General features: G+C 41.7%; 47 protein-coding genes, 3 tRNA genes and 1 riboswitch. Of the genes, 33 read left to right on the forward strand and 17 right to left on the reverse strand.

What is annotated here, in order from left to right:
* The first annotated feature begins 45 nt into the window (after positions 1-45).
* From HPC67_RS14730 to HPC67_RS14750, 5 genes are all read left to right on the forward strand, one after another.
* Positions 46-119: transfer RNA gene (locus HPC67_RS14730), tRNA-Cys, on the forward strand.
* Positions 120-162: 43 nt separating this feature from the next.
* Positions 163-244 (forward strand) — tRNA-Leu (locus HPC67_RS14735).
* A gap of 308 nt (positions 245-552) precedes the next feature.
* Positions 553-807, forward strand: coding sequence for a hypothetical protein (locus HPC67_RS14740; RefSeq protein WP_217589601.1), 255 nt, complete (start codon positions 553-555; stop codon positions 805-807).
* 325 nt (positions 808-1,132) lie between these two features.
* On the forward strand, positions 1,133-2,212 hold the full coding sequence (rlmN, locus tag HPC67_RS14745) for a dual-specificity RNA methyltransferase RlmN (RefSeq protein WP_217589458.1): 1,080 nt from the start codon (positions 1,133-1,135) through the stop codon (positions 2,210-2,212).
* Between the two features lie 155 nt (positions 2,213-2,367).
* A complete protein-coding gene (locus tag HPC67_RS14750; protein WP_343327856.1) occupies positions 2,368-3,000 on the forward strand; it encodes a YczE/YyaS/YitT family protein in 633 nt (210 codons plus the stop codon).
* A 38-nt stretch (positions 3,001-3,038) separates the two neighbouring features.
* Here the strand turns inward: HPC67_RS14750 and HPC67_RS14755 are convergent, their stop codons facing one another.
* From HPC67_RS14755 to HPC67_RS14780, 6 genes are all read right to left on the reverse strand, one after another.
* On the reverse strand, positions 3,039-4,031 hold the full coding sequence (locus tag HPC67_RS14755) for an NAD(P)-dependent oxidoreductase (RefSeq protein WP_217589460.1): 993 nt from the start codon (positions 4,029-4,031) through the stop codon (positions 3,039-3,041).
* Between the two features lie 29 nt (positions 4,032-4,060).
* Positions 4,061-5,122, reverse strand: coding sequence for a PTS sugar transporter subunit IIC (locus tag HPC67_RS14760; RefSeq protein WP_217589462.1), 1,062 nt, complete (start codon positions 5,120-5,122; stop codon positions 4,061-4,063).
* A gap of 224 nt (positions 5,123-5,346) precedes the next feature.
* Positions 5,347-6,600, reverse strand: coding sequence for an ABC transporter permease (locus HPC67_RS14765; RefSeq protein WP_217589464.1), 1,254 nt, complete (start codon positions 6,598-6,600; stop codon positions 5,347-5,349).
* A complete protein-coding gene (locus HPC67_RS14770) occupies positions 6,593-7,492 on the reverse strand; it encodes an ABC transporter ATP-binding protein (protein ID WP_217589466.1) in 900 nt (299 codons plus the stop codon). Before HPC67_RS14770 ends, HPC67_RS14765 begins: the two co-directional genes overlap by 8 nt.
* Before the next feature lie 80 nt (positions 7,493-7,572).
* Positions 7,573-8,049 (reverse strand): hypothetical protein, encoded by a 477-nt coding sequence (locus HPC67_RS14775; protein ID WP_217589468.1) that lies wholly within the window; start codon positions 8,047-8,049, stop codon positions 7,573-7,575.
* 36 nt (positions 8,050-8,085) lie between these two features.
* Positions 8,086-8,286 (reverse strand): helix-turn-helix transcriptional regulator, encoded by a 201-nt coding sequence (locus HPC67_RS14780; RefSeq protein WP_217589475.1) that lies wholly within the window; start codon positions 8,284-8,286, stop codon positions 8,086-8,088.
* 241 nt (positions 8,287-8,527) lie between these two features.
* On the opposite strand from HPC67_RS14780, the gene HPC67_RS14785 reads away from it, so the two are divergent.
* Positions 8,528-9,982, forward strand: a complete 1,455-nt coding sequence (locus HPC67_RS14785; RefSeq protein ID WP_217589477.1) for a sodium/proline symporter — start codon at positions 8,528-8,530, stop codon at positions 9,980-9,982.
* 152 nt (positions 9,983-10,134) lie between these two features.
* Entirely contained in the window at positions 10,135-11,376 is a 1,242-nt protein-coding gene (locus tag HPC67_RS14790; protein ID WP_217589479.1) for a DUF418 domain-containing protein, read from the forward strand.
* 78 nt (positions 11,377-11,454) lie between these two features.
* Here HPC67_RS14790 and HPC67_RS14795 read toward each other — a convergent pair whose 3' ends face one another.
* The 5 genes from HPC67_RS14795 to HPC67_RS14815 form a co-directional block, all read right to left on the reverse strand.
* Positions 11,455-12,180, reverse strand: coding sequence for a hypothetical protein (locus HPC67_RS14795; RefSeq protein ID WP_217589481.1), 726 nt, complete (start codon positions 12,178-12,180; stop codon positions 11,455-11,457).
* Positions 12,177-12,887: a hypothetical protein gene (locus HPC67_RS14800; RefSeq protein WP_217589483.1), complete on the reverse strand. Its 711-nt coding sequence runs from the start codon at positions 12,885-12,887 to the stop codon at positions 12,177-12,179. Before HPC67_RS14800 ends, HPC67_RS14795 begins: the two co-directional genes overlap by 4 nt.
* 374 nt (positions 12,888-13,261) lie before the next feature.
* A complete protein-coding gene (locus tag HPC67_RS14805; RefSeq protein ID WP_217589595.1) occupies positions 13,262-14,203 on the reverse strand; it encodes a threonine ammonia-lyase in 942 nt (313 codons plus the stop codon).
* Between the two features lie 152 nt (positions 14,204-14,355).
* Positions 14,356-14,502 (reverse strand): hypothetical protein, encoded by a 147-nt coding sequence (locus HPC67_RS14810; RefSeq protein ID WP_217589485.1) that lies wholly within the window; start codon positions 14,500-14,502, stop codon positions 14,356-14,358.
* Between the two features lie 115 nt (positions 14,503-14,617).
* Complete coding sequence (locus HPC67_RS14815; protein ID WP_217589487.1) at positions 14,618-15,730, reverse strand: NAD(P)/FAD-dependent oxidoreductase; 1,113 nt, start codon at positions 15,728-15,730, stop codon at positions 14,618-14,620.
* A 241-nt stretch (positions 15,731-15,971) separates the two neighbouring features.
* On the opposite strand from HPC67_RS14815, the gene HPC67_RS16030 reads away from it, so the two are divergent.
* Positions 15,972-16,052, forward strand: coding sequence for a putative holin-like toxin (locus HPC67_RS16030; RefSeq protein ID WP_425514326.1), 81 nt, complete (start codon positions 15,972-15,974; stop codon positions 16,050-16,052).
* A gap of 282 nt (positions 16,053-16,334) precedes the next feature.
* Positions 16,335-17,261 (forward strand): manganese-dependent inorganic pyrophosphatase, encoded by a 927-nt coding sequence (locus HPC67_RS14820; protein ID WP_217589498.1) that lies wholly within the window; start codon positions 16,335-16,337, stop codon positions 17,259-17,261.
* A gap of 678 nt (positions 17,262-17,939) precedes the next feature.
* Here the strand turns inward: HPC67_RS14820 and HPC67_RS14825 are convergent.
* From HPC67_RS14825 to HPC67_RS14840, 4 genes are all read right to left on the reverse strand, one after another.
* Positions 17,940-19,667, reverse strand: coding sequence for a SulP family inorganic anion transporter (locus HPC67_RS14825; RefSeq protein ID WP_217589505.1), 1,728 nt, complete (start codon positions 19,665-19,667; stop codon positions 17,940-17,942).
* A 187-nt stretch (positions 19,668-19,854) separates the two neighbouring features.
* Positions 19,855-20,982: an o-succinylbenzoate synthase gene (menC, locus tag HPC67_RS14830; RefSeq protein ID WP_217589507.1), complete on the reverse strand. Its 1,128-nt coding sequence runs from the start codon at positions 20,980-20,982 to the stop codon at positions 19,855-19,857.
* A gap of 160 nt (positions 20,983-21,142) precedes the next feature.
* A complete protein-coding gene (locus HPC67_RS14835) occupies positions 21,143-21,391 on the reverse strand; it encodes a hypothetical protein (RefSeq protein WP_217589509.1) in 249 nt (82 codons plus the stop codon).
* Between the two features lie 140 nt (positions 21,392-21,531).
* Positions 21,532-21,945: a YhfM domain-containing protein gene (locus HPC67_RS14840; protein ID WP_217589511.1), complete on the reverse strand. Its 414-nt coding sequence runs from the start codon at positions 21,943-21,945 to the stop codon at positions 21,532-21,534.
* 219 nt (positions 21,946-22,164) lie between these two features.
* A riboswitch (TPP riboswitch) is annotated at positions 22,165-22,275 on the forward strand.
* A gap of 174 nt (positions 22,276-22,449) precedes the next feature.
* On the opposite strand from HPC67_RS14840, the gene HPC67_RS14845 reads away from it, so the two are divergent.
* The 16 genes from HPC67_RS14845 to HPC67_RS14920 all read left to right on the forward strand — a co-directional run bounded on the left by HPC67_RS14845 (position 22,450) and on the right by HPC67_RS14920 (position 36,987).
* Positions 22,450-23,472 (forward strand): ABC transporter substrate-binding protein, encoded by a 1,023-nt coding sequence (locus HPC67_RS14845; protein WP_217589512.1) that lies wholly within the window; start codon positions 22,450-22,452, stop codon positions 23,470-23,472.
* 15 nt (positions 23,473-23,487) lie between these two features.
* Positions 23,488-23,775, forward strand: coding sequence for a thiamine-binding protein (locus HPC67_RS14850; RefSeq protein WP_217589513.1), 288 nt, complete (start codon positions 23,488-23,490; stop codon positions 23,773-23,775).
* Positions 23,775-24,536, forward strand: coding sequence for an ABC transporter permease (locus tag HPC67_RS14855; protein ID WP_217589514.1), 762 nt, complete (start codon positions 23,775-23,777; stop codon positions 24,534-24,536). The genes HPC67_RS14850 and HPC67_RS14855 overlap by 1 nt, the downstream gene beginning before the upstream one ends.
* Position 24,537: 1 nt before the next feature.
* Positions 24,538-25,290 (forward strand): ABC transporter ATP-binding protein, encoded by a 753-nt coding sequence (locus HPC67_RS14860; RefSeq protein WP_217589515.1) that lies wholly within the window; start codon positions 24,538-24,540, stop codon positions 25,288-25,290.
* Entirely contained in the window at positions 25,271-26,047 is a 777-nt protein-coding gene (locus tag HPC67_RS14865) for a TatD family hydrolase (protein WP_217589516.1), read from the forward strand. The genes HPC67_RS14860 and HPC67_RS14865 overlap by 20 nt, the downstream gene beginning before the upstream one ends.
* Positions 26,048-26,196: 149 nt before the next feature.
* The gene (locus HPC67_RS14870; protein WP_246570175.1) at positions 26,197-26,793 is read left to right on the forward strand and encodes a Dph6-related ATP pyrophosphatase; all 597 of its coding nucleotides are present in this window, start codon (positions 26,197-26,199) and stop codon (positions 26,791-26,793) included.
* Between the two features lie 144 nt (positions 26,794-26,937).
* Positions 26,938-27,010 (forward strand) — tRNA-Ala (locus HPC67_RS14875).
* Positions 27,011-27,292: 282 nt separating this feature from the next.
* Positions 27,293-27,730, forward strand: coding sequence for a hypothetical protein (locus HPC67_RS14880; RefSeq protein ID WP_217589517.1), 438 nt, complete (start codon positions 27,293-27,295; stop codon positions 27,728-27,730).
* Between the two features lie 246 nt (positions 27,731-27,976).
* Positions 27,977-28,981: an ABC transporter ATP-binding protein gene (locus tag HPC67_RS14885; RefSeq protein ID WP_343327857.1), complete on the forward strand. Its 1,005-nt coding sequence runs from the start codon at positions 27,977-27,979 to the stop codon at positions 28,979-28,981.
* A complete protein-coding gene (locus tag HPC67_RS14890) occupies positions 28,968-29,741 on the forward strand; it encodes an ABC transporter permease (RefSeq protein WP_217589524.1) in 774 nt (257 codons plus the stop codon). The genes HPC67_RS14885 and HPC67_RS14890 overlap by 14 nt, the downstream gene beginning before the upstream one ends.
* Before the next feature lie 120 nt (positions 29,742-29,861).
* Positions 29,862-30,227 carry a spore coat protein gene (locus HPC67_RS14895; protein WP_217589532.1) on the forward strand — a complete coding sequence of 122 codons (366 nt, stop codon included), beginning with the start codon at positions 29,862-29,864 and terminating at the stop codon, positions 30,225-30,227.
* Positions 30,228-30,528: 301 nt separating this feature from the next.
* Positions 30,529-31,593, forward strand: coding sequence for a mandelate racemase/muconate lactonizing enzyme family protein (locus tag HPC67_RS14900; protein WP_217589534.1), 1,065 nt, complete (start codon positions 30,529-30,531; stop codon positions 31,591-31,593).
* A gap of 297 nt (positions 31,594-31,890) precedes the next feature.
* Positions 31,891-33,060, forward strand: coding sequence for a DUF819 family protein (locus HPC67_RS14905; RefSeq protein ID WP_217589536.1), 1,170 nt, complete (start codon positions 31,891-31,893; stop codon positions 33,058-33,060).
* A 30-nt stretch (positions 33,061-33,090) separates the two neighbouring features.
* Entirely contained in the window at positions 33,091-35,181 is a 2,091-nt protein-coding gene (locus HPC67_RS14910) for a CocE/NonD family hydrolase (RefSeq protein ID WP_217589545.1), read from the forward strand.
* A gap of 181 nt (positions 35,182-35,362) precedes the next feature.
* Complete coding sequence (locus tag HPC67_RS14915) at positions 35,363-36,052, forward strand: aspartate/glutamate racemase family protein (RefSeq protein WP_217589547.1); 690 nt, start codon at positions 35,363-35,365, stop codon at positions 36,050-36,052.
* Positions 36,053-36,597: 545 nt separating this feature from the next.
* Positions 36,598-36,987 carry a DUF4181 domain-containing protein gene (locus tag HPC67_RS14920; RefSeq protein ID WP_217589549.1) on the forward strand — a complete coding sequence of 130 codons (390 nt, stop codon included), beginning with the start codon at positions 36,598-36,600 and terminating at the stop codon, positions 36,985-36,987.
* A 185-nt stretch (positions 36,988-37,172) separates the two neighbouring features.
* On the opposite strand, the gene HPC67_RS14925 is transcribed toward HPC67_RS14920, so the two are convergent.
* Positions 37,173-37,409, reverse strand: coding sequence for a hypothetical protein (locus HPC67_RS14925; RefSeq protein WP_217589551.1), 237 nt, complete (start codon positions 37,407-37,409; stop codon positions 37,173-37,175).
* A gap of 134 nt (positions 37,410-37,543) precedes the next feature.
* Between HPC67_RS14925 and HPC67_RS14930 the strand changes: the two genes are divergently transcribed.
* From HPC67_RS14930 to HPC67_RS14945, 4 genes are all read left to right on the forward strand, one after another.
* The gene (locus HPC67_RS14930; RefSeq protein ID WP_217589568.1) at positions 37,544-38,203 is read left to right on the forward strand and encodes an SIMPL domain-containing protein; all 660 of its coding nucleotides are present in this window, start codon (positions 37,544-37,546) and stop codon (positions 38,201-38,203) included.
* Positions 38,204-38,377: 174 nt separating this feature from the next.
* Positions 38,378-38,716, forward strand: coding sequence for an ASCH domain-containing protein (locus tag HPC67_RS14935; protein ID WP_246570182.1), 339 nt, complete (start codon positions 38,378-38,380; stop codon positions 38,714-38,716).
* A 53-nt stretch (positions 38,717-38,769) separates the two neighbouring features.
* Positions 38,770-39,252 (forward strand): hypothetical protein, encoded by a 483-nt coding sequence (locus HPC67_RS14940; protein ID WP_217589573.1) that lies wholly within the window; start codon positions 38,770-38,772, stop codon positions 39,250-39,252.
* Positions 39,253-39,314: 62 nt separating this feature from the next.
* On the forward strand, positions 39,315-39,854 hold the full coding sequence (locus HPC67_RS14945) for a hydrolase (RefSeq protein WP_217589575.1): 540 nt from the start codon (positions 39,315-39,317) through the stop codon (positions 39,852-39,854).
* Positions 39,855-40,194: 340 nt separating this feature from the next.
* Here HPC67_RS14945 and HPC67_RS14950 read toward each other — a convergent pair whose 3' ends face one another.
* The gene (locus HPC67_RS14950) at positions 40,195-40,764 is read right to left on the reverse strand and encodes a sigma-70 family RNA polymerase sigma factor (RefSeq protein ID WP_343327858.1); all 570 of its coding nucleotides are present in this window, start codon (positions 40,762-40,764) and stop codon (positions 40,195-40,197) included.
* Positions 40,765-41,520: 756 nt separating this feature from the next.
* On the opposite strand from HPC67_RS14950, the gene HPC67_RS14955 reads away from it, so the two are divergent.
* The 4 genes from HPC67_RS14955 to HPC67_RS14970 all read left to right on the forward strand — a co-directional run bounded on the left by HPC67_RS14955 (position 41,521) and on the right by HPC67_RS14970 (position 46,351).
* Complete coding sequence (locus HPC67_RS14955; RefSeq protein ID WP_217589585.1) at positions 41,521-41,940, forward strand: DUF1801 domain-containing protein; 420 nt, start codon at positions 41,521-41,523, stop codon at positions 41,938-41,940.
* 410 nt (positions 41,941-42,350) lie between these two features.
* Positions 42,351-44,885, forward strand: coding sequence for an ABC transporter permease (locus HPC67_RS14960; protein ID WP_217589587.1), 2,535 nt, complete (start codon positions 42,351-42,353; stop codon positions 44,883-44,885).
* 41 nt (positions 44,886-44,926) lie between these two features.
* A complete protein-coding gene (locus HPC67_RS14965) occupies positions 44,927-45,628 on the forward strand; it encodes an ABC transporter ATP-binding protein (protein WP_217589589.1) in 702 nt (233 codons plus the stop codon).
* A gap of 150 nt (positions 45,629-45,778) precedes the next feature.
* The gene (locus tag HPC67_RS14970; RefSeq protein WP_217589591.1) at positions 45,779-46,351 is read left to right on the forward strand and encodes a histidine phosphatase family protein; all 573 of its coding nucleotides are present in this window, start codon (positions 45,779-45,781) and stop codon (positions 46,349-46,351) included.
* Positions 46,352-46,732 lie beyond the last annotated feature (381 nt).

Here is a 46,732-nt window from a genome sequence, read left to right on the forward strand (position 1 = left end):
GTCGCGGGTTCGAATCCCGTCTTCCGCTCCATTAATTTTATGGCTGGCGGCATAGCCAAGTGGTAAGGCAGAGGACTGCAAATCCTTTACCACCGGTTCGAATCCGGTTGCCGCCTCCATTTACTTGACTGAATGCCTTTTAAAATTTTACATTTTTTATATGCCTGAGTGGTGGAACTGGCATACACGCAGCACTCAAAATGCTGTGCCGCGAGGCTTGTGGGTTCGAATCCCACCTCAGGTATCACTATAAGTTAAAAAAAGACTTCACAACCCATGAACGTTGTTCTAACAGCGTTTGTGGGTTTTTTATATTTATTGGAGCATTGTTTTACACACAAAATAAAAATGATAATGAGTGTCGATCTTAAATATTAGGACGTATATAATGAATAGCTATTTCAATGATTAGTTATAATAATACAAGACATCATCAAACATTTTAATGTTTTTGTTATGGCAATTCGACATTTTTTGATGTATATTATGGGTGAAATGGATTTTGCAGTAACTTATTTATATTACGGTAACAATTAATTAGGGGGTTATACAATGTGTGTGAGAAAGTATCAACCTAAGAAGCGCGAAATTGAAGCAATGGAATGGACAGGAAAAAATTTCGACGAGCTAAAAGAGTTTCTCCCTAGTAAAGATCTTGATTATAATTTTTTAGGAAGGCCAGTGATTAAAACACTTGAGGGAAACATGCCTGTTAATGAAGGTGACTTTATCATAAAAGGTATAAGGGGCGATTATTTCCCATGTAAACCTGAGGTGTTTCATCAAAATTATGAACAAGCACATTAATTAAAGTGTATCTATTGCCGATACGTTTAGTGATATAAATTAATATAATCCAAAAAAGTAGGACGCTCATTAAAGAGTGTTCTACTTTTTCATGTCCGGATTTGAGAATGATGTTTGAAAGTCTTTCTCATATGTTGGAAGAGAATAAATATATAACGTTCCTCACATCATATCTGTAAAGATTATTGCACTCATGGATCTATTTGAACGATAATTGGTGAAATGTGTTATGTTTAGCTTTAATTGAAAGAGAATCCCCATTGTAGTATGCTCTGTTCTGTAGTAAAATAAAGGGATTGCAGTAATCATTATTGAGGGTGATGACGTGGAAAAACCATCTATTTATGGATTAACATATGATGCTTTAACGAATTGGCTCGTTGAAAAAGGCCAAAAACGTTTTAGGGCCAGTCAGGTTTGGAATTGGTTGTACCAAAAGCGTGTTGCGCATTTTTCTGACATGAAAAATGTTAATAAGGATACGATTGCTTTACTTGAGGATCATTTTGTTCTTCATACATTAAAAGAGGAAATAAAGCAGGAATCATCGGATGGTACGGTAAAATACTTATTCCGCCTGTCAGATGGGAATGTAATCGAAACGGTGCTTATGCGTTTTAACTATGGTTTAAGTGTTTGTGTGACAACACAAGTGGGCTGTAATATTGGCTGCTCATTCTGTGCAAGTGGATTGTTAAAGAAGAGCCGAGATCTATCTGCAGGCGAAATTGTTGAGCAAATTATGAACGTCCAAAAGAGTCTCGATGAAAAAGGTAAAGGCGAGCGTGTGAGTCATCTCGTTGTTATGGGGATAGGTGAACCATTTGACAACTATGATAACCTACTGGATTTCATTCATGTTGTGAATGATCATAACGGTTTGGATATAGGTGCACGTCATATGACGGTATCGACAAGTGGCCTAGCTCATAAAATCTACAAGTGGGCTGATGAGGACCTCCAAGTTAATTTGGCGATCTCACTTCATGCACCAAACGATGAGCTTCGAACACAGATTATGAAAATTAATAAGGCGTTTCCAATTGAAAAACTCATGAAAGCTGTAGACTATTATTTGAAAAAGACAAACAGACGTATTACGTATGAGTATATTATGCTAAAGGACGTCAACGATCATGTTGAAGAGGCGGAACAGCTTGCTCGGTTGCTTGCTGATAAACGTCATTTAAGCTATGTCAATTTGATTCCGTACAATTCAGTTGATGAGCATAACCAATACCAGAGAAGTGAAACAGAGACGATTCAAAGGTTCTCTGAAGTCTTGAAAAAGCGCGGCATTAATTGTGGCGTCCGTTGGGAAAATGGTGCTGATATTGATGCAGCATGTGGTCAATTGAGAAGTAAGCATATTAAGAAAAGCAAGTGGGATACGGTTAAGTCATAAAAAGAGTTCAAAGATATTAAAAGCGTCGTATTGCCGACGCTTTTTTTATGTTCTATTTTAAATGGTTGATGTGAACCGTGATATAATAGATTCAGAAATATCATCTAGAGTTTTGCATCTGAAAGTAGGGAGTTAAACTGGTACTTGGTATACGTGTGTTGTTTTATATTTGCGGTTTACTTATTTTTAGCATGGGAGAAGCGACGACAATTAATGTGCAGCACCTTGGTGTTCATCCGTGGGATGTATTACATGTTGGAATGTATGAAAAGTTTGGCCTAACGCTTGGAACGTGGACAGTGATTGTTGGACTTGTTCTGATCGGTGTCTCTCTTATTCTTGATCGGCGCTATGTGCAGCTAGGGACGTTTTTAAATTTATTCCTTGTCGGTATGTTCGTTGATTTCTTTTTATGGTTAGACCTTTTACCAACCGCCCAGCATAATGGGTTGGATATCTTAACGATTGTATTCGGTATCGTGCTCATGGGTTTCGGTGGCGGCATGTACAATGCAGCAGGTGTAGGGTCAGGGCCACGTGATGGGTTTATGCTGTCGATTTCTGATAAAACGGGCATGTCAATTGGAAAAGTACGTATTATTATTGAAACGCTTATTTTGCTTATTGGACTCTTGCTAGGAGGTCCTATATTTATTTTTACATTTATCTTTACATTTATTCAAAGTCCGCTCTTTCAGGTTTCCTACCTCAATCTTTTAAAGGTTGTGGAACGTGTTCGAGACTATCAAATGAACCACCGAATTGATCATACAAAACAATCGTTATGAAAGAATGAGCGGAGGTGCCCGTCAATGGACACGTCCGCTTATTTTATCGCAAGTTCATTTTTACAGTAATGTTTTGCTTCATAATCATAAAGGTTTTCTAAGGCATATTCGACCATGTTAGCAACAGCTTCATCGGTATAGAAACCGTAGTGCGGTGTGACGAATACATTTTGCATGGAAATTAATTCAGCGAGCTTGCCATCTGGCAAAATATCGTTTTCCAGGTTATTATGGAATACGCCAACTTCATGCTCATACGTATCTAAACCAAGTCCGCCTATTCTTCCAGATTTAATCCCATCAATAGCATGATCGGTGTTTATTAAGCCTCCACGTGCAGTGTTAATAATCACAACGCCGTCTTTCATCGTGCTAATCGTTTCTTCATTTATAAGATGATAATTATCCTCCGTTAATGGACAGTGTAAGGAAATAATATTGGAATCACGTAAAACACTTTTAAGTGATCTATATTCGATATATGCTTTTGCTTCATTGTTTACGACGACATCATAGCCGATCAGCCTAGCCCCGAACCCAGAGAAGGCTTTAATGGTTGATAATCCGATCCGGCCTGTTCCGACAAAGCCAATTGTTTGGTTACGAAGCTCAGTGCCTAATAACCCGCCTAATCCGAAATGGTGCCGATCAACGCGATGAAGAGCCTTTTTGATGTTGCGGATAATACATAGCGTCACCCCAACCGTGAATTCCGCGACGGAGTTTGGTGAGTATGCCGGAACGTTAGACACTCGAATTCTCCATTTTTTAGCTGCTTCAAGATCAATATTGTTAAAGCCAGCAGAACGGGTAGCCAAATACTTCACACCTAGATTGGCGATTTTTTCAAGAGCTTCGGCATTTGCTTTACAATTACCTAAGATGCAAACGGCTTCATATCCTTCGGCAAGGTGAGCGTTATGTGGTCCAAATAAATTGCTTTGGATGTCTACATCATGGTTAAATTGTTTCGAATACGTTTCAAAGCTTTCTATTTCATCAGGACGAACGTTAAAAGCTATAATTTTCATTTCAACAGCACCTCCCTCGGCACATTCATTTATTCAAAGGTTAATTTGTAATCATCGGGCGATACGATTTGGAACAGTTTGGTGAATACGTAATTAAAAATGATACCCAAGATGATAGGTAAAATCAGAAACATGACAGTCACCAATAAGAGATTTCCAGCTGACCAGCCTCCGTCCATTAAATTAATGGCATTAATCGGACCGATCAATCCAGAAAAGCCAAAGCCAGCACTCATTGGTGTTCCTTGTATGTTAAATACGCCAGCGAGTCCACCTAAAACAGCGGCATTACAAACGATCGGAAGCATCATGATTGGCTTTTGAACAAAATTAGCGACCTGCATTTTTGGAGATCCTAAAAAGTGTGCAATCGATGTTCCGAACGAGTTTGCCGCCCAACCTGAGACCGCAAGTCCAAAGCCGGCTGCAACAATGCCGAGGTTGGCAGCACCAGAACCGATTCCAGCTAATGCGATGGCTGTGGCAACCCCTACTGTTGAAATCGGCGAAACAATTAGCAGGGCAAATGAGATGGCAACGAGGCTTCCCATTATAACTGGTTGTAAATTGGTAAATGTGTTAATCACTTGTCCAATGCCACTCGTAATTAATTGAACATATGGGAGGATGAATAGTCCTATTAAGCCTGCGACAGTAATAACAATTGTAGGAACGAGTAGGATTGTATATGCTTTTAAGCGAGATCCTAAAAATAGAACAATGCCAACTGCAATTGTCGCTGTTAAGGCGGCATTGATAACATCACCTGTCCCCATAAGTACAAATGCGCCTTTTTCGGCAGCGTTAGCCACACCTGATCCAACGACTGTTGCAATACCAATACTTGATGCTTGTATCGGTGTCATTTTAAATTGCATGGCGACGGTGAAGCCAATGACAATTGGTAGCATGCGCATGGCGAGGTTGGTTGCATCGATAATATACTGGGCGGCTGGTACAACATTTAAAAGTGCTTTTGAAAGCTCACCTAATAACGCACCAGGAACGAGCGCAACGACAATGCCAATGCTTAACCCGGCAAGAACTTTGTTTATGAAATCTTTCGTTGTCCGTGTTTTTTCTTCAGCCATGTGAACCCTCCTAAATCAGTTGTTATCATTTCTGACGCGCATATAACATGCATCATTAGTTAAATTGACCGAAGACTAATTGTTCTATTCCGTCCATGTTTTGGTAATTAGTAGGGGAGGGTAACACATAAAAAAAGCGCCCAATTAAATGGACGCTTTCTCTTTAACATAAACATACTCATCCAGAGTCTTTTATTTTCGTGATCTTAACGCATCTTAAAATGTTAATCCTTCTTAGACAGTGCCAAAGCTTTTTTAATGTCCTTTAATGAGCCTGACTTGCCATACATGAGAACACCGCCTCTGTAAATTCGGGCCCCAATTGTAGCTAGAATGAGGATCGTTACAATTAAGATTCCTAGTGATAAGGCAATTTCCCAAGTAGGGATATCAAGCATCCCAATGCGCATGAACATGATCATCGGTGTAAAAAATGGGATGAATGAGCTTATCGTAACAAATGTTGATTGCGGTGAGTCTAATCCAAACATTGCTATGAAAAAGGCAATCATTACGAGAAATACCATTGGTGTCATAAACTGTTGGACTTCTTCCACACGGCTAACGAGCGAGCCAAGCATGGCTGCCATTGTAGCATAGAGCAAATAGCCGAGTATGAAAAAGACGACAGCATATATATAGACAGATGGTGACGTGTCCTGCAGTCCGAAAAACTCGAATATGCCACCTGTGAGCTCATCCTTCTTCGATGATATGAGTGCATAGCCTACGCCAACAAAGATACTCACTTGGGCGAGACCGAGGAGCGCGATGCCGATAATTTTAGCGAACATATGTGTAACAGGTGATGCACTTGAAATGAGGAGCTCCATGACACGGGATGACTTTTCATTGGCCACATCCTGTGCAATCATCATACCGTATGTGATGACAGAGATGTACAAGAGAAAGAGCATGATGTAAACAATTCCTCGAGCCTGGTTGAGCTCTTCATCTGTTTTTGCGGTCTCATCAAGTGCGACCTTTTCAAATGAAACAGGTGATTGAATATCAACAAGGGCTGCTTGGTCGATACCAGCCTCTTGTGTTGCGATGGTAACTTTTATTTGCTGTAGCTGCTGTTGAATGACGCTTTGGTGACCGGATTGAGTAATCGTATTGGCATAATAAACAGCTTGTGGGATGCCGTCGTTATTATACGATAGCGTGACAAGCCCAGCGTATTCGCCATCCTTTACTTTGTCTTTAGCGGCTTCTTCAGTACCCGTTACTTGAACAAGTTCCATCATGTCGTTCATTTGCTCGGTACCTTGCTTTAAAGGTGTAAATAGCGTATTGGTTTCATCAATGACTGCAATCTTATCCGCTTCATCTTCACCAGAAAATGTGTCATTGATCGTTTGAATGTTGGCAAGTCCAACGATCAACGCTAATGTGAGAAGTGTGCTGATTAAGAATGATTTCGTTTTAAAGCGTGACATGAATGTATGAGATAAAATGATCCAGAACTTATTCATAGGACGCACCTACCTTCTCGATGAAAATATCATTCAAGGACGGTTCCTCAAGGTCAAATTTCCGTATGAAGCCTTTGTTATGTAAGTCGGCAAAAATAGATTGAGATACCGATTCATTCTCTATTTGTAGCTCACAGCCTTCAGCAACGGACTTGTAATGAACGACTCCAGGATAGTTTTGAAGAAATTCTAATGAGTCTTCGGCATGAATGACGAGATTCTTTTTACCAAAAGCACGCTTAATGTCTCGCAAGTCTCCTTGAACGACTTGGCGCCCTTTGTGAAGAATGCATAGGTGGCGGCATAGCTCTTCAACGTGCTCCATCCGATGTGAAGAGAAGACGATTGAAGTGCCGTTTTCTTTGAGATCAATGACGGCGTCCTTAAGCATTTCGACGTTGATTGGATCAAGTCCGGAAAATGGCTCATCAAGGATAAGAAGCTTTGGTTTATGGATAACAGCTGAAATGAATTGAATCTTTTGCTGATTACCTTTAGATAGCTCCTCGACTTTTTGATCAAGATATTCAGGGACTTTGAAGCGGTCGAGCCAGTGTTTAAGCTCAGTTAATGCGTCCTGCTTTGTCATACCACGTAGCTTTCCGAGATAGATGAGCTGATCGCGTACTTTTAATTTAGGATAAAGTCCGCGTTCTTCAGGTAAATAGCCAATCAGATGACTTTTATTGTAGCCGATTGTGTCACCATTCCAAGTGATGCTGCCTTCTGTTTGATCAAGCAAACCGAGAATCATTCGGAAGGTTGTCGTTTTTCCGGCACCATTGCCTCCAAGAAAGCCGTACATTTCTTTTTCAGGAATTTCCAATGACAGATTATCAACGGCTGTATGAGTGCCAAACTTTTTTGTAACGTTGTTTAGGACTAATGTCAAAGTAGATCCACTCCTTTTCTAAATAGTTTTACGTGCGAAGATGCACAAAGGTTCCAGGGTGAGCTTTTTATTTGGTGGTTTTATGCAGATTTAGGTTGAAAAAGGGCGATAAATAGGCCAGCAACTGCAAAAGGGATTCCTAGCAGCACATACCACCATACTTGTGTCGCGACTGTGATGAGCGTAAAGGCTGTAAGAGGTAGACAGATTAATAGAATCCCACCTGCAATATACTGAGACTTTACGGGCGCTTCCCTTGTGAAATTGATAGATAATATGACAGCCGTTATGCCCCAGCTCCCCAAATGACCGAGTAACAGGAGTGATAAGACCACGCTCATGCTCATGTCAATCCCAATCATAGTGAGCGTTAGAAAAAAGTAAATTAACGCTGTCGTCACAAACCAAGCTAAGGATCGTGATTTTTCCCGGATGTGTGTTTGCATCTCATCAAGTCCGCGTTCTTTTTTTAGTTTCTTACGACCAAACGCCCAGGCTAAGGCGCCTATGGCCAATCCACCGTAAACCCCAATTAGGCCTCCAATTGATACATCCATGTGTTTCATCTCCCACCATAATGAGTAATTCCAATGCTAACGTTCCTCAGAAAAAATAAAGACGTCTTCGATGGTGCATCCAAACTGCTGTGAAATTTTAAATGCAAGCTCAAGCGATGGGTTGTATTTTCCCGACTCAATCGCAACAATCGATTGTCTTGATACACCTACTTGTTTAGAAAGCGCTTCTTGAGTCATGTTGTGTTCTTTACGTAATGTCTTAATTCGATTTTGCATCTTCATCGCCGCCAATCATTTTTTGACAAGTTAACTTGACATTTTCATCGTACAGAACGGATTATAAAATGTCAAGCTACATTGACATTTTATAAAAATAAAAGACGGACATGTTTTTAAAAATGCCACCATAGAATGCTAAAAAAGGGGGATAGAAGGATTTTATTGTAAACGCTATCATTTGTTTAAACTGACCCAAGCGGAGGGACGATTGAATTTAATTAAAGGAGGCTTACAACATATGAACCGTGTCATTTTAATAGAATTCATTATTTATTTTGCTGTCATTATTGGGATTGGTTATGCGACGAGCCGAACGAAGATGAGTCATTCGGTTTTTCTACTCGGTGGGAAAAAACTTCCTGGCTGGGCGCTTGCTTTTTCCGAAAGAGCAACAGGAGAATCAGCATGGTTGTTGCTCGGGTTTACAGGATTCGTTTTTACGACAGGGCTTGCTGGAATATGGGTAGCAATTGGGATTGGACTAGGGATCATTTTTGCCTGGCTTTTTTTAGCCCGGCGGTTTATGAAGGAAACGGATAAGCATGATGTTTTAACATTGCCAGACTTTCTTGCTGTTAGTTTCGGTGAGAAGGAGAATTTAATTAGGTGGGTTGCAAGTATATTGATTGCCAGCTTCTTTATGTTTTATGTCGGTGCGCAGTTAGCTGGTGCAGGAAAATTATTTTTTACGACCTTTGATATGGATCCGAAAGTGGGAATTATATTAGCGACGGTAGTTGTTCTCGGTATTGCATTTTTTGGAGGATTTGTCTCGGTCGTTTGGACAGATATGATTCAGAGCGTGATGATGCTTGCAACATTGGTCATTCTACCGATTGTAGCGCTCATTTACATTAATACGCACGATTTATCGATTGCTACATCACTTGTTGAAGCGGGGGAATCATTTGATTCTTGGTTTGGAGGTGCGACGGGTTTTGCACTTGGTGTTTTGTTCTTTAATAACTTTTCTTGGTTCTTCGGCTATTTAGGTGGTCAGCCACAGCTCAGTGCTCGCTTTATGGCGTTGAAAAATGATAAAGAGGCGAAGCAAGGGATTATTGTTTCGATTACGTGGACGATACTGGCTTATACAGGCGCGTTTTTAATAGGTCTTGCTGCCATCGCGATGTATAAGCAGGGGACCTTTGCTGATACGGAAACCATTTTGCCGAATATGATCTTAGATTTAATGCCGACGTGGATTGGCGGATTGCTTTTGGCTGGCATTTTGGCAGCTATTATTACGACAGCGAATTCACAGCTTCTTGTGATCACAAGTTCAGTGAGTGAAGACATTATCCACAAAGCACTCGGTATGCGCTTAAATGATCGACAGCTCGTATGGTTGTCACGAATTGTCATCCTTGTGTCTGGTGTGATTGGCATGGTTATTGCCTTATCCTCGCAATCACTCGTTTACCTTGTCGTTAGCTGGGCATGGGCAGGTGTAGGTTGTACGCTAGGACCGGCGATATTATTGACCTTTTTCTGGAAACGCTACTCTAGCACAGGTGTCGTCGCCACGATTTTGTCAGGCTTTATATTTACGGTCGTCTGGATTAGTACAGACATGGATGAGCAGCTCACAGCTCGATTCGCAACGTTTTTTGTAGCAGCGATTGTTGGCATTGTGTTTAGTATCGTGTTCCCTGATAAAGGAGAGGAAACGAAAGAAACAGTAAATATTTAACTGTAGATAGGTGTAGTTCATATTAAACGACGTTCGTGCGCATGTCATGGACGTCGTTTAGTTTGAGAATGATACACATATTTATAAAACATTTAAAAAATTACTCTAATGACATATACTGGTATAAGGAAATAATAGGGGGGAAGTAACAGATGAGATCGTCACCCATTTCACAAAGAGACCGGATTTATGAGCTTGATATGATTCGAGGGTTTGCGCTGTTTGGGATATTTCTTGTTAATATGCCGTCGTTTCATTCACCAGATTTCATGAAAACGATTTATGGCTTTGAAACTTCTTATACAGGACTGGATGATTGGTTGGATGTATTTTTTGCGTTGTTTATTGAGATGAAGTTTTTCACAATCTTTTCGTTTCTGTTCGGACTTGGGTTTTACATTTTCATGAGTCGAGCAGATATGAAAGGGTTGCGAACGACACGTTTATTCATGAGGCGAATGCTCGCGCTTTTCCTGTTTGGTATCATTCATCTCGTTGCCTTATGGTATGGAGATATTTTGCATACATATGCTATTGCCGGTGTGTTTTTAGTGTTCTTTTACAAGCGGAAAATTAAAACGATGCTCATTTGGGCAGCTAGTTTATTAGTTGTATTTAATGCGTTTATGAGTCTCGTATTATTGGTGCCAAGCAGCTTCTTGGAACAAATGGAGCCGTCATCAGGAGAGATGGCAGGCTTGCTCAAGGAATATATAAATGTCTATGAACATGCTGGTTACCTAGAATGGGTCACCTTCCGTCTTGGTGCAGAGCTGCCTATTATACTTCTAAACCTCATCCCAGCAGTGGTATCTGTATTTGCGATGTTCTTAATCGGATTATCTGTAGGAAAAGCAGGGATTTTCAAGGATGTATCCAAGCATTTACCGTTCATAAAGAAGGTGTGTCTTGTAACAGGCTTGATCAGTTTACCGCTCATTGTGGTATCTGCATTGTTCCATTTTGGCGTTTTTGACTGGGGCGTTAAACAAGTTTACGTGATTCAGCTGTTAACGAGCGTTGGTAGTACGTTCTTAAGTTTGTTTTATGTGAGTGTCTTGACGTTGCTTCTGAGAAAAGAGACATGGCAAAAGCGCTTGCGACCGCTCGGTTTTACAGGACAAATGGCTTTAACCAATTATTTAATGCAAACGATTATTTCCATTGCTGTTTTTGTTGGACTCGGCTGGTATGGGGATGTCAGCTTAGTAACCGGAACGCTCATCTGCTTAGTCATCTTCACCGTTCAGATGGTTTGGAGCACACTTTGGTTAAAAGCATTTAGATTCGGTCCGTTTGAATGGTTGTGGCGGTCGTTTACGTATCTGGAATTGCAGCCGATGAGAAGGGAAAGAGAGAGTGTGGAGAAAAGAGACAGTGGGAATGGTTCGTGAATATGTGCAAATTAGGTTGATATGAACGGGATGGTACAAATAACCCTTGAGCCAATTTGAGGCCCAAGGGTTATTTGACTATTCCAGCTCGACCTCATTTATGATTCTTATGAAGTCAAGATCGATGTGAGCATGAGTATATGAATTACCTCCGTTTACAGAATGCTCAGGAAAGGTCAATTGATTATGACGGTTCAACGGCATCCATGAGATAAATATGTGTGGATTTGGAAAAAAATGATTAAACACTGGATCTTGGCTCTCGGAGGCTTTTTGTGTTAAAAGATCATTCCAGCTCTCAGAAAGTGTCTTGACACCATATGTTTCATCTTCAAGATTTACAGTTTCCTTCATTTGAATATGAGGAATATAGGTGTGTTCTTCACCAGAAACATTGTATCCGCGTTCCTGTATTAAATAAAAATCTGCTTTTTTTAACGCGTCATCAGGATGTAGATTCCATACAATATGAAAATTTTTGGGGGCGGTTTTCCAAATCATCGGTTCTCCCTTTGTATCAATATGTGCCGGCTTCCATTGAAGGTGTTCCCATATCCAATAACCTGCACCGTACTGCCCGTTGCTAGATTTAAAAGGGACAAATACATGTTCTTCGTCTAAATGAATCGCATCCTGAATAGTAGCTACAACATTTCCACCAGGGAATATGTCGTTCATTTTCTCTTTAAGTGCTTCATCTTCTGGAAACGCGCTTGGTTTAGAGAAAAACAACCAATAGGCTAGAAATACGACTAGTAAAAGAACTATGACACCTGCTGGAAGGACCATTCTCTTTTTCATCATGTATGCGCATCCTCCTTAAACAGGGGTTCATCTGAGCGGAAGTAGTATTGGTGCTTAGGTGTTGTAATCAGTAATCCCTTACCATCAGCTTCTACAAAAATAATCGCGTGCTTCCCACTCCCCCACTTGGGTTGAACACCTGTAAGCTGATAAGGGAATCGTTCGGTAGTTCTTCCTCTTTGGCTTTCCATTACGGCATCATCATACCATTTGACACTATGAATAGGGTGTTGTTCCATTTGCCTCATATAGATTGTTAATTTCGTATGATCCAGTACACGCTCTTCTGCAGAAGGATGTGTTTGCAAGATAGAAACATGATCGGTGTCTGCTATATATGTCGAGATTTCATCTGCTGGATAAATGACGTGTTGTACGGGAATGGTGAGCAGCGTTGTAAAAGCGAAGATAAACGCAGAAAAGAAACCTACCCATGCAAATCGATGGTAATTTTGCCATAAAGATCTTCTAGTTCTATACCAAAGCATGAGAAACCAAACACCCAATGGTAAAACAGGAATTGAAATAACTGTACTTTTGAAATTAAAATTGTAAGAGAAAGAAAATATGCCAATCATGAAAATTATAAAGACTTTCCAAAATGCCAGCTTTTCTTGGTGTGTTTTATAAGTGAAGTAAAAAACAACGAAGATACTTACCCAAGCTAAAATACTCGCTGAAATTGTAACTACGTCGGTCGTCCCCATAAACCAGCCTCCTTGTCTATAATACAGCCTCGAAGCATTGCAGCATACTCAATTGTACCTGTTCATGTTCATTCTAACATAATGCTCTGATTATTTTGTAGAAGGTGTTCCCGTGATTTTAGAGGAAGATGTACAAGGAAGCTATGATGTTTGAAAATACATTGTGGCTTAAATGTGTATAACTTTAAGTAGAAAATGTATAGAGTAGTTATTGCTATGCGCTCGTCCAATGTCTACAGCTAAATGTGACTAGCCTAATAAGGTGCATTCCTTACTGTTGACCGATCGTTTTTTTAATTCTATAAATCTCTGTCTCGTGATCAAAGTTCTTTTGAGCAAGAAGGTCTATACTTGTTTGAACTTTATCTATCCGGTTATATTAAGCTCAACTCCCCGACATCTACATTCCCTCCGGATAGAACGCAGATGACATTTTTATTGTTGATACCTAATTTATTTTCCATGGCGGCTGCGACTGTTACAGCACTGGAAGGTTCGATGAGTTGTTTCATGCGTTCTAATACAAACTTCTGTGCCATGCGGATTTCTTCGTCAGACACGAGAACAAGATCATCTAGGTATTTCTGAACAACGGGAAATGTCATATTTCCGGGCTGGGTCGTTCTGAGACCATCGGCAATGGTCGTTGATGCAGGTATTGACATAATCTTGTTATGCTGTAACGAAAGTAATGTATCGTTGGCAGTATCCGGCTCAACTCCGATTACTTTAACGGTGGGCTTAGTTTCCTTGATGGCTGTTAAAATGCCTGAAATTAATCCGCCGCCACCAATTGGAACAATGACTGCGTCGACGTCTTCCAATTGATCGAGGATCTCTAAACCAATTGTACCTTGTCCTGCCATAATTAATGGATCATCGTACGGTGGGATAAATTCACCATGATGTTCTTTCGCCAATTCCATTGCTCTTGGTAGCCTTTCAGCTGATGTTGTTCCACACTTCTCAATTTGGCCTCCGTAGGCTTCTATTGCTTCTTGTTTGCTTATTTTTGCATCAATCGGAACGACGATTGTAGCTGGTACACCCAATCGATTCGCAATGTAGGCAACAGCTTGGCCGTGATTACCACTGGAAGCAGCCGTTATGAATGTGGCACCTTCTTTGACGGCCTGCTTGACCTTGTTAGTCGCCCCGCGGATTTTAAAGGCGCCTGTCTTTTGCAAATGCTCTGCTTTAAAATACATGTTATTTCCACAAATGTCACTGAGTTGAGAGGAATGTAAAATAGGTGTTTTGTGGATTACATCGGTAATCGTTTCCTGTGCATTTAAAATATCGTTAACCGTAATCAGTGGTAGTCACCTTCTTATTTAGGATCGATTAATTTGCCTGTGAACAACGAGGGGAAAGATGAGCCCACATTATTCACAGTGCGTATTAAGTGTCTCAACTTAAGAAAACAGCCCTTGCTATTCAAACAAAGGGCTGATCCTGATATATAAAGTTATGCAATGCTCTTATAATCCATTACGTTACCAATCGCCCGTTCTAAATCGTACTTATCAATAATGCCTTCCATAATGAAATAGACAAGGACCAAGGCCAAAACTGTGACAAGCAATATAATAAGAATAATTGATTTCCCCTTCACGTGATTTCCCCCCTGAGATCTATATGTCAAACATAGCAAATTGTCTTCACACTGTAAATGAATGTGCCACTTTCATATTTTCATACTGGACGTATACGACAGATGGTGGCTTCCATCATCTGAGAACGGTGCTTACAACATATTTTTCAGGTTCAATGTCTAGTGCATGTCCGAGGGCCCACTTGGCTAGCTGCTGACCGACAAAAGGGCCGATTGTAATGCCGGATGAACCAAGTCCATTGGCAAGAAGGAGTCCTTTATAGCCGGGAAGTGTTCCGATTACTGGCATGGAGTCGACGGTTATTGGACGAAAGCCGACGCGTGTTTCTAGAATACGTGCATCTTTAAAAGCTGGGATAACATTTAATGCCTGTGTTAGGATTTCATGTGCGCCCTCAACCGTTACATCACTGTTGAATCCTTTCCAGTCATCCCGTGTTGCCCCAATGACGAGGTGATCATCAAATCCGAGTACATAATGCCGACCGGGTGGATTAATGACAGGCCAATCGCTAGGGGCCGTACCATCTAATTGAATGTGCATGATTTCACCTTTCTGAGGCCAGCCTCTGAATGTTACGCCAAGAGGTGCGAGCAAATCACGCATCCAAGCCCCGTTCGCTGCAATGACATGGTCAGCAGCCATATACTCTGATCCTACCTTGACACCCTTTACTTGACCCGCTTCTACGTCGAGATCTGCGTTGGCGTTAATGATTTTTGCCCCGTATGCTTGAGCGGCGTTTAAGAGAGCTGTCTTGAGTGCATGGCCGTCAACACGAGCGGCACCACTTAAATATAAAGCTTCATAGCCGTCAGCGAGGAGGGGGAAGAACGCTTTTGTCTCTTCAGCATTTAACCGTTTAATATCACCAATTTCCGGCCCTTCAGCTTGCTTGAGGCGAGCCCGTTCAAACATGTCATCTAACACATCTGGATCTGTATGTATGTTTAAGCCGCCAACTTTTTTATAGCCTGTTTCGGATTGACCCATTGCTTCGAGCTCACTTACAAGCTCTGGATACAGCCGTGCCCCTCTTATAGCCAGATGATACCATGCTTTGTTACGTCTTTTAGAGAGCCATGGACTAACAATGCCGGCTGCCGCATCAGTTGCCGCACCAGGTTCATTACGATCGATGACGGTTACATCGGCACCACTTTTTGCAAGATAATAGGTACAGGAAGCACCAAGTATGCCCGCGCCGATAACGATATATTTTTTCATAAAATAATTCCTTTCAATTCATGCAGTGTATTAACCTTCTTTAACTATAAAAATAAATGAACGCATTGTAAAATAAAAGCTTTGGGGAAAGAGGGAGGTTAAGGCTTTAAAGAGTGCTTATATTAGGAGAAAAACTAGACAGATGCGCACAAACGTTCCCTTTTGTGTTATGATGAAAGTAGTGCAGTAGGGCGTTCATAGGTGGTGACTCACCCCTTTTATAGAAAGGGGGTGATGCGTAATGACGGTATTCGAGACGTTGTTTCTAATGATCTCGTTTGCAACATTAATTGTTGTACTTCTGTCAGAGCAAAAAAAATAACCCCCTATGAGCCTGACCGCCATTAGGGAGGTTATTTATAACCCTGATGTGTGAGTCGCCCCTTTGAAGGGCTGATGCACACGACCGGATGGTGTTCGCTGCACCATTCGGTTCGTTTATTTTATGAAGCTTCTAATTTGAGTATACCTTATTTTAGAAAAATGTAAACTCATCTATTTATGTGCATAAAAGCGTAATCTCTTTTGCCACGAGATTAGCTTTTATGATAATCTAGTGAGTGGATATAGATGATATATATTGCTTGAGACAAGGAGAATGACAATGGAAAAAACTTTAATTTTTGGACACAAAAACCCAGATACAGATACGATTTGCTCAGCGCTCGCATATGCACATTTGAAAAATGCAACTGGTACAGAAGCAGAAGCGGTTCGTTTGGGTGAACCAAATAAAGAAACCGAGTATGCCTTGAATTATTTTGGCGTTAAAGCACCGCGCATGATCGATAAGGTCGATGAAGGTGTAGCGGACGTAATCCTCGTTGACCATAATGAGTTTCAGCAGAGCGTTGATAACATCCAAGACGTGCGCATCGTTGAAGTGATTGACCATCACCGCGTAGCGAACTTTGAGACGAAAGAACCGCTATACTTCCGTGTTGAACCGGTTGGCTGTACGGCAACAATTTTGAAAAAAATTTATGAGGAGAAAGGTGTGGCAATTGACAAGCCAATTGCTGGTTTGCTCTTGTCTGCGATCATTTCTGACTCCTTGTTGTTCAAATCACCAACATGCACCCAGGAAGATGTTGATGCAGCACACGAGCTTGCAAAGATTGCTGACGTTGATCTCGATGCATACGGCCTTGACATGCTCAAAGCAGGAACAGACCTTGGCGATAAGTCGATCCGTGACTTGTTAACAATGGATTCGAAGCCTTTTAACATGGGTGGACAAAATGTCGTCATTGCCCAGGTCAATACAATTGATTTGGATCAGGTTTACGAACGTCAAGCCGAGCTTGAACAAGAAATGGATGCAATGATTGCTGAGCAGGATCTCAGTTTATACTTATTCGTCGCGACAGATATCTTAAACAGCAACTCTGAAGTGCTCGCACGTGGCACAGCGAAAAATAACGTTGAAAAAGCATTCAATGTTTCTCTCGCCAACGATCGTGCATTGCTTGAAGGCGTCGTATCTCGTAAAAAGCAAATTGTAACGAATTTGACAGACGCATTTAAATAGGGATTAAGGTAGAGAAAGCGGGGGCGTGCTCGATTTATGCGAGCGCGGCCCTGTTGTTTGTATTGGGCGGAACGATTAAGAGATTGACTGTCGAATGGCCTGCTGGACGCATAAATGGGCATTCAGCCGCATAAAAATGGAAAGTGCCGCATATATTGTAAAAGCGACGTATATATAGAAATCGGCGCGCATAAATCCAAAATGAGCCGCATAACCGCAGCACGAGCCGCATATATCGCAAAACAGCCGCATAACCCGCCCGCCCGCGCCACAGTCAAGCTCTCATAACTCCAAACGGAAGGTCCACATTTCGTTCATTTCCTTCTTGCTTTTTCATAGCTCAAATACGAAGTCCGAGATACGCATAAAACGAGCAAGCACCGCATATCCATCGATTCAGCCGCATAACATGAGAAAGCGACGTATATATAGAAATCGGCGCGCATAAATCCAAAATGAGCCGCATAACCGCAGCACGAGCCGCATAACCCGCCCGCGCGCTACAGTCAAGAAAGCACTATTAATGTCGGAAATATTGTAACATTAATTTCACACATGATAAGGGACTTGACTAGCAGCACAGCCCCGCCCACGTTCCCACCGCCATCCCCCCACCAGCACAACTCGACAACACACAAAAAAAGGCGTACCGCCAAAAAGACGATACGCCTGCTAATGTTATTCTGGCTCAGTTAATGCGCCACTTGGTTGGAAAACTTGGCATGTGTCGAAGCCTTTTCTGCCGCATTGTGTGCATGTACCTGTCTCAATCAGCTCAAGTGCATAGTCGACAGCTTCAGATGAATGGTCGAAAAAGTGTTCAGGACCAATGTCATCATATAAGTGACTGGCCTTTAACATGCTACGGACTTGGCCATTTACTTCTGCAATCAAAATTTGTCCGCCCATATTTTTAAAGTCATTCACGAGAGCGGCAAGGTTGTTGATGCCTGTCGCGTCAATGATTGATGCGTGCTTCATTTTTAAGATCAGCACTTGTGGGCGTTTGTTAATTGAGCGTGTGATCATTGATTCGAATTTATCAGCGGCTCCGAAAAACAGCGGTCCAGCAATTGTATAAAAAGCGAGCTTTGGACAATTTGCGCCATATTCCTCGGATTCATTAGCGTTCTGTTTGCGTTTGACTAATGATGGCATGACTTTCTCCACTTCAAAGACTTCGCTCATGCGCTTAATAAATGATACGGCTGCAAGTAACAAGCCGACCTGGACGGCAACTGTTAAGTTGACAAATACGGTTAATAAAAAGGTAACTGTGAGTACAATTGAATCACTCGATTTCAATTTCACAATATGAATGAACGAGCGGTATTCACTCATATTGTAGGCGACGACCATTAAAATCGGTGCCATGCTGGCGAGTGGAATACTTGATGCATATGGTGCTAAAAGCAAAAGTGTCGATAAGACGAATGCGCCTTGAACCATACCGGAAAATGGACTTACAGCACCCGATTTAATGTTCGTCGCTGTTCGCGCAATGGCTCCGGTAGCGGGAATCCCTCCAAATAGTGGTGTCACAACGTTTGCAATCCCTTGTCCGATTAACTCGCGATTAGAGTTGTGCCGCTTGCCAGTCATACCGTCAGCGACGACTGCTGACAATAGAGACTCAATACCGCCTAGCATTGCGATAACGAATGCTGGCTGCCAGAGCATCATAATTTTGTCCCAAGTGATTTCGGGAAAGTGAAAGCTCGGCAATGACTGACTAATCCCGCCAAATGCACTTCCGATCGTTGCGGTTTGGCCTGGATAAAAGATAATCGTCACAATCGTTGGCACAATTAATGCTGCCAATAGGACGGGTACTTTAGGAAACAGCTTTGGAACGACAATAATAATGAATAAGCCAATTATAGCTGTCAAAACGCTGTAGCCATTTATTGTTGAAAGATGTCGAAACAACTCTAGCATATTTTCGTGGAAGTACTCCTTTTTCTCTAAACCTTGTAAACCAAGAAAATCGGCAATTTGTCCACTAAATATAATGACTGCAATCCCTGATGTAAAGCCGACCGTGACAGAGCGGGGGATGAATTTGATTAAGCCTCCTAATTTAAATATCCCCATGATGATGAGCATAATGCCTGCTAAAAGGCCCGCAATAAGTAAATTCTCATAACCATATTGTAGAACAATGGCTAAAAGGATTGGGATAAACGCACCTGTTGGTCCTGCGACTTGGAACCGAGACCCTCCGAATAATGCGACGAGAATCCCAGCAATAATGGTCGTATACAGACCATATTCCGGCTTAACGCCTGAAGCAATCGCAAAAGCCATCCCGAGCGGAATGGCCACAATACCGACGGTGATGCCTGCAATTGCATCCCGCCTTAAATCATTCAATGTTAATCCTGTAAAACGCTCATCCCTGAACAATCTACCTCTTCCTCCTGTACGTAAAGTTAAATAAAAAAATGAGGCGTTAACCTCATTAAATATAAATGCATCTACTAGTATACCATATATAGTTGTCTGTGGCGTATTTTTTGATTTTTAATACGATATATCGTGTCATTTTGTGTGCGTGTCCATATATAGTATGTATAAAAGTTGACTACCGTATTTAAGCTTTATGATCCATGCTAAATGATTTTATTTCTGTCGTATATGTGTTTAACGCTGTTTCATCTATTGAAACCCCTATGCCGGGTCCATCAGGCACTGTGACATAGCCGTCTTGCACGACAATTTCAGGATTGATGATATCCTTTTCCCAATATCGAGCTGAGCCTGATATGTCGCCAGGTAATGTAAATTGCGGCAGTGATGCAAGGGCAATGTTATGTGCCCGCCCAATCCCTGATTCGAGCATACCGCCACACCAAACAGGAATATGGTGTTTCTGGCAATAATCATGAATGCGTTTGGATTCACTCAAGCCTCCGACACGCCCGCTTTTAACATTTATAATGCGACAGCTCCCGAGCTGATGGGCTTTTTCAACGTCTGTGAGTGACTGAATGCTTTCATCAAGACAAATCGGCGTTGTTATAGCGGTCTGTAGTGTCGCATGATCAATGATGTCATCATGCGCGAGAGGCTGTTCAATCATGAGCAAATCAAGCTCATCAAGCTGCTGTAAATGATGTGTGTCCTCTAAAGTGTAAGCAGAATTGGCATCGGCCATCAGCATAATATTAGGAAAAGCGTTCCGTACAGTCGTTAGTATCTCGATATCCTGACCGGGCTTGATTTTTAATTTAATCCGCTTATAGCCTGCTTGCACATATTGGTCAATTTTGGCCAATAACGCATTAGTTGACGGCTGGATGCCTATGCTGACACCGACCGCAACGTGGGATCTCGTTCCACCTAAAGCGGCTGCTAGACTAATGCCTTTTTGTTTCGCATATAAATCCCATACAGCACCTTCCAGAGCGGCCTTGGCCATGTTGTTACGTCGTATCGGTGCGAAAAGGCGGGAGATATCATCGGGATGCTCGAGCGTATTTGTTTTTAAAAGTGGAATGAGAAAGTCCTGCATCATATGTAAATTCGTTTCGACTGTTTCTTCGGTATACCACGGGGAGGAAAAAGCGACAGACTCACCGTAGCCAGTTCGTCCGGCTGAATCAATGGCCTCGATAATGAAAAAATCTTTATCTTGAATGGTGCCGAAGCTCGTTGCAAACGGGTGCTTTAAGCGCATGCTCATCCGTCGTAATTGGATGTGGGCGATATCAATTGACATGAGGGCTGGCTCCTTTGATTTTAATAGCGTGTTGCTATATTAACGTTAGCACAGAATTGGGAAGGGGACAAATTCGGTAACGGGTGTTCAAACACGCGAAAAAATACCTACAAGAGGTAGGTATTCTGCTTCTGCAACATCCGCGCCCGATTGCAGTAACTTAATTACTACTTTTTTTAATAAATATCTTAGGCGAAAAATAAGCAATTGTTGCTGCAAGCATTGCTAAAAGGATAGGGGAAAAAGTAGAACTTCCTTTAATAACAACATTGCTAGATAAACTTCCACTTTGACTCCAAGCATCTGTCATATCTGGAGTATAAAAAAGTGTTATAAAATAACCAGATATTACTTGAAATGCTACAAATAAAACTAAAAAACTAATAGAAAACACAATAAATTTTTTCAATGATATCCCTCCGTCTATTTACTTAACCTTAACATATTACTTTCCACAAACTGGCCCGTTTGTCGAAGAATACTAGATAAACACTAAAGCTGCATCCCCTGATCACGTTCTTTTTTAAGCTGCTTTAGACACGTCAACATTCAATCAAATAATATCGATCGAATCCGATTTGTTGCACTTTTAGTTAATTTATAGGCGGTTGCAGTATCTTCTAGTTTCATGATGGTTGCGACTGAATCATCTTCGGAAATCCAAAGGTGAAAGCCTTTTGATGTATCATCAGCGAAGTTCACAAGCACATTATAGTCACCAGCAGGCATATCGACATCGCCGTCTATCGGTTTAGCCGTATTGATGGCAGCAACAAGACCTTTTATATCTTCCTCTTTGTGGAAGCTCCTAAGATCATCACCATTTATACTGCCAAAGTCTGTGAAATATGAAATTTTAACCTCATTGACCTCAGTTTCATTAATATCAAATGTCTTTGCAGAGCACGCACTCAGTAAGAGGGTTGTTAATGACACGATCATGACGATTCTTCTATATGTCATAAGTTCAGCCTCCTAGACACGGCTCCAAGGTGCGTGTGAATTATTATAATTATACATCAATTAATCGACAACAGCAACAGGATTCAAGGCTTCCAACCGGCGATTCATTTCGACATATATCGGGAATTGACAGGCACGCCCAAAAACAAGCGCCACTCTAAAGCTTGAAAATTTATAGGATGTGCTTCATAATACAGTTGTATGATAATTTAATACATTTTGTTGTTGTGGGGGTACCAGTGTTGCTGGTTGAGATGTATCCGATAGATACGGACCCTTGGAACCTGATCTGGCTGAGACCAGCGTAGGGAACACGGCTTAAATTGGACTTTTTAGCGTGCTCCGGGTTTCTAATCCGGGGCATTTTTTAATAGGATATTGTGACGCGTGACTAACAGAGAGTCCTACTTGTTACAAAATGACGTGTGTCCATATGCAATTAATGATTCAGTCTAGACGATGTTCCCAACAGGGTGTAACACACTTACATAGGGGGAATGACTCATGAAAACACGATTTTTAGTTTTATTAGCTGTTGTCTTGCTGATGCTAACAGCGTGTGGGCAAGACGCAAATAATGAGAAAAACGACGATCAGACAGGTAACGATGATAACGCCACGAAAGCAGAGACAACAGACATCTCAGTTGTGCTCGACTGGACGCCAAACACGAACCATACCGGGTTGTATGTTGCTAAGGAAAAAGGCTATTTTGCTGATGAAGGTCTGAACGTTGATATTATATTGCCAGGTGAGGCAGGAGCTGACCAGCTCGTCGCATCGGGAAAAGCTGAATTCGGTGTCAGCTATCAGGAAAGCATCACGGAAGCACGCATACAGGACATTCCGATTGTTTCCATTGCAGCCGTGATCCAGCATAACACGTCTGGATTTGCTTCACCGAAGGAAAAAGGCATTACATCACCAGCTGATTTTGCAGGCCATACATATGGCGGCTGGGGTGCGCCAGTGGAAAAAGCGGTATTGGATTCATTGATGCAGCAGGAGGATGCTGACGTTGAAAAGGTCGATATTGTGAACATGGGTGATACAGATTTCTTTACAGCGGTTCAACGTGATATCGATTTTGCCTGGGTGTTCTACGGTTGGACCGGTGTTGAAGCTGAGCTCCGTGGTGAGGCGCTTAACATGGTCTACCTCACTGATTACTCGGAGAAGCTAGACTATTATACACCTGTGTTAACGACGAATGAGAAGATGATTGCAGACAATCCAGACGTTATTAAAGCCTTTTTAGCAGCCGCTTCCAAAGGATATCAGTTTGCGATTGATCATCCTGAACAGGCAGCAGACATTTTGATTGCAGAGGTACCTGACCTTGATGCAGACCTTGTAAAAGCAAGTCAGAAATGGCTCGCACCGAAATATACCGACGATGCACCGCGCTGGGGCGAGCAGAAGCTGTCTACGTGGGAAAATTATGCAAGCTGGATGTTTGAGCATGATTTACTAGAAAAAGAGCTGGACGCAGATGCAGCTTTTACAAATGAATTTTTACCAGAGTAAGGAGGAGATGATCACATGAACGATGCACTCGTTAGCATTCAAATCATTCCGAAGACAAAGGATCAAGACGTCATTCCATATGTTGATGCCGCAATAGAAGTGATCGCACAGTCAGGTGTTGCTTATGAGGTCCATCCGCTGGAGACGACAATGGAAGGCGATTTATCAACATTGCTCCAAGTGATTGAACGCATGCACGCGAAGATGAATGAACTGGGCGTAGACAGTATTATATCGCAGGTGAAAATTTATCAAAATGCCAATGGCGTATCGATGAATAAGTTGACGGAGAAATATCGGTGATGCTGGGAAGCTGGCAAAAGGCGGTGAAACCCGGTATCGTCCTCATCGTGCTGCTTTTACTATGGGAGTTAGCGAGCCGGGCTTTCGCCATACCGGCTTGGCTATTGCCTGCACCGCTACAAATCATTGAAACCGGACTGACAGGGTGGGCTGATTATGGGCACCACGTCTCGTCAACCGTACAATTAACGATTACGGGCTTCTTGATTGGAACAACAATTGGATTAGGTGTGGCCACAGGGCTGCACCTAATCCCGTCATTACGAGAAGCTGTTTATCCGCTTCTCATTTTATCGCAAAATATTCCAATCATTGTGCTCGCGCCTTTACTGGTGATTTGGTTCGGCTTTGGCATGCTCCCGAAATTAATCGTCATCGCCCTCGTTTGCTTCTTTCCGATAACCGTATCGGCATTAGAAGGCTTTCGCGAAACGGATCGGGATTTAAAGCATTATATGGCAATGGCTGGTGCGACGAAGCGGCAAATGTTTTTCAAGCTGGAATGGCCTAATGCGTGGCCGTATATTTTTTCCGGTTTAAAAATATCGGCGACATACAGTGTGATGGGAGCTGTGATTTCAGAATGGCTCGGTGCTCAGAAGGGAATCGGTGTTTATATGACGCTCGCCTCATCCTCGTTTCGTACGGATCGCGTATTTGTCGCCATCGCCCTTGTTATGATGTTAAGTCTATTATTCTTTGGTTTAATTGTTTTGATCGAAAAACATGTCGTCAAATGGAAACGAGAGGAAAGAGATTAGTATGGGAAAACTCGTCGTAGATGCTGTTACCAAAGCATTTGGCAAGCAATCAGTATTAAAAAATGTATCCCTTACTGTTGATGAAGGTGAATTTGTCAGTGTACTCGGCCCATCAGGCAGTGGGAAAAGCACCTTGTTTCACGTAATAGGCGGCTTAATTGAACCAGATGACGGGCATATTTATTTGGATGGCCTTCAGGTCACCGGGCAAAAAGGTGTGATCAGCTATATGCCACAATCCCATGCGTTATTTCCGTGGCGGACCGTTTGGCATAATGTGCTGCTCGGTGCTGAAATTCATGGAACACCAGATGAAACCGCAGCACGTGCAATGATTGCCAAGGCAGGACTTTCAGAATATGAGCAGGCGTATCCTCATGAGCTATCCGGTGGTATGAAGCAGCGTGTTGCATTTATTCGCAGCCTGCTTAGCCCCCAGTCACTCATATGTCTTGATGAACCTTTTTCAGCCCTGGACGAATTGACGCGACTTGATATGCAGCTGTGGCTGTTATCCATTTGGCAAACTGACCGACGTTCAATTTTGTTCGTAACGCATAACATTGAAGAAGCGATATTATTATCTGATCGAGTGGTCGTGTTATCGGACAAGCCTGCAGCGGTTAAAGCTGAATTCACCATTCCCTTCGAGCGCCCGCGTCGCCGAGAGATGCTTTTAACTGATACATGCTTAGCCTTAAAAAAACAAATATATAAAGAGCTGGGTGATGCAGATGACCAAACGACTCATTGATGCGCATATTCATCTCGATATGTATGAGAATGAGGAAAGACAAGCGATATTAAACGATTTAGAGAAAGCGCAGGTCGATGCATTAATCGCCGTGTCAAATCACCTCGCATCATCAAGACAGATACTCAAGCTGGCCCAGTCGGATAACCGTATCAAACCAGCAATCGGCTATCATCCAGAGCAGGCACTACCAAATGAACTCGAATTAAATGCACTTATGGAACTGATTGATTCACGCTTACGTGACATCGTTGCAATTGGCGAGGTCGGTTTGCCGTATTATTTACGTCAGGATAATCCGGATCTTGATTTACAAGGATATATTGATGTGTTAGAACGATTTGTCCAGAAGGCTGCGGCATGCGATAAACCGGTCGTTCTACATGCAATTTATGAGGATGCGGACGTCACCTGTGATCTAATGGAGAACTATGGCATCACGAAAGCGCATTTTCATTGGTTTAAAGGGGAAGACCATATTGTGCAGCGGCTAATTAAAAATGGGTATGTCATTTCTGTTACACCGGATGTGGTTTATGAAAATGAGATTCAGCATATCGTAAAGGAAATGCCTCTAAAGCAGATTTTAGTGGAAACCGATGGACCTTGGCCTTTTACCGGTCCGTTTGAAGAAAGTATGACCCACCCCGACATGATGCACCAATCCATTAAGGCAATCGCAGCATTAAAACATATTGATGTGATCGATGCCTATGAACAAATCTATGAAAATACGTGTCAGTTTTACCATCTATAACAATTTCTCTGATTGTAAAGTGGACCATGTCATTGTATGATAACATCAACACGTCTAATGCGAGATTGATTGTAGAGAACGAGCAGGCGTAAATTCATACAATCGGGGGCGTGCCAGGCACCTCCATCCTGAAAAGTGAGTGATCAATTATGAAGCGTACAGCTTTATCCTTTAGCGGCGGTAAAGACAGCTCTTTTGCCCTATACAAATTGAAGCAGCAAGGTATCGAAGTCGCTTGTCTCGTAACAACTGTATTTAAACAAGACGACAAAACCGTTGCACATGGCGATGCACCTGAACACGTTATTCAGCAGGCCGAACGCCTCGGTATTCCAGTGACATTCGTTTATACAGATTTCGAGTCCTATAACGACGACTATTTGCAGCATTTGTTACAGTTGAAACAGAGGTACAAGCTCGATGCCATTGCGTTTGGAGATATTTATTTAGACGGTCACCGTGAATGGGGAGAAAAGCTCGCTGAAAAAGCGGGTCTTGAAGCACGATACCCACTGTGGACGACAGAAGATCAAGCCCTGCCATTGTTGCATGAATTTATTTCACAAGGTTTTAAGGCGCGCGTTATTAAAGTTGATCAAAGAAAGCTACCGTCTCATTGGGTTGGGCGCTTGGTGGACACATCGTTTGCGAATGACATTGCAGAGCTGGACGTTTGTCCCATGGGAGAAGCAGGTGAATACCATACTGTCGTTGAAGACGGTCCTTGTTTTAATCGCAATAAGTGAGAGTGGCTCAGTGTTATCAAGACTGCGGTAATATTATCAAAAGAAAAACCTACTAAGTTTCATAAAAAAGGAGTTCGCAAAAGGCTCTTGACTATTCATCTACACCAATATATAATTATACATGTCGTCAAAATAGATGAACACGGGGCATTAGCTCAGCTGGGAGAGCGCTTGCCTGGCAGGCAAGAGGTCAGCGGTTCGAGCCCGCTATGCTCCATATATTAAAAACGCTTGTATCTTTACGGATACAGGCGTTTTTTGTTTATTCATGCAACGTGATCGTCTTATATCTCTAAAACCCTTTTTTTATATCCTCACGATAAGTTGAAACCCTCCTCTTCATAAAGCAATCTATACTAAATTATAAAGAAACGATTCATTGACGAAATAATTATGTTTATATTGAGAATTTTACGTTGTTTGTGATATGGTAAATATTGTATATATGTGCGTTGGAATGCTTACAACACTAAATAAAGACCAAGGGGGAGGGATTAACGTGAAGTTCATGAATACAATATTGCTCCTTTTGCTCGTTGGTGTCGGTGTTTTTTTTCTATACCAGCAGCGAGATGTGCCGTTTGAAAAGGTGTGGGATGAAGAAACCCCGAATGAAGAAGTACGTATTGCTACGCTCGACCATTATAAGGTAGAGAATAAATTCGAGCTGATGACTGTAACGATCAAGGAACAACAGGTAATTGCTGACATTATTAATGCGGCATCAGAAATGATATTAAAAAAGAAACCGATAAAAGGCTTCGATATCGATCCGGATGCTTATTATTACTTGAATATAGAATTTGGTTATACCCCGTATGTCATCAAGTTTGATGAAAAGAAGATGCTGATTGAGGGCACGCCATATGAAATTCAAGGAGATAATGAACTATTGGAAACGATTAAAGCAATGGATTTAGACTGGAAATCAGAATGAACCACTCAGCTTAATAGAACAACGCCTTTGATTGATTGAGGGAAAATTGATTAGCAAGATTAAAAGATTGGTATAGAAGTGACTGATTTAATAGTGATGAAAAACGCTTTCGCTAGGTGCAAAGCGTTTTTCATTATCAACCGCTTATCAACCGCTAATATGACACACCCCTCCGCCTTAGGACCGATAAATTTTACTTCCCCGGCATGTCGCAGAGGATTCAGTTTACAGTTAAGATGAACTTAGATGTTCTACAAAATGGAAGGAGATGGCAAGTTGGACGCAATTATTGAAGTTAATCAGTTGCATAAGCAATACAAAAAGAGGCGGTCAAAGGAATACGTCAAGGCGGTACAGGATGTGTCGTTCAAAGTGAATCGTGGTGAAATCCTTGGACTGCTTGGACCAAACGGAGCGGGCAAGACAACGACAATTAAAATGATTTGTGGCTTGTTAGTGCCGGATTCAGGGACGATTCGAATTAATGATATCGATAATCAAAAACATCGTCTTAATGCGTTAAGACAAATTAGTGCTGTCTTGGAAGGTAACCGCAATTTATATTGGAGATTAACGGTAAGGGAAAACTTGGATTATTTTGCAGGAAATAGAGGCTTTTCTCGCCGAGAGGTTCATGCGCGAGTAGAAGAGCTTCTTGGGCAATTTAATTTAAAAGAAAAAGAGAATGAACTCGTTAATAGGCTATCTCGCGGCATGCAGCAAAAGCTTGCCATAGCAGTGGCGATGCTCGCTGACAGTGAAGTCATTTTACTCGATGAGCCGACACTTGGATTAGATGTTGAAACCGGCTACGAGGTACGTGAGCTGCTACGCGATATTGTCGCGAACCATAACCGAACGATTATCATTAGTACACATGATATGGCGGTTGTTCAGGACTTATGTGAACGGACAGTCATCATTAACAACGGCCAAATCGTTACCGATGATCGCGTTGAGAATTTACTTAAATTATTTGCTGCGCGCTCCTACACGATCACCATCAATGGGCAGTTAACAGACCAACAGAGGAAGCTGTTACAAGACGTATTTCCCGATTCAACGTATCAGCCTGAGACGATTCAATCTACGATACAGGTCGATTTTTCAAACGGCGCAAAAATGTATGATCTGTTCGATATTTTGAAACTAAACGAAGCTCAGATTGAAGGGATCGATCGCGAGACGGTTGATTTTGAACAAATCTTTATGAAGATCGTGAAAGGAGAGTCGGCCCATGCAACTGCTTAATTTGCTTCGTGCGAATACACGAAAAGAATATCTCGAATTGAAACGGTATTTGCCAAACACACTCGCTATGATGTTTACATTTTATATTTTGTTTGTCGGTATGTTTATGGGCATTCAATTTATTGGTGATCCAAGTGCGCAGGATGTGAACACACAATTTGTCATCGTGAATTACATTTTTTGGTTTTTGGCAATGATGGTTGTCAATGATATCGGTTTTGTTGTCATGAATGAAGCGATGCGGGGGACACTTGAACAGCTATGCATGTCACCGATGGGATTATGGCGTATTATGGTTTCGCGGCTTTTAGCGACAACGACATTGAACTTTTTTATCATCATCGTGCTGCTTTATTTGTCAATGCTGACAGCGGATCAATGGTTAAATGTCGACCTCGTTGCGATTATGCCAATATTAATTTTAACTTTAATTAGTATGTTTGGACTCGGATTTATGGTAGCCGGTATTTCAATTATTGTTAAACAAATTCAAGCGTTTTTACAAATATTACAATTTATATTAGCGGGCTTGACGTTTGTGCCGTTATCAGTAGCGCCAGCACTCGCTTATTTCCCATTTGTTAAAGGCGTTGATTTGATTCGCGACGTGATGATTAATGGCACAACACTGAGTCAGATTGGTTGGGGAGATTTTGGAATTCTCGCTGTAAATGCCGTTGTTTATTTCACATTAGGGCTCGCCTTTTTCTTATACTGTGAGCGTATTGCCATGAAAAAAGGTTTATTGTCCCATTATTAAAACGAGCATTTAGTTAAATGTCATCATCTTTTTCTTTAAACCGGTACATTTGCCATATACAAGTTATGGTTATCTGCCATAGGTTATTAGTGTACCGATAAAAGAAAGGGGACGATGATTATGGGAATGAGACCACGAATGGGCAATAGACCGCGCCGCGTCGTTTATCCTACGCAACACAATTGTGTACAATGCTGTAGTGAAAGTGAAGTAGAGCATATTCATCCATCGCATACGACAATTATGAACCATCACCTTGTTAAAAATAAACATGTCTTTCCACACTCAACCTCAGTTCAAAATACATGGAACGAGGTGGATGTATACGGTGGTTCGTTTGAAGTGCCTAATACTGGACCCGCAGCAATGGGGCCAGGTTCCATGATGGGACCTGGAAATCAAGTGGCCGGCGCAATGGCACCAGGTCAGAATCCTGGAGGAATGCCAGGAAGACGCCCTTGGACACAACAAAATAAATGGTGCTAATGATAGGAGCTGGTAATTCAATTGCCAGCTCTATTTGTTTTCAATATAATATCAAGCCGCAATGTTTAGTTGTAATAAAACAGAATAGTTTTATTTTGGTGACATATTCCTATTGAATATTCCTATACATATATATAGGTTAAACGGTTTCATGAGCGGATTAAGGAGGCACTCATGAAAGCGTTTTTCTAATTTTTTTATTAAAACTGTATTGACAGTCTATTTCCACAGTCATATAATTTGTCTAATTCAGAGAAATATATAGTAAATATTCTCAATTTTTGAAAGAGAGGAAGCCATCATGAAAATCACACGCATCAAGATTGACACCTTAAAAATGGAATTGTATAAACCATTCACCGTCGCACTTGGAACAATTGAGCATGTCGAAACGTTACTCGTAAAAGTTGAAACAGACGAAGGCGTTTTTGGTATAGGTGAAGGCGCGCCCTTTGAATTCGTAACAGGTGAAACGATGCAGACGGCGCAAATGGTAGCACGTGTGTTAGGCGATCGTCTCATTGGCATGAACCCACTTGATATCGAGTCTATTCATGCAGTTATGGATCAAACGATTGTCGGAAATACAGGCGCGAAGGCAGCAATTGACATTGCACTCCATGACTTGAAGGGTAAGTATTTTGGCGTTCCGTTGTATCAATTGCTTGGCGGATGGAGTCAGTCTTTTGAAACAGATATTACCATTGGCATCGATACACCTGAACAAATGGCAGCAGAAGCAAAGGAAAAAATTGCACAAGGGTTTTCAATTCTAAAAATAAAAGCAGGACTCAATGCGACTGAAGACATTGAGGTAATTCGCTTAATAAGACAGGCTGTTGGCGAAGAAGTCCGTTTACGTATGGATGCGAACCAAGGCTGGACAGCTGCAGAGGCAGTCAGAGTCATGCAAGCTGTTGAAGCATACGGTGTTGAAGCTGTTGAACAGCCCCTTCCAGATTGGGACATTGAAGGCATGGCTTATGTGAGAAACAAAGTTACCATACCGGTAATGGCTGACGAAAGCGTCCATTCCCCAGTCGATGCTTTAAAAGTCGTTAAAAAGCATGCAGCTGATGTCATTAATATTAAGTTGATGAAATCTGGCGGACTATTTCGTGCCGAACAGATCAATGCCATAGCAGAAGCAGCAGGCTTGCATTGTATGGTTGGTTGCATGCTTGAGAGTAAAATCGGCATCACAGCTGGCGCAAGTCTCGTTGCAGCGAAACGAAATATTACTGAAGCCGATATGGACAGCTTTATGTATGTGAAAGATCCTGGAGTCAAGGGTGGGTTAGAGCTGGACAATGGCATAATCACGTTACCGAACAATCCTGGGCTTGGGATTGAGCTTGATTTTTAATTATGATTCTTAGATGAAGCGTTATTCATATAAGAAAAAGCGTCACCCAAATTTGAAAGGGCATCTGATGATAGAGCTATCTAAATTTGCGGAGCTAGTCACTTAATAGAGAGAGCTTTCTATTTTAAGCAAACGGCCAATCTATTTAAAGTCAATCATGTTATCCTTAAAGCTTTTTTGAAGGAAGAGATGTTTGTATACATGACCATTATTTTTTAAGGTCCATACATTTTTTAACATTAAAATTTCTTAATATTCACCATAAAGATTCAATACACATCAAGGGAGGCATTTTACATGGATGCATTATTCACGAGTACCGAAAGCCTTTTGGCTATTATGTCTTTAACGGTCGCATTAGGATTTTATTTACAACGCTTCAAAGGATTCAAAACACTTGGCCCAGCACTTATCGTTATTTTAATTAGTATTGTATTGGCCAATTTGAAAATCGTTCCTTTTGGAGCAGAGGTATATGGTGTTGTGGCAAACTACGCCATCCCATTATCTATTTCTATGATGCTCTTAAGTGTTGATTTAAAGCTTATGCTACAGCTTTCGAAAAAACCAATTATTGCCGTTGTATTGGCTGCACTGAGTGTCAGTGTTGTAACGCTTGCAGCGGGTGTCCTGTTTGCCCCTCATATTGAAGAAGGCTGGAAAATTGCAGGTATGTTTATTGGGACATATACGGGTGGTAGTTCAAATCTAACCGCGATCGGTTATGGACTAGATGCTTTACCAACAACGTTTGCCGCTGCGAATGCTGCAGACTATGTAATCGGTATTCCGACGCTGATTCTGATGTTCGCCTTCCCAACAATTGCAGCACGATCAGCATGGTTTAAAAGAATTTGGCCATATTCATTATCAGCTGTTGAGCTTGAAGGTGGAAAAGAAAACGATGATGATGCATTTTTAGAAAGTAAAACATGGAGCATTAAGGATATTGCGTGGAACTTCGGCATTGGCTTTGGTATTACAGCAATTGCAACATTTTTGGCAGGGTATTTCCCAGATTCCTTCCAAAGTGCGGCACGTATTTTGTTAATTACGACGCTGGCAATTGTCGTAGCACAGCTTGGCCCAGTTAAAAAACTGAAAGGCAGTATGGATCTCGGTTTATTCGTCGCCCTGTTTTTCCTAACGATTATTGGCTACATGGTTAATATTAAAGATTTTGTTGGATCTACTTTGGCAATTGCCCTATTTTGTCTCGTTATCATCGTTTTATCTTTATTATTGCACGCTGTGTTGTGTCGTTTGTTCAAGATTGAATATCAATATGTGATTATTTCCATCGTGGCATCAATCGCGGATGGTTCAACGTCCGCACTCGTCGCAGCGTCATCAAAATGGAAAGCACTTGTTAGTCTTGCAGTTGTACTCGGTGTCCTCGGCATGGTTCTGGGGAATTATCTTGGTATCGGTGTTGCTTATTTAATTAAGTTTTTGATCGGCGCATAGGTGATGGTGAAATGTCTAGGAGGTGAAGATGTGCCACAGTATTTGTTATATCGTTCGGGTATTCTCGATGTTAGAATGACCTTTGACGATGATGGCGTTTATTACGAAAAGCGTAACTTGGTTAATCATGCGTGGGAGGAACGTAAGCATCTTACATCTGAGGAAGCAGCAAAAATGGCAGCCTATTATCATATGAATCCATTAGAAATTTGTGATCGTATCGATGAATGGATGAATCAGCTTGTTGGTCGTGAGACCGTTTCGACGTCCTGGGGCGCAGTTTATGAAAAGGCTGAGGCGGATGATCATTTATGGGTGGAACGGCAACGGAAATTTCCACTTGATGTTGTCGTTGTGTCAGGAGATCCCGTTGCCTTTATTAGTCCATCTCGAGAAAATTGTTCGGTATTAGTAAAAGCAGGCTTTGAACATTATACACCTGTTAAACAGTGGCAGAGCGAGACGGTATCACCAGCATCATATACAGTGAAGCATGCAGGCACGTTTTTGATTCCGATGCATGATGGCGTTAAGCTTGCAACAGAGGTATGGTTGCCAGGAAATGTTGACACGCCAGTACCAGCGATTCTCGTTCGTACCCCATATGGCCGGATGCGTTATGAAGACGCATATGTGAATTTTGTTCATCGGGGCTATGCGGTGGTCATTCAAGATGTACGTGGGCGTGAGGATTCTGAAGGTGAGTGGGTGCCCATGCACACTGAGGTTGAAGATGGTGATGATACGTTGAATTGGCTCGCTAAACAGGCGTGGTGCAACGGACGTGTAGGAATGATTGGCGCGTCATATGGTGGCTATGTACAATGGGCAGCAGCGGCAAGTGGCAATCCCCATTTACAAGCACTCGTTAGTATCGTAACGGCTGGCAGTCCATTTGTTGATATTCCGCGCAAGGGTGGCGCGTTCGTATCCGGTACGCTCGCTTGGACATTTGCCATGGTCGAACAGCATTTCAAGCCTGAAAATATGGAACGGGATGATTGGGATGATGTGTTAAAAATTCGTCCATTACAAGACATTCCAAAACGTGCCCTCGGCCTGGATGTGCCTTTTTGGAATAAATGGATGGCTCATCAAACAGATGATGCATTCTGGCAAGCGTCTGATTGGTCACGTCATAAGCAAGCGATGAGTGTCCCAGCTATGATCGTATCAGGCTGGTATGATGACAACGGCATGGGAACGACAGAAGCTTTGGAAGTGGTAGCGGATTTTGAGTCCTCCAATAAAAAAATCATTCTTGGTCCGTGGATGCACAATGCTAATACAACCCGCGATATTCAAGGGGTGTCCTTTGGGAACAATGCGCTCCGTTATGATATGGACGTTTATTACCAAGCTTGGTTTGATCGCAAGCTAAAAGGGATTGACAACGGAATTGATAGAGGAGCGGCTGCGGAATATTATGATGTTGGTGTGAACGCATGGTGCGAAGCCGAGACATGGCCACCGTCTGCCGCCAACCCTGTCGAATTTTACTTAGGAAGCGGAAGTGGTGAAGGTATTTTAGATCGGGACGCAGGGCGAGAAGATCATGGAACAGCAGAGATTTTTTCCGAATATGTCTACGATCCGAAGCAGCCCGCACCACACCTCATTGACTTATCGGAAAATGAAATCGGTGTTCCAGCTGACTATCAGGATGTTGAAAAACGTGATGACGTCCTTGTTTTTACGACGCCTATACTTGAAGATCCAATTGAAGTGGCAGGTGATGTGTCTGTGATGTTGTATGCATCAAGCTCTGCCAAGGATACAGATTGGATCGTTCGAATCAGTGACGTATACCCTGATGGACGCTCTATAAAACTAGCTGATGGTGTGCTGCGCGCTCGTTTCCGGCAAGGGTTCAATAAGGAAGTGCTGCTTGAGCCTGGTCAAGTTGAAGCATATGAGATTCGGACGGCGAAATTTGCCAATACGTTTAAACGTGGGCATCGTATACGGCTATCTATCACGTCGAGTGCGAATGATTTTATTTTCCCGAATACGAATACAGGAAAGGACCCAGCAACAGATTGCGATAGTGTCGAAGCAACACAGCGCATTTATCATTCGGATAAATACCCGTCCGCTATCAAATTATCGGTCCTTTCATAACGATGTAACATCCGGTTTGGTACAAATGCCATCCGGATGTTTTTTTTGTGCTCGGTCTGCACGAACGGTTGTTTTTTGTTATGATGCATGTAAGATAAAAAAATGTAGTTTTTTTCGTTGCTGAATCTATTAATCTTAAAGGGAACGGTATGTGGTAGGATGAAAATAGGGAGGGAACGACATGAAAACGATCGGGTTAATTGGTGGTATGAGCTGGGAATCGACAGAAATCTATTATCGAATGATTAATGAAGAGATGAATCAGCGCCTCGGCGGGCTGCATTCAGCTAGGTGTATCATGTACAGTGTTGATTTCGCTGTGATAGAAGCTTATCAGGCAAAAGGTGAATGGAATAAAGCCGGCGACGTTTTAGCTGATGCTGCGCAGAAATTAGAAAGAGCGGGTGCAGATTTCATCATTCTCTGTACGAATACGATGCATAAGGTCATTGATATAATAGAAAAACAGCTTCAGATTCCAGTGCTTCATATTGGCGATGTGACCGCCCAGGCGATTAACCGACAAGGTGTGTCTACGGTAGGTTTGCTCGGAACAGCTTATACAATGACAGGTCGCTTCTATATCGATCGTTTAAAGGCAAACGGCATTGACGTGATCGTTCCTGATGCAGTCGAACGAGAAACAATTAATAAAATTATTTTTGATGAACTTTGTCACGGGAAAATTCGTGATACGTCACGAACGTATTATCTTGCTGTCATGAATCGGCTCGTATCTGAAGGAGCAGCTGGCATCATTCTTGGCTGCACAGAAATTGGCATGCTTATTAAAACAGGTGACACAGACGTGCCATTGTTTGATACGACGATGATCCATGCCAAAGAAGCTGTGACGTATGCGCTTTTATAAGATTAAACAATGATGCTGTCTGTACCGTCGTTGTATGTTAGGCGCTCCGTTTTCCTTCTTTAATGATCACACCCGATACGAATAGACTAATTAAAATAGAAAGCGACGAAAAAACAATAATGAAAATTGAATTAGCGATATTAAAGGCATAATTGAAAATGATAATTAAGAACAGCAAACAATTAAACAACCAAAATATGTTATCGCGCTTTTGATCTTTTACCTTTATCATATAAATAATAAAGGCGATAGTGAATAACATGTAGCTCATAATAGGTAAGTAAATCCAACCGAAATCAAGCACTTTATTAACCTCATTTCCTTTGGGAGTTTAGGTTGCTTTAATGGCCAGAAATTTAGCACCACCATTTTATTTAACGACAGCGTAACATGACTGATATAGATTTGTTGTCAAAATCTGTCGATTGGATCAAATTATTGATGACTATATTTTTGAATCCTTTGAAGTCATGTGCTTAAACGAGTGTTTGAAAATCGGTGTGTATTCGATTGAATAAAAATGAACAGCTGAAAGGATTGATTTTTTGGAACGTGGCATGATTGTATTAGGGTTATTTCTCGTTCTCGTCATATTTTTTATTGTCGACAAGGGCGTACGGAAATGGCTTAACATTGAAAAAAGTGAAGGCACCTCTCGATATGTTAATAGATTCCATATATTAGGCACGATTGCATTACTCGCTCTGTTTTTTATGGTGCTAAGCGAAAATAATGGCGGCAGTCATCAGGATATGTTTGCAAGTGGACAGGCGTATACGGTTATTGCATTATTAATTATATCTCAGCTCTTTGATGGCTACATGCATTGGAGATACCATAAAAATCCACGAGAATACGTGATTACATTGATCTTTCTAGCCATTATGATTGTTGTCGTAGCGGTTGCTTTTATAATGAATCTATTGTTGGGGTAAGGGGATAGAAGTGGTTTGCGCATTAGATATGTGGTCGAAAGCGAGTCGATAGAACACACAGCCTGGAGAAGAGATCGCCATACACTACATGCAATCCCTTCTCCAACACAAAATCTAGAAGGAAGTGATCCCATGTGTTCACTTCCTTCTAGTTTTTAAACGCAGCTTTACCATATGCTGCACCCTCAACACCTATAAAACGCATAAAACCTTATTGAGCCGGATATATCGAAAAAGTGCCGCATATATCCCAATCGGCACGCATAACTCGGAAAAGCGCCGCATATATCCCAATCGGCACGCATAACCCGGAAAAGCGCCGCATATATCAAAATCGTCACGCATAAATCAAAAATCAACCGCATATCGCGCTCCAGAGCCGCATAACGCACCGCCCCCTGCTGCATATCTTGATTCTGCAAGTCACTCTCCTTCTGCTTTCCCTACAAATCCCACCTATCACCAGACACCCCAGCTCCCAGGCTCCATCCAACTGACTAACGCCTAATTATTTTTTGCATATGATATTGAAAGTCATATGCATAGGAGTGGCGTTATGTATTATATGGATGAGTCAAAAAATAAAAGTGGACACCTAAATCAAGGTGATATGACTGTAACAGGTGACGGTATTGTGCGAACGACGCCAGATGCGGCGACCGTTCAGATGGATGTCATCACAGAAGCCGCTGAGCCACAGGAAGCCCAGCAAGAAAATACGATGATTATGACACGTGTCATTCAAGCACTGCTTCAGATGGGAATTCCCCGAAATGACATTCAAACAATCACCTATCAAATTAACCCACAATATGATTACGTTGATGGGGAGCAGGTCTTTCGCGGCTATGAAGTGGTACATTCACTCAGTGTGACAATTAGTCCGATTAATCAAGTTGGCTATATCATTGACACAGCTGTTGACCAAGGTGTTAATCGTGTATCAAATATTCAATTCACGACGACACGCCCAACACGATACGAACAAGAAGCTTTGAAAAAAGCACTGAAAAATGCTGAATCTAAAGCACGCTCAATGGCACGTGCAATCAATGTTACATTAGACTTTCCGCCAACACGCGTTAAAGAAGATTCAATCACGTCGCCTATCCCATATCAAAAAGTGAGCTTATCAGAAGCAAGCACCCCTGTTCCGATAGAGCCCGGGCAAATTGAATTCACAGCTCGCGTAACCGTTCAGTACACATACCATTAACCTTTACACAAAAAGTCGGCAGCTTAGATGTGTCGACTTTTATTTCTTTATTTAATTGACTTCATTCGGGAGTTTTGCCAAAATTCATATATAAGGAAAAGGATAAAGTTAAAAGACTGAGGATACGAAAACGCTTTAAACGCTCTAGAGGAGGGACAGCTTGTGTTGCACCATATGAGGCTTTACGATCAACCATTTACATCAATGGCATTAGGGAAGAAAACCGTCGAGGTGCGTTTGTATGATGACAAAAGAAGACGCATCAAGGAAGGTGACTCAATTGAGTTTACGAAGCTCTCTCAGCCGAGTGATCAATTGCTTGTCGAAGTCACAGAACTGAATGTGTTTCCAACATTTAAAGCGATGTATGAATCACTACCAGCAGCCTGCTTTGATGCAGAACACAAAACGATTGAAGAAATGGTGGCGAGTACTTATACGATTTATACGCCTCAACAAGAACAGAAATGGGGGACAGTTGCTATAACTGTGAAGGTTATACAACACGAATAAGTCGGCGTCCCCATTTGGAAACAGAGTCTCACCATATAGATAGGGAGGTACATATGAATAAGAAATATGCCACATTCATTGGAAGAAAACTGCTAACCACATTTATAACGGTTGTGATGGTGACGGTTTTAATCACATTGTTTCTCTTTCCTGAGGAGACGGATGTGTTAAGGCTAGAGAAAGTGAGTGACAGCTATTTTTTCATTTCTTTGATCGTAGCGATTTATGCTGGGACGTTATTAATCTTCTTTGGACTCCTATTTTCTGTTGTAATTGAGCTTTTAACAATGAGGTGGTTTCCAAAAAACTGGATGTACGTTTTGTTACATGCCATATTTGGTTTTGTATTTGCTGTGCTGAGTAACGGCTTCTCCCTATTCGTGATTTCTATGACAGTTGCTACTGCATTAATATATGTCGGTATCGACAGAGTCATCTATAAATGGGCGAATAATACAGTGAATTGGTTAATCATGAGCTTTTTTCCGATTGCACTCTACTTTTTTGGCTTAGGTATTTATATTTTGGAGGCTTGAGTGTTGGTGAAGACATGAATGTGAATCGTGTTGTTTAGGACATTAATAAATAGGAGGATTTTATGCTGACTACAGATCAAACAGTATTTGTATTAATTGATGTTCAAGGAAAGTTAGCGCGCATCGTACATGAAAGTGAAGCCGTCATTGATAGCTTGAAAAAATTAATAAAAGGGTTACGCATACTCGATGTACCGATCATTTGGCTAGAGCAATATCCCCAAGGACTTGGTGCAACAGTAGAGGAAATAGCTGATGAGCTTGATGGCATTTCCCCAATTGAAAAAACAACATTCAGTGCATGTAAAAACGAAGCATTTATGCGTGAACTCAAAGCAACCGATCGTAAGCACGTCCTTATCGCTGGAATTGAAGCACATGTATGTGTCTATCAAACTGCCAAGGACTTAAATCGATTGGAATATGATGTCCATCTCGTTAAGGATGCAGTGTCATCACGCACACCATTCAACAAACAAATTGGTATTGAAGCGATGGAAGAGGCAGGAATTACCGGGACAAGTGTAGAAATGGCATTGTATGAGCTAATGGGGGAAGCGGGAACAGATACGTTTAAACGCATTTTGCAGATTATTAAATAATACTTGGCAGGAGAGAGCTGTCAACGAGGTACACGACTTGAACGGTTTGGTAGAGCGTTACTGCGTCGACGTGCCTCTTGCGATATGCCGCTCGTTCGGTTTTTATGCGGCGTGATCTATTGATATGCGGCAGATCTCCGTTTTATAAGTCTAAATCATGCGTTATGAGGCCGTTTTTAATTATATGCGGTTATGCGGCACTTTCTAGCTTTATGCGGTTGTGCAGCGGTTGGTCGTTACTGTCACGTCGTTTAAAGCGGCTTCCCAAATGAAAAAAAGCGTACTTCTGTTAGAAAGCACGCTTTAAAGCAATATGAGAAGGGCAGAATGGCGTGGTCAGCTATGTTTCCACTTCCCAGCCAACCATTTTACGAAATGTATCGTCACGTAGTTTCTTGCGGACTTGCTTGCCCCAGCTTTTCACAGCATCAACTGTCGTATGTTCTGCTTCTGCGATATCTTTGAGCGGCCAGTCCTCAACAATGTAATAATAAACCCATTTCCATTGGTTTTTCGTCAGGTGTTTTTCTAATGCGAGCCATAATTCATCGTTTGTTAAGGGGATATGTTTCTGATTGTTCATAAGTGGATAGGAAATGGTGCTACGACTGATGTGGTTACCATCTTCCAGTTCATTTTTCCGTTCAGCGACGATAAGCTCGTCTACTTCAGAGGCACGGCTTTCTTTACGGATACGATCAATGAGTCGATTCTTTATTGTAAAATTAAAATACGTTGCCATCGGTCCTTTGTCAGGTTCATATTTTTCATAGGCGTTCCAAAGTGCACATAAGCCTTCCTGAAAATACTCGTCATGAGGATCGCGTATGTTGAGACGGTGAATATGGTAATGAATTCGACGCTCATTCTGTTTAAAAATCTCCTCAAATGTAAAATTTTGTTGTGACACAAGCACCCTCCTATAATTAGTATCTTTTATCATAATAATCGTTTTTTCTGTTCATTAAGGGGCATCTTTATTGAAAAAATTTTTCCACGGCTAATTTTAAGTGCTGTAGCATCATTATATACGAACTAGTGTTCTTGCAAAAGCTAGAATACATAACTTATATTAGACATACAAATTTTTGTCTATCTAGAATTGCTTACCCAAAAATTTTAAAGACCTGCGGTAATATGTCAAAAGAAAAATAAACACGTATGAAGTTATCAATGTTCAACTTATTGAAAAATGGCATCACTAGACAAACTCAATAAATATTACTGAAAATACTGGTAAGTAACTCAAGAATTAGAAGCTATTTATGCTCCATGTATTTACGCTCCTTTCGGCGGTTTCCCAAATGATCCTAAGACCATTATCTAGGAATATCTCAGAGCGTCCAAGTGATTAACATATGATGTAGGTTCATTCATCTATGAAATAGACGCACATACTGAGTTACCTGAAACGGAAGGCGGCGACTCCAGAACAGCACGCGTCCGAAGACCCCGCAGAGGTGAGAGGAAGGTTAAAGACGCGACGTCCTGTCGCAACACCTTCATGACCAACATCCTGTTGGCCCGAGGCTGAGGCCGTGCCCGCGGAAAGCGTCCGCCTGCAGTGAAAGGTAACGGAGTTATAGCTGAATGTATGTTAGAAAATCACTTAGATTTAATAGGCTTAAAATCAATACCTAAATATACTATACGAGGAGGATTCAGCATGTACGAATTAAAGACGAAGGAAAATGATCATAGCGTCATCGAATTTATTGAAAGTGTCGAGCATCCTGGTAAACGGGAGGATGCGTACCGGATGCTTGATATTTTTACAGAAGAAACAGGGTATGATGCAAAAATGTGGGGGCCGAGTATTATCGGTTTTGGCTCGTATCATTATAAATATCCAACAGGGCATGAAGGAGATGCACCGCTCGTTGGCTTCTCACCGCGGAAAGCGAGACACAGTCTATATTTTGCTACTGGAGATACGGCACGTGAGGAGCTTCTCAAAAAATTCGGCAAGCATAAAGCAGGAAAAGCGTGTGTGTATGTGAACAAGCTTGCTGATATTGATGAAGAAGTGCTCCGGGCGTTAATTCGCCAGTCCGTCGCTTTTTTGCAAGAGATGTATCCCGAGTAATAATAGTAGTTTAACTTTAATATAAAAATAAAACAAAAAATATAATTTTTCTGTTTAATTAATTATTTATGTTATTTTAATGTTGACCCTTGCTTGATAGTAATGGAGGAGATAGCTTGCAAAATGTAATAAGAAGGTTATTAATTTGTTTAATGATTTTCGGGATGTTGTTCGTTTTTCCGGGAAACATTAATGCACATCACGGTGGCAGTAATTGGGAAACACATTACACTTACTACAAATGTGTACATGCTTCTGGATATCATAAATTTGAAAAACAACATAGACATTTAAGTGATGGTAGTCAAGAATTTCGTACAATCAGCACCCTAGTCAGTCCATTTTGCCCATTATAAGCTAAAAAAATTCAAGCCCGGGCATTGATTATGTTAAATGTCAGGGGGATAGCGATGTTTTTGTATTTAAAAGCAACGTTACGTGAAAGATGGGTGACGTTTATAATTATAATCGTTACGTTAACCTGTCTGGGTGCTGGTTTTATGGCAACACAATCTGTCACTGATAAAATATCCATTGAAGCGGATGAACAATTGCAAGATAATTGGCGTTATCAGTATGACCTCCTTGTTCAACCAAGTGATCACGATGGTGAGCAGTCCATTGAAGGTGGATGGGTATCTCCTCAAAGCAGTATGGAGCACTATGGTGGTATTTCTATTGAGGATTGGGAAACGATTAAAACGATAGATGGCGTGGAGGTCGCTGCTCCAATTGCTTTGTTAGGGTATTTTAATCATGTTGGCATATCAGCAACAGCTTCGAATGCGCAAGCTGGTAATTGGTATCGCACGACACGGCGTGTTGAAGCGTACGATGGTTTCAAAAACCATTTGTTATCTGAACAGGATGCGATTAGTGAATACTATGACCCATCTATGGAAGGCACGCCCCTATTTGAAAAGTGGCTTGAAGAGAGAGGCTATCCCACGAATTTACCACCTGGGACTTCAATTAGGTACCCGAACGAAATGCTGATTGTAGCCATTGATCCTCAATCAGAAAATCAATTGTATCGTATAAAGGATAGTATGGTTGAAGGGACGTATCTTGATCGTGTATCCATCGATAAAAATTCAGGCGTTGATACGTTACCCGTCGTACCGGTTATCGGTTTAGAAGAGCCGGACTATGAGATGAAGGAAACGGTACAAGTGTTTGAAATCGATGTCCCTGACAATGTCACAATGGAAGATTTTGAAGATGATCCCCAGCAGTATTTACGAGCATTGCCTCAATCGCAAATTGCTCAGTTACAAGTATCTAGCTTGACGTCAGATTTGAGATTTAAACTAGCAGAACTTGAATTTGATCGTGACACATATACCCTTCAAGAACGTGAACGCGTGTACGTATCTACAGAAATATTGCGTTATTCACCTCTAGAATTTGAATTATTATCAGATGAAGAGGGACAAATACCTCAATTAAAAGCGAAATCAAAACCGAACAATAGCCCTTTTTACGGAGAGGCAAATATTAAGTTTTACCGAGAGCTGATAGGTGAACAAGAAGTCTATGATTTTACGGTCGATGTTATTGGCTTATATGACGCCACAAACATGACACCTCGTTATGCTGGGTCGTGGCAAACAGGTGACCCTGTAGACATATATACACCTCATCACAGCATGATTATTAAAAATGGTCTCGGTGAAGACGTTGATCCTAGTCCTCTCTTACCACTCCCGGTAAAGGCATCCTATTATCCAGGCGCACCTGATATGCTCACAACGCTAGAGGTGTTGGACTATGTCTATGATGATCAGCCACCTTTATCTTCTATTCGTATTGTCGTTGAAGGGGTTGAGCAACGAACGAATGAAAGTCAACAAAAGATTGAACGGGTTGCAAATGAAATCAGAGACAAAACGGGGCATCACGTTGATGTCATGCTGGGATCGTCTGCAAGTAAAGTACACGTTCATCTGGCTGGAGATAAGGAGGGGGAGGTAGGTGTTGTAGAAGAAAGCTGGCAGAAGAAGGGGATGAGTTGGTCAATTGAGACTCAGATTAATCGGACGAATCTGTTGTTATTTGTTTATCTACTCATCATTAGCATCGTATTTTGTTACACAATAACAACTCATAGTTTAATTCATCGTTCTATAGATTTTGCGATGTTACGATCGATTGGATGGACGAAAAAGAAAATATCTCAAATCCTCATGTTTGAGGTGATCGTCCTGAGCATGCTCGCAATATTCGCAGTATCACTCGTCAACCTATGGGGGCAAGCTCTCTATCTTATGGACTATTTCTTATTTTGGATTGCCGCACTAATCATTATTGCACTCGGTTATGTAACTGGTAGTCGAAAAGCGCTTAATGTATCACCATCAAAAGGACTTGAGGGAGAAGGAACGGAATGGCGCTTGCTCCGTTTTGTGAAAATTTACAGCATCATGTCCTATGTGATGCATCAATTACTACGCCGCCCGCTTCGGTTTGTCCTACTTGTAGCTGTGGTCGGTTTAACAACGTTTATGATTGTGCTATCAGTTTCTGTTCAGCAAAGCTTGTCAGATTACTTGTATCTTAGCTTTCTAGGTGAAGCCATTGATTTAGAGTTAGCCGGATATCAAGAGGTCTTACTTACAATAAGCATTACATTGGCTACAATCGTTACATTGCTGCTCATATTTTTAAATTTACGCGAACGCAAGAAAGAATTTTTTATTTTTCACGCCATAGGTTGGTCACGCCGTCGAACAGTGCTTTATACAAACTTAGAAGCCCTCATCGTCTCATTGATTGGTTCAGTGTTAGGGGTAAGCTGTGCAGCTATAGGTCTTAAAACGTTGGCTGATTTTACTGTATCAACTTGGTTAATGACACTTGCCATATGCGTACCGATCGGATTGATCGTATTATTTTCAAATATTGTGATCAGTGGACTTAAATTAAAAAACAACTTCTCGAAATAAAAGACAGTGGGCATAACGACTGAACAGAAGGATGTGGAGAAATGATCATACTGGAGCATGTTGAAAAGAGCTATTCAATAGGAACAGAAAAAGTGCATGTCTTAAATGATGTGTCATTAGAGATTGCAGATAACAGCTATGTATCTATTGTAGGTCCTTCAGGATCAGGAAAGTCGACGTTATTGCATACGATTGGTGGCTTGGAGCCGATTGATAAGGGGAAAATATATGTAGATGGTGCTGAGGTTCATACGATGAAGGATGCCGATTCAGCTCAATTACGGTTGAATCACATCGGGTATGTCTTTCAACAGTTTCAATTACTTTCAACTGCGACAGCTCTTGAAAATGTGATGATGCCTTTGTTGACGATATTTCGTTCAAAGGAAGTGAGAGACAGAGCAGAACATGCTTTAGAGCGTGTTGGACTGTCCCACCGGATGACACATCTCCCCTCGCGTCTTTCTGGAGGCGAACAGCAGCGGGTTGCGATAGCGAGAGCACTTGTTACCAATCCGTCTATCATACTTGCTGATGAGCCAACCGGAAATTTAGATTCGAAAACGGGTGAGAACATTATTCAGCTTTTAGAAGATATTCATGACACACACAATGTTACGATTGTACTCATCACGCATGATGATGAGATAGCCGCCAGAACGACACGACGTATCCGGTTGTTGGATGGCAAAATTCATGAAGATGATACTGAAGAGAATCGTTTTGATAAAACGTTTAAATAAAAATGATCATCATTACCTTCCATTTACGAAAAGGCACCATCACTCTGCGGGTGGGCCCCTCTTTGTTAACGTGATCTGTGCTTGAATTGGTACTGTATGCCTTGTTATATGATAAACTCTATATAACATTAAAGTGATGGAGTGGAGATTATGACAAAAGTTGGCTTTGTTCGACATGGCATAACGGCATGGAATAAGGAGGGAAGGGCGCAAGGAAGCTCGGATATTCCGCTTGATGAAGAAGGTCGTCAGGAAGCTGAAAAAGTAGCAGGTCGTTTATGCGGGGAAGCGTGGGACGTTATTTATGCCAGCGACTTATTACGAGCAAAAGAAACTGCTGAATCGATCGCACGCGAAATAGGACATGTTGAGCTTCATTTTGACACACGACTTCGCGAACGAAACGGTGGTCAGATTGAAGGGACGACCGAAGAAGAACGCGTCTTAAAATGGGGTACGGATTGGCCTATGTTAGATCTAGGGCTGGAAACGAATGAAAGTATTGTTGAACGTGGCATGGCATGTCTTAATGAGATTGTTGAAAAGCACGAGGGCGAGAATATTTTGATCGTCAGTCATGGGGCATTCATTAAGCGATTGTTAACTCATGTTATTTCAGATATTGATCATAACTCATCCCTTGCTAATACATCGGTGACATGTATCGTTGCCCGAGACAACGGTTGGGAGCTCGACCTTTTTAATTGTACGAAGCATTTATAATTTTTTGGAGCGGATCGTTTTTACAGCGGTTCGCTCTTTTTGATCGAGTTGCATCCGCGAACGCCGCATAAGCGCTGATCCTGCCACAAACTAAATCAAGACGGAAGTGATCCATCGTGTCCACTTCCTTCTATTCTAATGTGAACAGGCACGCCAAACGCATAAATTAAAATTGCGCCGTATATATCCTGATCCCCACGCATATATCAAAAAACTGACGCATATCTCTAATTTCCACCGCTTATATCATAAAAGTGGCGCATATACCAAAAGCCAACCGCATAAGCGCTCATCCAGCCGCATACCGATCCAACCACTAACTAAATCAAGAAGGAAGTGATCCATCGTGTCCACTTCCGTCTCATCTTATGTGAACAGGCA

This window comes from Lentibacillus saliphilus (genome assembly GCF_019093865.1).
GTDB classification, from domain to species: domain Bacteria; phylum Bacillota; class Bacilli; order Bacillales; family Amphibacillaceae; genus Lentibacillus_B; species Lentibacillus_B saliphilus.

Bases quoted from the DNA above. Each gene is read 5' to 3' on its own strand.
- HPC67_RS14740 (WP_217589601.1), top strand. From the start codon at position 553: ATGTGTGTGAGAAAGTATCAACCTAAGAAGCGCGAAATTGAAGCAATG.
- HPC67_RS14755 (WP_217589460.1), bottom strand. From the start codon at position 4,031: ATGAAAATTATAGCTTTTAACGTTCGTCCTGATGAAATAGAAAGCTTT.
- HPC67_RS14760 (WP_217589462.1), bottom strand. From the start codon at position 5,122: ATGGCTGAAGAAAAAACACGGACAACGAAAGATTTCATAAACAAAGTT.
- HPC67_RS14765 (WP_217589464.1), bottom strand. From the start codon at position 6,600: ATGAATAAGTTCTGGATCATTTTATCTCATACATTCATGTCACGCTTT.
- HPC67_RS14775 (WP_217589468.1), bottom strand. From the start codon at position 8,049: ATGGATGTATCAATTGGAGGCCTAATTGGGGTTTACGGTGGATTGGCC.
- HPC67_RS14780 (WP_217589475.1), bottom strand. From the start codon at position 8,286: ATGCAAAATCGAATTAAGACATTACGTAAAGAACACAACATGACTCAA.
- HPC67_RS14785 (WP_217589477.1), top strand. From the start codon at position 8,528: ATGAACCGTGTCATTTTAATAGAATTCATTATTTATTTTGCTGTCATT.
- HPC67_RS14790 (WP_217589479.1), top strand. From the start codon at position 10,135: ATGAGATCGTCACCCATTTCACAAAGAGACCGGATTTATGAGCTTGAT.
- HPC67_RS14795 (WP_217589481.1), bottom strand. From the start codon at position 12,180: ATGATGAAAAAGAGAATGGTCCTTCCAGCAGGTGTCATAGTTCTTTTA.
- HPC67_RS14800 (WP_217589483.1), bottom strand. From the start codon at position 12,887: ATGGGGACGACCGACGTAGTTACAATTTCAGCGAGTATTTTAGCTTGG.
- HPC67_RS14815 (WP_217589487.1), bottom strand. From the start codon at position 15,730: ATGAAAAAATATATCGTTATCGGCGCGGGCATACTTGGTGCTTCCTGT.
- HPC67_RS16030 (WP_425514326.1), top strand. From the start codon at position 15,972: ATGACGGTATTCGAGACGTTGTTTCTAATGATCTCGTTTGCAACATTA.
- HPC67_RS14820 (WP_217589498.1), top strand. From the start codon at position 16,335: ATGGAAAAAACTTTAATTTTTGGACACAAAAACCCAGATACAGATACG.
- menC (WP_217589507.1), bottom strand. From the start codon at position 20,982: ATGTCAATTGATATCGCCCACATCCAATTACGACGGATGAGCATGCGC.
- HPC67_RS14840 (WP_217589511.1), bottom strand. From the start codon at position 21,945: ATGACATATAGAAGAATCGTCATGATCGTGTCATTAACAACCCTCTTA.
- HPC67_RS14845 (WP_217589512.1), top strand. From the start codon at position 22,450: ATGAAAACACGATTTTTAGTTTTATTAGCTGTTGTCTTGCTGATGCTA.
- HPC67_RS14850 (WP_217589513.1), top strand. From the start codon at position 23,488: ATGAACGATGCACTCGTTAGCATTCAAATCATTCCGAAGACAAAGGAT.
- HPC67_RS14855 (WP_217589514.1), top strand. From the start codon at position 23,775: ATGCTGGGAAGCTGGCAAAAGGCGGTGAAACCCGGTATCGTCCTCATC.
- HPC67_RS14860 (WP_217589515.1), top strand. From the start codon at position 24,538: ATGGGAAAACTCGTCGTAGATGCTGTTACCAAAGCATTTGGCAAGCAA.
- HPC67_RS14865 (WP_217589516.1), top strand. From the start codon at position 25,271: ATGACCAAACGACTCATTGATGCGCATATTCATCTCGATATGTATGAG.
- HPC67_RS14870 (WP_246570175.1), top strand. From the start codon at position 26,197: ATGAAGCGTACAGCTTTATCCTTTAGCGGCGGTAAAGACAGCTCTTTT.
- HPC67_RS14885 (WP_343327857.1), top strand. From the start codon at position 27,977: ATGTTCTACAAAATGGAAGGAGATGGCAAGTTGGACGCAATTATTGAA.
- HPC67_RS14890 (WP_217589524.1), top strand. From the start codon at position 28,968: ATGCAACTGCTTAATTTGCTTCGTGCGAATACACGAAAAGAATATCTC.
- HPC67_RS14895 (WP_217589532.1), top strand. From the start codon at position 29,862: ATGGGAATGAGACCACGAATGGGCAATAGACCGCGCCGCGTCGTTTAT.
- HPC67_RS14900 (WP_217589534.1), top strand. From the start codon at position 30,529: ATGAAAATCACACGCATCAAGATTGACACCTTAAAAATGGAATTGTAT.
- HPC67_RS14905 (WP_217589536.1), top strand. From the start codon at position 31,891: ATGGATGCATTATTCACGAGTACCGAAAGCCTTTTGGCTATTATGTCT.
- HPC67_RS14915 (WP_217589547.1), top strand. From the start codon at position 35,363: ATGAAAACGATCGGGTTAATTGGTGGTATGAGCTGGGAATCGACAGAA.
- HPC67_RS14930 (WP_217589568.1), top strand. From the start codon at position 37,544: ATGTATTATATGGATGAGTCAAAAAATAAAAGTGGACACCTAAATCAA.
- HPC67_RS14935 (WP_246570182.1), top strand. From the start codon at position 38,378: ATGAGGCTTTACGATCAACCATTTACATCAATGGCATTAGGGAAGAAA.
- HPC67_RS14940 (WP_217589573.1), top strand. From the start codon at position 38,770: ATGAATAAGAAATATGCCACATTCATTGGAAGAAAACTGCTAACCACA.
- HPC67_RS14945 (WP_217589575.1), top strand. From the start codon at position 39,315: ATGCTGACTACAGATCAAACAGTATTTGTATTAATTGATGTTCAAGGA.
- HPC67_RS14955 (WP_217589585.1), top strand. From the start codon at position 41,521: ATGTACGAATTAAAGACGAAGGAAAATGATCATAGCGTCATCGAATTT.
- HPC67_RS14960 (WP_217589587.1), top strand. From the start codon at position 42,351: ATGTTTTTGTATTTAAAAGCAACGTTACGTGAAAGATGGGTGACGTTT.
- HPC67_RS14965 (WP_217589589.1), top strand. From the start codon at position 44,927: ATGATCATACTGGAGCATGTTGAAAAGAGCTATTCAATAGGAACAGAA.
- HPC67_RS14970 (WP_217589591.1), top strand. From the start codon at position 45,779: ATGACAAAAGTTGGCTTTGTTCGACATGGCATAACGGCATGGAATAAG.